Raw genomic sequence first — 57,671 nt, 5'->3', positions numbered from 1 at the left:
ACGCGAATGCCGCAGATGCATCGGCTATCGCGGGGATGCGAAAGTTGCATGAACCGAATTTTTCTCCGCGATCAGAGTGGCCACAAGCGAGTAATTCGCTGGACAAACATTCGAAAAAAACATGTTTATCCAGGGATCAGCCTTATACGCGAACCCCATCTCGAATTGCAGAATCCGGGCTTTTCGCCAACCCGCTGGAGCATTGAATGAAAAGAAATCGCCTCGTCACCGCTGCTGCATTCGCCACCTTCACCGCGCTTGCCGCGCTCGCGGCGCCTCGCACGTTTGCGCAAAGCAGCGTGACGCTCTACGGCGTGCTCGACGAGGGCATCGACTACACGAACAACGCGGGTGGCGGCGCGGTCTGGGAAATGGCGAGCGGCTATGCGCAGGGCAGCCGCTGGGGCCTGAAGGGATCGGAAGATCTGGGTGGTGGAACGAAGGCGCTGTTCCAGCTCGAAAACGGCTTCGACGTCAGCTCGGGGCGCCTCGGCCAGGGCGGCCGCATGTTCGGCCGCCAGGCATTCGTGGGTCTGTCCAACGACAGCTACGGCACGCTGACGCTCGGCCGTCAGTACGATTCGATCGTCGACTACCTCGCGCAGACCACGGCCAACGGTAACTGGGCCGGTTACCTTTTCGCGCATCCGTACGACAACGACAACACCGACAACTCGTTCCGCCTCGGCAATAGTGTCAAATATGCGAGCCCGAACTTCGCGGGACTGCAATTCGGTGGCGTGTACAGCTTCAGCAACGACACGAACTTCGCGAACAACCGCGCGTACAGCTTTGGCGGCCAGTATCAGAACGGCGGTCTACTATTCGCGGCGGCGTATCTGCAGGCGAACAATCCGGGGGCGGGGTCGGTCGGCGCGATCACCGCGAACGACGCGAGCTTTATCGCGGCACGCATGCGCATTTTCGGCGGCGGCATCAACTACACGTTCGGCCAGGCGAGCGCCGGCTTCGCGTATACGAACTCGAACTACAAGAACCCGACCGGCAACGGCTATATTGGCCTGCCGCTCGCGGCGCCCGGCGTGCAGCTCGATACGCTGAAGTATCAGAACTTCGAAATCAACGGCAAATACCAGTTCACGCCGGCATTCTTCGTCGACGCGCAGTATGTGTACACGATGATAAATTACGACGCCTCGTCAGGCAGCGTCACGCCGAAGATTCACTCGGCCGGTTTGATGGCGGACTACAACCTGAGCACGCGCACCGACATGTATGTGCAGGGCGCGTATCAACGCGTGACCGGCAATTCGACGCAGTCGATTCTCGACAATGCGTTCATTCCGGGCACGCAGGCGCCGTCGTCGACGGGCACGCAGGTCGCCGTGCGCGTCGCGTTGCGGCACAAGTTCTGAGCAGACCTACGTGCATGAGTGGCGCGGCATTGCGCGAACGCCGCGCCTTTCATTCTTCGACCATCGTCTTCAGCTTCAGCAGCGCCTGATCCCACTGCCGCGAAATCGCGTCGAGCGCGCGGCGTGCCGCGTCGAGATGCGCGGGCTCGAACGCCCACAGGCGCTCGCGTCCGACCTTCACGTCGTGCACGAGGCCCGCGTCGGCCAGCACCTGCAGATGCTGCGTGACCGACTGCCGCGTGATGTCGGTGCCGGCCGTCAGCTGCGCGATCGACATCGCACTGCCCGCGCATAACGCCGCGACAAGCCGCAGACGCGTCTCGTCACCGAGCGCCGCGAACACCGCCGCCGAACTGCGCAGTGTCGCCGCCTTGAGGCCCGCCCTCGCGGGGGCCGCCCTAGCTCGCGCCGACATATCGCTCGACGTTGACCATCTGCTGCTCCCAGCCGCCGTCGTTCAGCCGGAACGCTTGCGCGCGGCGCCCGACCGGCAACTGGTCGAAGCCCGATTCGACGACGCGCAGCAGCGTGCCCGACTCGACGTCGCTCAGATCGAATTCCACGAGCGTGGTCGGCTCAGGCGTGTAGTCGATCGTGATGTCGATCGCGGCCGGATGCCAGCGCCACGACAGATGATGCTCGGGCTCGACACGCTCGACCAGCACGTTCATCAGCAGATGCTCATAGCCTGGATAGGTGATGTGCCCCTGCGTGGATTGCCCCGCGACGAACTGCTTGCCGGTGAGATTCACGCCGAACCATTTGCCGAATTCCTCGGCGTTGGACAGCGCACGCCAGACGCGCGAGCGCGGCGCCTTCAACAGAACCTGCTTTTCGATGCGATCGGTCGATGAGTTCATATGCAGCCTCCTGACTGCATATTAGAAGCACCGCCTCCGATATGCAAGCATTCGACTGCGCTTTGTTCAGAGCGTGATGCGTGCGGCGCCGGCACGACCGGACGCCGCGCGCCGCGCCTTACTCCGTCGCATGCGCGTGTATGACGCCGGTTTGCATCGACCACGCCATCCACGGCCGGCGCAGCGCGACGATCGCAAGGAACGCGCAGGCCGACAGCGTGCCGAACGTCGCGAAGCCCATTTGATAGCTGCCGGTGCTCTCCTTCGCGATGCCCATCACGACCGGCAGATAGAAGCCGCCGATGCCGCCCGCCGCGCCGACGATGCCGGACATCAGCCCGGTGCGGCCGGCCCAGCGATGCGGCACGAGCTGGAACGTCGCGCCATTGCCGAGTCCGAACGCGACATAGAGGCACAGCAGCAACGCAATGCCGCCCGCGAGCGACGGCATCGCCGCCGCGAACAGGAAATCGCAAACCGCGATGATCGCCAGCAGCACGGTCAGCGCGCGCACGCCCGACACGCGGTCGGCAATCAGGCCGCCGAGCGGGCGCACCATCGCGCCGGTCGCGGCGAGCAGCGCCATGAACAGACCCGCGTCGATCTTCGACAGTTGATAGAGGTTGGTCAGCAGCAGCGACACATACGAGGACATGCCGACGAAACCGCCGAACGTGATGCTATAGACGAACATGATGACCCACGTATCGCGCTCGGCGAGCACCGAGCGGTAGCGTTGCGGCAGCACCGCGATCGCCAGCAGCGCACCGATCACCGGCAGCAGCAGCACGCCGGCCTTGCCCGCGCCGAATAGCCCTGCTTCGACGAGCAGCACGAGCGCGATCAGGCCGACCAGCGTCGTCGCGAAACTGCCGAAGGCGCGCAGAACGCTGCCGGTTTTGACGCCCGCGTCGTTGGCCCAGAAGTACAGCGTGATCGCAGCGATCGCGAGCAGCGGCAAGGCGCCGCCGGCGGCGAGTTGCCAACCGTAGCGCGTCGCCAGTTGCGGGAACAGGAAGCCGTCGAGCACCGCGCCGATGTTGCCGGCCGCGGCCAGCCCCAACACGAGGCCCTGCACTTTCGGCGGATAGTTGCTGCCGGCCATCGGCAGCGCGACCGCGAAGCTGGCGCCGCCGACGCCGAGGAACACGCCGAGCACCAGCAGCATTTCGTACGACGGCACCGATTGCAGCAACGGCAGCACGATTGTCGGCACCGCCGACAGCAGCACACCCATCAACGCAATGCGTTTGCCGTGCGCGGACTGATACAGATTGCCGAGCGTCACGCGCAGAATCGCCGCGGACAACACCGGCACCGCGACGAGCAGCCCCTGCTGCGCGGGCGTCATCGCGATGCTCTTGCTGATGAACGGCGCGAGCGGCCCATACAGCACCCAGACGGTGAAGCCCGTGTCGAAATACAGAAAGCAGGCGACGAGTGCGCGCCAATCACCGCTTCGCAGGGAGTGCATCACGTTTTTCATCAGAGATCCTCAGTAAATAAAATGCCTGGTAGTCCAGTTGCTGCGTTACTTGTGTTTGGCACCGGCACGTCGCCCGGAGTTTTCACCGGGATCGACACGCAAGCGTCATGCCATCGTGCTGTCTGTTACGAGGCCTTTTTAAAGGCATCTTCTGAAACGCATCGGCGGCTCAATACACGTCGCGTGCATAACGCTTTTCGCGCGTCAGACGGCTCACGTATTCGAGTGCTTTCTCTTCGCTCATGCCACCGTGAGTCGTGATGACGTCCTTCAGCGCCGCATCGACATCGCGCGCCATCCGGTTCGCGTCGCCGCATACATAGAAATGCGCACCGTCTTCGAGCCATGCCCACAGTTGCGCACCGTGTTCGCGCATGCGGTCCTGCACATAGATCTTGTCGGCCTGGTCACGCGAGAACGCGACGTCGAGCCGGGTCAGCAGACCGCTCGCGCGCATCGCTTCGAGTTCGTCGCGATAGTAGAAGTCGGTCGCGGCATGCTGTTCGCCGAAGAACAACCAGTTGCGTCCGCGCTCGCCGCGTGCCTGCCGTTCGTGCAGAAAGCCGCGAAACGGTGCGATGCCGGTGCCCGGCCCGACCATGATCATCGGCGTGTCCGATTGATGAGGAGGACGAAAATGCGCGGACTTCTGCACGAACACGGGCACATCGGTGTCGCTTGCGCGATCCGCGAGAAACGTCGACGACACGCCCTTGCGGTGCCGCCGCCCATTCGTATACCGCACCGCCGATACCGTCAGATGCACTTCGCCCGGATGCGCCTTCGGGCTCGATGCGATCGAATACAGACGCGGCTGCAGGCGTTTCAGCATGCCGGTCAGCTCGGCGGCCGAGAGGCTCACCGGAAACTCGTGCAATACGTCGGCGAGCTGCTGTCCCCATAGCCATTGCTTCAGATCCGCCTTGCGTTCGGGCGCGAGCAGATCGCCCAGCGCTCCATTGCCGCTGCGCGCGGCGACGAACGCGAGCGCCTCGGCGCTCGGCCGCGCGATCTCGTAGTGCTTGCCGAGCGCATCGGCGAGCCGCATGTCGCCGATACCCGCGACGTGCACCGATGCCTCCGCGTGCAGACCGCTCAGCGTGATCAGTTCGTCGACGAGTTCGGGGCAGTTGCTCGGCCACACGCCGAGCGCATCGCCCGCTTCGTATTCGAGGTTCGTCTCGCCCGTTTGCAGCGACACGTAGCGCGTATCCTTCGCGGCGCCCTGCCGGTTCAGGCGCAGATTGCCGACGACGCGCGACGCGGCCGGCCGCGCCTTGGTCGGCACCGCGCCCACCACCGCGTTGATCATGCCGCCCGGCGGCACCGCGTACAGCGCGGCATCCGCCTGCTTGATGCAGACGATCACGCGTTCGAGCCATGCATCGGCGCTTTGCGGATATTCAATATCGCAATCGACGCGCTCGGTCAGACGCAGCGCACCCTGCGCGGCGAGCCGCTCGTCCAGACGGCGGCCGTGACCGCAAAACTGATCGTAGTTGCGATCGCCGAGCGCGAGCACCGCGAAACGCACGCCGTCGAGGCGCGGCGCCGTGGCGGCGTTCAGTTGCGTCCAGAAGTCCTGCGCGTTGTCGGGCGCATCGCCGTCGCCGAACGTGCTCGTCATCAGCAGCACGTATTGCGCCTTCGCGAGCGTCGCGAACGAAGAGTCGGCCATGCACGCGGTGCGGATGTCGAAGCCCGATTCCATCAGACGCGTCGCGTAACGCTCGGTCAGCGATTCGGTGTTGCCGGTTTGCGAGGCCCACAACAGCGTGACCTTCGGCCGCGCGCGCACGATGCGCACGCCCGATTCGCGTGGCTCTTCCTGTGCGAGATTCGGCCGCAAGGCAGCGGTCGACGTCTGGGCTGTCGTCGCGCTGCGGCTATACAGTCCCGCAAGCAGACCATCGACATAGAGCCGCTTCACCGCATCGAACGGTGCGCTGTGCGGCAGCACCGGCACGTTGGCGAGACCTTGCGCTTCGGCCGAACGCAGGCCACTGACGAAACCCGCCAGATACGCGCGCTCCGCATCGCTGAGCGACGGCATGGGCGCGGGCTCGGGCGGCAGTTGCAGCAAAGTCGTGAGGGCTTCGATACGAGGCATGGGTTGATCCTTGGCGCTTGGCGCTAAAACCGCTGCGTCGGCGGGGGTAGAGAGCGCATCCTCGTCATTGCAAGCGCTCGCGTCGCGATCCGCCGTCACCGGACTCAGCGCGACCGCACAGACTTTCAGTTCGGGCTGCAGAGAAACCGGATCGACCGCGTCGTTGGTCACCGCATTGATGCACAGTTCGTCGCCGAACACGTCGTTCCAGTGCATCGACGCGAAGCACTGACCCGCGCTCACACGGTCGGTGACGACGGCGGGCAGGACCGCGCGACCGCGCCGCGAACGGATCTCGACCGCGTCCTTCGCGCGAATCCCGAGTTCGGCCGCGTCGTCCGGATGAATTTCGACGAAGGGTCCCGGGTTCAGCTTGTTCAGCATCGCGACCTTGCCGGTCTTGGTCATCGTGTGCCACTGATGCTGCAGACGGCCCGTGTTCAACACGATCGGAAACTCGCGATCGGGCAACTCGGCCGCGGGCTGATACGCACGCGCGAAAAACTTCGCCCTGCCGCTCGCGGTCGGAAAAGCAATGCGCGGGTGGCCGCCATCTTCAGACTCCCCGAGCGTCTGGCTCACGCCGTCATTCAGATAGCGAAGCGGATTGCGCGCGGACGAATCGGCCGACGCGATCGGCCACTGCAGTGGCGAGTCCTTCAAGCGGCGATGGCTCGCGCCGCGCAGGTCGTAGCCGGTCGCCGGATTCGCCGCGCGCGTAAGCTCGGCGAACACTTCGTCGGCGCTCGCATAACTGAACGCATCGGCAAAGCCCATTTCACACGCGATGCGCGCGATGATCTGCCAGTCGGGCAGCGCCGCGCCGGGCGGTTCGATGGCCTGCTGCATCAGCGTCAGATTGCGCTCCGAGTTGACCATCACGCCTTCGGCTTCGGCCCACAACGCGCCGGGCAGCAGCACGTCGGCGTAGCGGTTCGTTTCGGTATCGAGGAACGCGTCCTGCGCGATCACGAGTTCGGCCGCGCGCAAACCGGCGATCGCGGTCTGCCGGTTCGCGACGGTCGCGACCGGATTCGTGCAGATGATCCAGCACGCCTTGATGTCGCCCGCGGCCATGCGCGCGAACATGTCGATCGTGCCGTTGCCCGCGTCCGCTTTGAGCGTGCCCGGTGCGATGCCCCACAGTGCTTCGACGAACGCGCGATCTGCGGCGACCAGCGCCGAACGCTGCCCCGGCAGACCAGGGCCCATATAGCCCATTTCGCGGCCGCCCATCGCGTTCGGTTGGCCCGTCAGCGAGAACGGTCCACTGCCGCGCCGGCAGATGCGGCCCGTCGCCAGATGCAGATTGCACAGCGCGTTGGTGTGCCACGTGCCGTGCGTGCTCTGATTCAGGCCCATCGTCCAGCAACTCATCCAGTCTTTGGCCGACCCGATCATCTGCGCGGCGCGACGGATGTCGTCGGCGGCGAGGCCCGTGATGCGGGCGACGTTCTCCGGCGTGTACCCGGCCAGAAACGCGGGCATCGCGTCCCAGCCTTCGGTGTGTTCGGCGATAAAAGCCGCGTCCGTTGCGCCGTTTTCGTGCAGCAGATGCAGCAGACCGTTCAGCAGCGCGAGGTCGGTGCCGGGTTTGATCTGCAGGAACAGATCGGCTTTCACGGCGGTCGTGTTGCGGCGCGGATCGACGACGATCAGCTTCGCGCCAGCCTTCACGCGATCCATCATGCGCAGGAACAGGATCGGGTGGCAGTCGGCCATATTCGCGCCGCTGACGAAAAACAGATCCGCGTGATCGAAGTCTTCGTACGAGCCGGGCGGACCGTCCGCGCCGAGCGACAGCTTGTAGCCGCTCGCCGCGCTCGACATGCACAGGCGCGAATTCGCTTCGATATTGTTCGTGCCGATAAAGCCCTTCGCGAGCTTGTTGACCAGATACTGCGCTTCGAGCGACATCTGCCCCGACACGTAAAACGACAGCGCATCGGGACCATGCTCGTCGAGCACGCGCCGCAGACGCGCGGCGGTATCGCTCAACGCCTGCGCCATCGGCAGCGGCACCGGGTCTTCGTCGCGCGCACGACGCACGAACGCGCCTTCGAGACGACCCGACTTGCGCAGCGCGACGTGGGCCGACTGCCCTTTGGTGCAGAGCCGGCCCAGGTTGGCCGGATGCTCCTTGTCGCCAGCGATCTTCACGACCTGGCCGTCCTCGACGTGCAGCACCATGCCGCAGCCGACGCCGCAATACGGACACACGCTCTTTACGCTGGTAGCAGACATGCGCGAATGATCGGGTTGAAACATCAGAACGATGGACAAAGGCCGCTACCTCAAACCGCGACCCACACCTGGCCGTTTTCGATGCGCGTGGCAAATGCGCTGACCGAATACGACGGCGTTTCGAGGCATTCGCCGGTGCGCAGATCGAAGTGATGCTTGTAGATCGGCGACGCGACCACGATGCGCTCGCCGAGGCTGCCGACGAGTCCGCGCGACAGCACCGCCGCTTGCGAACCCGGATCGAAGTTTTCGATCGCGTAGACCGTGGGCTCGGCCGGCGACTCGACCTGGCCGCCATCGACGTGAAACACGGCCACCTGTTCGCCATTGACGAGCGCGCAAACGCCGGTGTTCGGCACGATGTCGTCGAGCGCGCAGACCGCGGTCCAGGCGCGGGGCAAGCGTTCGTTCTTCATGACTGGGCTCCTTTTGAGTTAAGCGGGAATCGGATGCGGTCAAACCGTCTCGACGACAACGGGAATCCCGATGCGCTGCACCTGCCGCTCAGCGGGCGTTGCCGGCCGGATCTGTCCGCGCTCCTCGACGAACGCGACGTTGCTGTCGGACTCGACGCTGTTGACGAAATGGCGGAAGCGCTTGCGCGTTTCGGGATCGGTGACGGCCTTTTTCCATTCGCACTCGTACGTGTCGACCACATGCTGCATTTCCACTTCGAGCTCGGTGGCGACGCCAAGGCGATCGTCGACGATCACGTCGATCAGATAGTCGAGCCCGCCTTCGAGGTTGTCGCGCCACACGCTGGTGCGTTGCAGTCGGTCGGCGGTGCGCACGTAGAACATCAGGAAGCGGTCGATATAGCGCACGAGCGTCGCCTTATCGAGGTCCGCGGCGAGCAGTTCCGCGTGACGCGGCTTCATGCCGCCGTTGCCGCACACGTACAGATTCCAGCCCTTCTCGGTCGCGATCACGCCGACGTCCTTGCCCTGCGCTTCCGCGCATTCGCGGGTACAGCCCGACACGCCGAACTTGATCTTGTGCGGCGTGCGCAGGCCCTTGTAGCGATTCTCGAGTTCGACCGCGAGACCGACCGAATCGCCGACGCCGTAGCGGCACCACGTCGAGCCGACGCACGACTTCACCGTACGCAGCGATTTGCCGTACGCGTGACCCGATTCGAAGCCGGCCGCGATCAGCTCTTCCCAGATCGACGGCAATTGCTCGACGCGCGCGCCGAACAGATCGACACGCTGGCCACCGGTGATCTTCGTGTAGAGGCCATATTTCTTCGCGACCTGCGCGACCGCGATCAGGCCGTCGGGCGTCACTTCGCCGCCCGGCATGCGCGGCACGACCGAATAGGTGCCGTCGCGCTGGATGTTCGCGAGGTAGTAGTCGTTGGTGTCCTGCAGCGACGCGTGCTCCTTTTTCAGCACGAATTCGTTCCAGCACGACGCGAGAATGCTCGCGACCGCCGGCTTGCAGATGTCGCAACCGAGCCCGCGGCCATGCTTCGCGAGCAGCGCGCCGAAACTGCGCACTCCCTCGACGCGCACGAGGTGATACAGCTCCTGGCGCGAATACGGGAAGTGCTCGCAGACGTGGTTGTTCACCGCGAGGCCCTGCTTCTTCATCTCGGCCTTCATCACCTGCGTGACGAGCGGCACGCAGCCGCCGCACGAGGTGCCCGCGCCGGTCGCGCTCTTCAACGCGCCGATGTCGGTCGCGCCCGCGCACACGGCTGCGCACAGCTCGCCCTTCGACACGTTGTTGCACGAGCAGATCTGCGCGGCCGCGGGCAACGCCTCGACGCCGAGCGCCGGCTTCGCGCTGCCGTCCGCTTGCGGCAGGATCAGGAATTCGGGGGACGCTGGCAGCTCGATGCGGTTCAGCATCATCTGCAGCAGCGTGCCGTATTCGCTCGCGTCGCCGACCATCACGCCGCCGAGCAGATGCTTGCCGCAATCGGACACGACGAGCTTCTTGTAGATCTGCTTGCGTTCGTCGCTGAACTGGTAGGTGCGGCTGCCCGGCGTATTGCCGTGCGCGTCGCCGATGCTGGCGACGTCGACGCCCATCAGCTTGAGCTTCGTGCTCATGTCGGCGCCGGCGAATTCGGCCGGGTCGCCGAGCAACTGCTTCGCGACCACGCGCGCCATCTCGTAGCCGGGCGCGACGAGCCCGAACAGCTGGCCGTGCCACAGCGCGCATTCGCCGATCGCATAGATGTGCGGATCGCTGGTGCGGCACGCGTCGTCGATGGCGATGCCGCCGCGCGCGCCGAGTTCGAGGCCGCATGCGCGCGCGAGATCGTCGCGCGGACGGATGCCGGCGGAGAACACGATCATGTCGGTGTCGAGATGGCTGCCGTCGGCGAACTGCATGCGGTGCGTGCCCGCTTCGCCGTTGACGATCGCCGTCGTGTTCTTCTGCGTGTGCACCGTGACGCCAAGCTCTTCGATCCGGCCGCGCAATACCCGGCCGCCGCCGTCGTCGACCTGCACCGCCATCAGGCGGGGCGCGAATTCGACCACGTGCGTTTGCAGACCCATGTCGCGCAGCGCCTTCGCGCATTCGAGACCGAGCAGGCCCCCGCCCACGACCGTGCCCGTTTTCGAGCGGGCGCCGCATTCGCGCATCGCTTCGAGATCGTCGATCGTTCGATAGACGAAGCAGTCGCCGCGCTCGCGGCCCGGCACCGGCGGCACGAACGGATAGGAGCCGGTCGCGAACACGAGGCGGTCGTACGGCAGCGTTTCGCCGGTCGCGACCGTCACCGTGCGCGCGTCGCGATCGACCGCGACCGCCCGCGCGTTCAGCTTCAGTTGCACGCCGTGGCGCTCGAAGAAGCCCGGCTCGACGAGCGACAGGTCATCGGCGGTCTTGCCCGAGAAGAACTCGGACAGATGCACGCGATCGTAGGCCGGTCGCGATTCTTCGCCCAGCACCGTGATGTCGAGATCGTGCGCGGCCCGTTGCGCCAGGCATTCGACCAGTTTGTGGCCGACCATCCCGTGACCGATAACGATGATTTTCATGAGCGCACTGTCCTCTGGTGTCTGGCGAAAGCGATTGCGGAAATAAAAACGGCGTCCCGCGAATCCGGCCGAGGGGGCCGAATTCGGGGGACGCCGTTGTCCTGTTGGGTGCTGCGGGGCGCGTGCAGTTGTGCTGCAAGCGCGACGAACCCACGTTGGTCCGATGGCAACGCTTATCGCAAGGGCTGTGCCAATTTCGATAAATGCGCCCGAAAGCGCGGTGTGGCCGGGATTTGCGGCAAGTCGCGCGGCTTCGGACCGGATCCCGCGCGCGACGCGTTTTGAGGCGGCCGAGCACAGGGATGGTGCGACGCAGCACTGTCGACGTGCGAAACGAAGGCGCACGGGCGTGCGATCGCCGTCATGTTTTCCGCGTGAATCGCAATGTGTGGCAACGGCTTGCGCGCCTTGATCGGATCGATGGCGTGGTCCTTGCATTGCTCTTGCGCAACGTCATCGCGGCAACGTCGTCGCGACGCGCAGACTCAACCGTCGACAGGCAATGCAATGGACAACGGCGTCCCCTCGTGATCTTCACGGGCGGGCGCCGTTTTCGTTTCGGGCCAACGGAAACCAACGGCATAAGGACACCAACATGAACACCAACACCGGCAAGGTCACGCTGCTGAGTGCGGGCCCGGGCGACCTCGACTTGCTGACGCTGAAGGCCGTCAAGGCGCTCGCGGCCGCCGACGTCGTGCTGCTCGACGACCTCGCGAATCCCGACATCGTGACGCTCGCGCCGCAGGCGCGCGTGATTCGCGTCGGCAAACGCGGCGGCTGCCGCTCGACGCCGCAGGCGTTCATCGAGCGGCTGATGCGGCGTTATGCGCTGAAGGGTCTGCACGTGGTGCGCGTCAAAGGCGGCGAAGCGCTGCTGTTCGGTCGCGCGGGCGAGGAACTCGCGGTGCTGCGCGATGCGGGCCTCGCGGTCGAGATCGTCAACGGCATCTCGTCGGGCTTCGCGGCCGCCGCGGGTCTCGGCATGTCGCTCACGCATCGGCGGCATTGCCACGGCGTGAGCTTCGTCACCGCGCACACCGAAGATCACGGCGAGCCGGACTGGGCCGCGCTCGCCGCGACGCGCACGACGCTCGCGATCTATATGGGCATGCGGCGCATCGACGGCATCGCCGCCGCGTTGCTCGCGCACCTGCCGGCCGAAACGCCGGCCGCGGTCGTGCAGTGGGCCGGCGGCGGCGGCGAGCGGCGCCTGTTGACGCGGCTCGATCGGCTCGCCGCCGATGCACTCGGCGCGGGCTTCGGCAGTCCGGCGGTGATTCTGGTGGGCAATGCGGTTGGCGAGAGCGCCGAAGCGCCTTGCTGGGAACGCGAAGTTCGCGGCAATCGAGATGGGCAAACACTACCCGCGTCGGCCATGGCGCGGGCAGCCTGATCGGCGCTCGAAGCGGGCCTCGCCCGCCTTTCATCCCATCAATCGCCGAACCCGAGCTCCGCGTCGACCTGCTGCCCGACCCGCAGCCAGGCCCCCGCCCCGCTCGCGACCAGCGCGTTGTTGCCGAACGTGACCGCGCCGTCGAAGCGTTCGCTGACTCGGTAACCGAGCATCGTGTCGGTCGGCTCGTTCGGCCAGTCGGGATCGGGCGCGCCACGCGCCTGATCGATGGTCGGCATCGGACAGCGCGAGCACAGCTTGACGAGCCGTAACTCGACGCGCGCGCTCGAGTCCGCATTCGCGCCGACGGCGAGTGTCTCGACATAGTCCTCTTCATAGGCATCGAGGCCGCTGAGCACGATATTGGGCCTGAAGCGATCGATTCTGATCGACGGTGCGCCTTTGCCGTTCAGGCGCGCGTTCAGATCGTCGAGCGAGGCCTGGCCGACCACCAGCAGCGGAAAGCCATCGGCAAAAAAGGTCGTGGCGCCCCCCGTGCTGTCCGTATAGTCCGGATCGACGACGCGTTCCCGCTCGGGATCGAAGCGCAGCAAGCGCGCGGGCAGACCGAGGAACTCCGTGAACCAGGCCGCCGTTTCTTCGCCGGTGTCGAGCCCGTAGGCCGCGTCGCGCCACACCGCGGTAGCGACCCTGGGTGCCGCGGCGAGCCGCGCGGCATCGAGCGGCGTGCGCAGCTCACGCATGCCCGGCGCGCTGACGATCAGCTCCTCTGCGCCGAGTTCGACCTTGATCAGCGCCATGCGCGGATACGCGCGCTGCGTGAACATCGCGCCTTCGGGATCGACGATCATCCAGTTGCGGTCGTATTCGAGGCCCGTCGCCAACAGCCGCGCCTCGGTGAGCGCGATGCCCGCGCAGGATTTGATCGGATAGACGAATAGTTCGTTGATGGTAGGCATGGTTGCACGCGCGTCGGGAGCGCAGTCCCGGCGAAGATCGGGGACTGAAAGTAGATCCGTATAGTACCGAAATCAGCGTTGACGTGGACGTGCGAGCCGGACCCTCTCATCGGGCTTTTTTAAGCTTGTTTTAAAAGTGGCGACCTAGAGTCGAATCACAGCAGCATGGAGGACGCATCGGACAGACGCGTTACTCCGACTCAACCGACTCAGCTGCTCGTGTCGGGGGCATGTGATGCAACGCGACAACCTCAAGTACTTCCTGATCGTGGAATGTCTGACCGCGGCGGTGTCCGCGGGCTGCATGGCGCAATCCCCTCCGAACAACGTAAGCTCTGGAGCGGATGTGCCGGCTGCCGGGCTTCCAGGCCACGACACGGCGCCCGCAATAGTGACGGACTTCTCGCGCCTCGTCAGCGAAGAAGGCAAAGCAGTCGTCAATATCAGCGTGACAGCGGCTCAACCTGTCGCCACCTTCACTCCCCTCTGGCCGCCGGCCGGCAGCGAAGACGATCCTTTTACCCGGCAGTTCCAGCAGTTCGCCTACGCCCCTCCTGGCGCGACAGGCCTGGCGTCGCAACGCAGCGGCTCTGGATTCATCATCGCCGCCGATGGTTACATTCTCACCGACTCCAGCCTGATAACCAAAGCAACCCGAATCAGCGTGACGCTAAAGGACGGTCGCAGGTTCAAGGCCACGGTGGTCGGCGACGACCCAGCGAGCGGTATCGCGCTGCTCAAGATTCCCGCCACCAAACTGCCGACAGTCAAAATTGGCTCACCGTCCGCGAACAAGGCCGGTCAGTGGATCGTCTCGATCGGCTCCCCTTATGGACTGAACGACACGGTGACGGCAGGCATCATCAGCAACATGTCGCGGCCTTTGCCAGGCGAGTCGTATGTACCGCTTATCCAGACTGACGTGACCGAAAATGCGGGCGATGCAGGCAGCCCGGTGTTCAGTCTGAACGGCAACGTCATTGGGATCGAAATGCCTATCACGAAAGAGATCGGCGACGTTGAAGGAGCCGCGTTCGTGCTGCCGATCAATGAAGCGATGAAAGTTGCCCGACAGTTGCAACTGCACCACGAGGCGGAACACGGACGCCTCGGCATCACGATTCAGGATGTCAGCTGGCCGCTTGCGCAATCTTTCGGTCTGAACAGGCCGCAAGGGGCGCTCGTCAGCTCGGTCGACCCGCGAGGACCGGCTGCCAGGTCCGGTCTCAGACCAGGCGACGTCATCATGAAGATCAATGGCGTTGATATTCCAGATTCGACCCAGTTGCCCGTCACAGTAGCCGATCTCAAACCGGGCACATCCGTCCATCTCGTGTACTGGCGCGATAACGCCACGCACGACACGACAGTCGCGCTTGGCAGTCTGAATGCCACTCCTGCCGAGACCCCGGCCATTGCGCAGGTCGCAGCTCCCGATGGGTTGACCGTGCGCGGTTTGACCGCACAGGAGCGACACGACGCAGGTGTCGAAGGTGGTGTCCTGGTCGAAAAAAGCACGGGGGCCGGCGCGCTCGCCGGCATCGAACCGGGAGACATCATCCTGATGGTCGACAGCACTCATGTATCAAGTCCCGCCCAGTTCCGGCGGAAAGCGGCGAACAGCGGTAACGCGGTCGCGCTATTGGTCCAACGCGACGGACAGCGCATGTTCGTCACCATCGACATGGGCTAGGGTCTGTTTATATATGTAAATAGACCCTGGCAGCGCAGTGGCGGCGCGTACCTCATCGCCACACGTTATGAGGAGCTCGAAATGAACCAGCATGCAATCGTCAAAGTTGGCTTGACCGCACTCGCACTGGGTGCAAGCGTCCAATACGCGTTCGCGGCAACCCAGCCTGTACCCGCGGTACAGCACGAGGGTGAGGTTACATTCCTGAGCGGCGGGATCGGCCTTGGCCAATCCACCGCTATCAAGGAGGTCATGCCAAGGTATCCACTCACGCTCGAGTTTGCGGGCAAGGCGGCTAGCGGCAACGAATACCTTGCGAATATCCCGGTGACGCTATCCGACATGCACGGCAATACGATATTGCAGACCACCGCAAAGGGTCCTTTCCTGTTGGCGTCGCTGCCTCACGGCCGGTATAGCGTGAGCGCCACATATGACGGCAAGACGGAGCGCAGGGACGTGAATATCGCTCCGTCGTCGCATGTGCATGAAGTGTTCCTGTGGTCGATGTAGACCGGCGTTTCGCGTTTCTGCCCGCACGCGATCCGATTCGCCGGCTTTCCGGCTCGCGACGACCGCGGCGGTGCATTCGGTAACCGGTACTCGTGAAAAGTCGCGATGGGCAACCGAACCGACTCGGAGCTTGCCATGAAAAACGGTTCCAGCGAGCCTCTCGACGAAACCCGCCGCAGATGGCTCATCGCCACATCGGCCGTCGGCGCCATAGGAGGCGTGGCGGTCGTCGTTCCTTTTGTCGACTCGTTTGCGCCGCCAGCGAGTGCGAGGGCAGCCGGGGCGCCAGTCAGCGCCGACATCAGCAGACTCGAGCCTGGCAGCATGATGACCGTGGCGTGGCGCGGCAAGCCGATTTTCATCGTCAACAGAACCAACGAGATGCTGGCGGCCGTGCTCAAGGCCAACCCGATGGTCGCCGACCCGCATACCGCGCATCCGTTCTCGATACCGCTGCCGGCCTACTGCAACAACGAATACCGGTCGCGCCCGGATCATCGCAACATACTCGTTGTGATCGGCGTGTGCACCCATCTCGGCTGCACCCCGCTGCCCCGCTTCCAGCCCGGGCCGCAACCCAGTCTGCCCGACGATTGGCCCGGGGGCTTTCTGTGCCCTTGTCACGGCTCGACTTACGACCTGGCCGGTCGAGTGTTCAAAGACAAACCCGCGCCCCAGAATCTGGATGTGCCGCGTTACATGTTTGCATCGTCGACGAGCATCGCTATCGGACAGGATGAAAAAGGCGAGGAGGCATAGCCGCGGCATACGGTCGAGGACGCGGGAAGTTCCTGCTACGGTCACGCAATACCAGCCCGCCTCGCTACCGCTACATCGATCCGTGGCGGCCGATCGAGCGCGCGATGTCGCGCCGGTCGCCTATCACCTACCGAGATCGAGATCACCAATTGATGCGCGAAGCCGCGAAACCCAAGGCGCTGAGCGCGAAACTGCCTGCGCCGAAAGAAGTGCGCGACTTAAAGTGCTCCTCGGCGGCCGTCAGGCTTTCGCCGTTCGCCTCGCTCGACAGGTTCGCCGAAGAAGAGCCCGAGGGTGGCTCGGCGCGGTCCGCATACCATCGCGCCATGGGACACGCAACGGCCGCCGCGCACGAGCCGCTCGACAACCTGATCCCGGCCCAGGGACCCGATGAATCCGGCGGCATCAAGTCCTCAGCAATCCGATCGCCCACCGTTGCATTCACGCTACCGCAAATGAACGCCGCCGACAGGGCTGCGGCGGCACCGGCGAGGGCGAGCCTGCGTTCGAGATCGAACCCGCGGATTGCCCGAAAGCGCGCTGGATAGAAGTGCCGCAGATTAAACAGCAGCGCTGCGCCGACCTGGATGGTCGGGCCTTCGCGGCCGACGGTGAAGCCGCCGACGATCGACAGAAAAGACACCACGATCTTGCCGATCAGGATCCTGATGCTCAAAAGCCGCGGCGCAAGTCCGCCGCGATCATGCAGCGTGGCGATGACCTGAGGAATGCCGCTGCCTTTCGCGCCGGGAATGAACCGCCTCGTGATCCATACGCTGGCCGTGCCGATAGCCGGCGTGAGCAGGAAAGGCAGCCACCAGCGGACGGCGGTAATGCGACGAAATATGTCATGACCTGCGTCAATAAGGTGCGCGTAAAGAACTGCGACGAGACCCGTGGCCACCGCGCCCAGCCAGAAAATCCCATAGCGGAACGACAGCCGCCGAGCATGTTGCAGCGTTCTTCTGTCAAGGAATCGAAAGAAAGCGGCGAACGGATTCACCATCACGTATGGGTCAATTTAAAAAAAAAAGCCCAGCCGTTAAGCTGGGCGGAGGGGATCGCCTTCTGTCGCCTGAAGACGAGTGGACGTTCTCTCTGACCCTATGCAACAACCAGCAATATCGCCGTACCGTGTTCCGCACCACTCGCCGCCAGGATAGGCATGTCGTGACATAAATTCAAGTGAATGCTGCATTCTTCGATAAAACGTCAATCGGGGCAGTTCGACACCAATTCATTCAGACGACGGCCTGCAATTGCGCAGCGCACGACGCGCGGACCAGTTCAAAGCCCGAAGTACCAGAGCCGCACGTCCTCTTCCTCTGACCATATCTGCACGTCCAGCATCTCGTCGAATTCGACCGGCTCGCCCCGGTACATGCAGCAGAACCCGCGCTCGGTGCGATAGACGATCACCCACTCGCGCGGGTCGGGGGTTGCGTCGGGCGAACGGTCAGGCACCTGCCACAAGGCGTCCCCGCACGGTGGAGAGAACGGGCGATCATCATCGTGCCGGCACGGGGAAAGCCTTTAAGCCTGCTTTAATCGCCACTGCATAGATTGAAAGCGTACCAGGCCTGTCGTGCCTTCAACGAGCCACGATCGATCCGCCACTGCCGACGCGGAGCAAGGTTGATCGCTGCAATGCCCCACTGATCGAAGCTGACAGACAGTTGACTGGCACTCTACTGGTTCTCTCGTACAAGGAGGACACACCATGCGTACGCTGCCTGCACTATGCGCTGGAATATGTTTGGGCTTCGCCCACCTTGCCATCGCGCACCCGACCTCGGACGTCGCCCCGAAAACTGGGTGCAAGGATTTCTCCGCGATCGCCATTCATCAACGCCCCCCGCTCGCTGACTGGGTCGCACCGCCGAGCCGTCATCGTGTGGTCCGGACTGACAGCGCGATCATAGTCAATGCTGCTGCCCCGGTTGGCCTCATTGTCGGCGAGTGCGGGAAACCGACCTGAACAGGTCGAACGCAGATCGAACGTTTCTTCGGGCGTATCAGCCAGTTTCGGCTGCCTTCCACTGGTTTCGACTGGTTCGTGGGCGGCTAAGCGGTGTTCGCGTCGCCCATGCGCGGGTCTGGATCACTCGTGAAAGCGTGAACCGGGCCTAGTCCGCTTGCCGCTGTCATCCAACGATGAACCGGAGCCGTCGCCCCCGCTACGGCTCGCGGCGCGACCATTGTCTGGCCGCAATGAAGGCTTCGAAAACCAGCTGATCTGCTGGTCTACCTCGTTATTTCTGAACCAGGCCGCGCTTGTGGACCGCCCGGCGCGTGGCGTTGCGGCGGCACTGTCGAGCGCACGGGCAGAGCCGCCTGGCGAGGCCGCCGTTTCGCGCTGCCTCGCGCGGAAGTAAAATCGTCGGATCAGCCTTGCGCCGGAGAGTCGCAAGAAGCTTGCAACGGAGCCCCGAGGATCTCCTGAAGCGCCGCATCGCCGGTTACCGAAAGAAGCTGTAGAAGCCACCTTCCCATCACCGAGACAGGAAATTCATTATGTTGACCAAACCCATGTTGACCGTCGCCGAGACGACCCGCATTGTCGATGCCGCCCGCGCGGAAGCCGAGAAGAACAAATGGCCTGTCGCGATCGTCGTCGCGGACGACGGCGGCCATCCGCTCGCGGTGCTGCGTCTCGACGGCGCGGCGCCCTCCACCTCGTATATCGCGACCGAAAAAGCGCGCACCGCGGCGCTCGGCCGGCGCGAAACCAAGGTCTATGAAGACATGATCAACAACGGCCGCACCGCGTTCCTCAGCGCACCGCTGCAGGGCACGCTCGAAGGCGGCGTGCCGGTGATCGTCGACGGCCACGTGGTCGGCGCGGTCGGCGTGTCGGGCGTCAAGTCGGAGCAGGATGCGCAGATCGCGAAAGCCGGCATTCAGGCGCTCGGCGTGTAAAGCGCCGAGCGCCAAAGCAATCCCGAGACACAACGCGGACCGATGCCCCCTCGTCGGTCCCATAACAGATGGAGCAGTCGATGACTCAGATGAACCCGCGCGGCGGACTGCAGGTCGCCGCCAACCTCGACCAGTTCGTTGAATCCGAAGCCCTGCCCGGCACCGGAATCGACAGCGCCGCCTTCTGGTCGGGATTCGACGCCCTCGTGCACGAGCTGGCGCCCAAAAATCGGGCGTTGCTCGCCGAGCGCGACCGCCTGCAAAGCGAACTCGACAACTGGCATCGGGCCAATCCCGGCCCGGTGCGGGATCTGCGCGCGTATCGTGCCTTTCTCGAAGGCATCGGCTACATCGTGCCCGTGCCCACCAGCGTCCAGGCCACGACCGACCACGTGGACAGCGAGATCTCCGGACAGGCCGGCCCGCAGCTCGTCGTGCCGCTGTCGAACCAGCGCTACGCGTTGAACGCCGCAAACGCGCGCTGGGGTAGCCTGTACGACGCGCTGTACGGCACCGACGCGATCCCCGAAACGGACGGCGCGGAAAAGCAGAAGGGCTTCAACCCGGTGCGCGGCGCAGCCGTGATCGCGTACGCGCGCAAGTTCCTCGATCAGGCCGCGCCGCTCGCGAACGGCTCGCACGCGGACGCAACGCGCTATAGCGTCGAGAACGGCCGGCTGGTCGTCGCGCTGAAGAGCGGCACCACGGCGCTGAAGACACCTGCGCAGTTGGTCGGCTATCAGGGCGACGCGAGCACGCCGTCGGCGGTGCTGCTCAAGCACAACGGCCTGCACGTCGAGATCCAGATCGATGCGAACGATTCGATCGGCAAGACCGATGCCGCCCATGTGAAGGACATCGTCGTCGAAGCGGCGGTCACCACGATCATCGATTGCGAGGACTCGGTCGCGGCCGTCGATGCCGACGACAAGGTGCAGCTCTATCGCAACTGGCTCGGCCTCATGAACGGCGACCTGACCGAACAGGTCACGAAGAACGGCAAGACCTTCACGCGCCGGCTCAATGCCGATCGCGAATACATCGGCGCCGACGGCAAGTCGCAGGTCAAGCTGCATGGCCGCTCGCTGCTGTTCATCCGCAACGTCGGCCATCTGATGACGAACCCGGCCATATTGACGAAAGACGGCCACGAGATTCCGGAAGGCATTCTCGACGCGGTGATCACCACGCTGTGCGCGCTGCGCGACCGCCACAACAAGCTGAACTCGCGCACCGGCTCGATCTATATCGTGAAGCCGAAGATGCACGGACCGGCCGAAGTCGCGTTCGCGAGCGAACTGTTCGCGCGCGTCGAAGACCTGCTGAAGCTGCCGCGCAACACGATCAAGATGGGCATCATGGACGAGGAGCGCCGCACCAGCGTGAATCTGCTCGCCTGTATCGCCGAAGCGTCGGCGCGCGTCGCGTTCATCAACACGGGCTTCCTCGATCGCACCGGCGACGAGATGCACTCGGCGATGGAAGCGGGCCCGATGATGCACAAGGGCGACATGAAGTCGAGCAAGTGGATCACGTCGTACGAGCGCAGCAACGTGCTGGTCGGTTTGAGCGCCGGCTTGCGCGGCCGCTCGCAGATCGGCAAGGGCATGTGGGCGATGCCCGACCTGATGCACGCAATGCTGGAGCAGAAGATCGGCCATCCGAAGGCCGGCGCGAACACCGCGTGGGTGCCCTCGCCGACCGCGGCGACGCTGCACGCGCTGCACTATCACCAGGTCGACGTGCAGGCGGTCCAGCAGGAACTCGAACGCACCGACTATGCGACGGTGCGCGACGAACTGCTCGACGGCCTGCTGACGATTCCGGTCGTCGAAAAGGCGCAATGGAGCGACGACGAAATCCGCGCCGAGGTCGACAACAACGCGCAGGGCATTCTCGGCTATGTGGTGCGCTGGATCGACCAGGGCGTCGGCTGCTCGAAAGTGCCGGACATCCACAACGTCGGCCTGATGGAAGACCGCGCGACGCTGCGTATTTCGAGCCAGCACATCGCCAACTGGCTGTATCACGGTGTGATCAAGCGCGAGCTCGTCGAGGAGACGTTCAAGCGCATGGCCAAGGTGGTGGACGCGCAAAACGCCGGTGATCCGCTCTACCAGCCGATGGCGCCGGGCTTCGACACGATCGCATTCAAGGCCGCGCAGGCGCTCGTCTTCGAGGGGCGCCAGCAGCCGAGCGGATATACCGAGCCGTTGCTGCACAAGTTCCGGCTCGAGGTGAAGAAGCAGGGTTGAGGCCGTCCGGCCGAAACGACGACGGGCGCCGTGCAATGCGGCGCCCGTTTTTTTTCCAGGTCGTGTCACTTCACGCGGCTTCTGCCGTCAATTGCGCCGCCTCGCCACCTGACGCTTCGTTCTTCATATAGGCTTGCAGATATGCCTCGAATTCAGCCTTCACCTCGGGATGGCGCAGTGCGAATTCGACGGTCGCCTTCAGATAGCCGAGCTTGCTGCCGCAATCGAAGCGCGTGCCGAAGTAGCGATACGCTAGCACCTGCTCCTCGGTCAGCAACGACTGCACCGCGTCGGTCAGTTGCAGCTCGCCGCCCGCGCCCGGCTTCAGCGCGCGGATATGCTTGAAGATCGTCGGCATCAGCACGTAGCGGCCCACCACGCCGAGATTCGACGGCGCCTCGTCCGGCGCTGGCTTCTCGACGATGCCCGACAGCTTGATCACGTTGTCTTCCCACTCGCGGCCGTCGACGACGCCGTACGAGCGGCTGTCCTCGCGCGCGATCGTTTCGACGCCGATCACCGAGCTGTGATAGTGGTTGAAGGTATCGACGAGCTGGCTCATCACGGGCTTCGCGCTATGCAGCAGGTCGTCGGCGAGAATCACCGCGAACGGGCTGTCGCCCACCAGTTTTTCGGCGCACAGCACCGCATGGCCGAGACCGAGTGCTTCGGCCTGGCGCACGTAAAAGCAGTCGACGTTGGCCGGCTTGATGCTGCGCACGAGGTCGAGCAGCTTCTGCTTGTTGCGCGCTTCGAGTTCGGACTCGATCTCATAGGATTTATCGAAGTGATCTTCGATCGCGCGCTTGCTGCGGCCCGTCACGAAGATCATCTCGGTGATGCCGGCGTCGATCGCTTCTTCGACCGCGTACTGGATCAGCGGCTTGTCGACGATCGGCAGCATTTCCTTCGGACTTGCTTTGGTAGCCGGCAGGAATCGTGTCCCGAGGCCCGCTACGGGAAACACGGCTTTGGTGACTTTCAGCATGGTAGGCATTCCCACATCGGTTAGAAATTGGTGTGTTCGCGGACCTTGCGGCCAATCAATGCCGGCGCAAGACTAGCAGAAAAACTGCGAGGTTCACGGAGGCGGCTTTTCTCCGATTCAATTCGGATAATTCGCGCATTAATCGCAATGCGATATTGTGAAAAATTGAGGAAATTATTACGTATCTATTGCCAGTTGGTGATCGAGCAAATCCGAAAGTCTTACCTTTCGGACGCCCCCTGGCACGGGTCGCCTGGCGACCCGATGACCGGCTTCGGCAGCACGTCATTCCTGTTCGTCGACCGGTGGCAGCTTGCCTGGGTTCATCCGGTAGCTACGGATCGGCTCGTTGCGCAAGGCATCGCGGTAGGCGGAGGCGGCCACCAGGATCAGCAGGACGGCCACGCCGGCCAGTAAATGCAGGTTCATGACTTCACCTCGGGGTCGGAAAATCCTTGCTTTAAATTAGCACGACAAAAGCGATAAATAATTCGATACCCCATACGTCGACGCGCAATTACAATTCGTCACAAAATCGATGTCGGATTCAATGCGAAATGGAATTTTTTAATCATTTTTCAGGATTGCGGTGCTCTAGGATGGATGCGTCGCGGGTGCGCAAGACGCCCGCTCGAAGGCCTGTTCCGCGTCAATTTTTTCTCTTTTCCGCTTCAGATAAGGACCGCCTATGAGCGACCCAGCACTGGATGCCGCCGGCTCATCCCTGCCCCTCTCCCCGCTGCCGCGCCCGGAGAAAAACCCGGCCACGGCGCATGCGCGCAGCGACGCGCGTGTCGATAGCGCCAGCAAGGAGCACGCGATCGACGCGATGCGAGGCTTCGCCGCGCTGCTGGTCGCCTACTTTCATTGCCGCCAGATCGTGTGGGTCGGCATGCAGGCGTTTCATCAGAGCGTCGGACATTCATTGAGTCCCAGTAGTCTCGCCGCGTATCTGACGTTTCCGATCGCATGGGGCTCGGCCGGTGTGCCGATGTTCTTCGTCATCAGCGGCTACTGCATCCATCGCGGCGGCGCGCTGCGGCTCGCGAGCAATCCCGCTTACCGGCTCGATGCAGGCAACTTCTGGCTGCGGCGCTTCGCGCGCATCTACCCGGTGCTGCTCGCGGCGCTCGTACTGACCTTCGCGCTCGATTCGTTGAGCCTGCAATTGCCGCCCGTCAGTCACAAGATTCGCGACATCGGCTGGCATCCGTTTCTGGTCAACCTGTTTTCGCTGCAGGGTATGGCGGGTAAAACGTATGGCTCGAACGGCGCGCTGTGGACGCTGTCGCTCGAAGTGCAGTTCTATGCGATCTATCCGCTGCTGTTCGCGCTGCGCAGACGCATCGGCATGAACGCCGTGCTCGCGCTCGTCGGCGCGATCAACGTTGCGTCCGCGTACGGGTTGGAGCGCCACGATCTGCAGTTCTTCACGTCGTACTGGTTCTCCTGGATGCTCGGTGCGTGGATCGCCGACGCCAAAGCGCGCAGCGTGCGAGCGGCGCGTGCGCCGGCATCGCTGTACGTGCTCGCGGCGGCCTTGATCGCGGCAGGCTGCGTCGCGTTTCACTTCGGCCAGTACGGCGCGTTCCAGATATGGGCGCTCGGCTTCGCGTGCTATCTGTACAAGACACTCGATGCGCGCAAGGACCCGCAACGCGAAGCGAGCGGCGTGCTCGCGCTGCTTCGCGCAGGGTCGCACGCGCTGTCGCGCCTGCTGTCGCGCGTCGGCGACTTCAGCTTCTCGCTGTATCTGATCCATCTGCCGATCTTCGTACTGCTGTCGGCGTGGCTGTTTCGTTCGTCGCTGCAGATGTCGATCTGGCCGTCGTTCGGCTATATGCTGGTCGCGGTGCCGGCCGCCTATGTGTTTTATCGGCTCGTTGAGTTGCCTGCGATGAAGTGGTCGGGGAGTTTTAAGCCTAAAGGGCGCTGATAGAACGTTGACATTGGATCAATCCCGCCCGTTCGGGTGCTTCACCATCATTTGATCTGGTTGAATAGCAACGTCGATACCTGGTGCTCGTCCTGAATGGAAAATTGAAACGGTATCTCTGGATGCGTAAATTTGAGCCGGAGCTGCTTTAGAGCCGGGACCGGGACAAATCGCTGATTCTTAAACGTGTAGTACGACACTAACAGGCCAACGCGGGATGCCTGTGCATCGTCGAATACGTAACTGTTATTCGGAAAGGCAAGCTTCCCTTCCTTCGTCGCCACGACGGCCCGACATGACGAAAGTAAACCCGGCAGATGAAGAAACGTCGGCTTGCGCGCTAGAGGGTTGACCAGCAGCGAGATCTGCCGGTATCGACTTCCGGCTTCGCCCGAACCGTTGCCGTGCCCTTCCACGCAGAGTAAGGGCGGATGCGGATCGGTTCGCGCTGCAATGAATACGTTGGCTGATTGCGGAAAGATTTCCGACACATGCTCTCCGGGGAATGTCGTAGCGTGCGCAAAGCGATAGGATTTGCCGTCGACTGCCAGGCGATCCTTCCAGAGCTCAATGTTTAGCGTTTTCCGTTCCAGTTTGGCTTGCAGCTTCATAAAGGTGCCTGGCTCGCCTGGGTAGGAATAGACCACGCCGGCGTTTTGATCGGTCGGGTCACCGTTTTGTTTGATCGGGTCGCCAAACACTGCCCCCGCTTGGGCAACGTACAAGGCTTCGTAGCTGTCGTAAGACTGAGCCGCATGTGCGCTGCCAGATAGGGCGGCCATAGCCGCCATCAGTATCGTAGTGATTCTCATCGGTATGCTTTGGCGCCTGTCGCTTTCAGATAGTCGGGGTTAAGCGTCCAGAAAATCGTCCTTCCGTGGGCAGCACTGGAAAAGCAATCGCAGATCCTTATTGATCGGATCACTCATCGCCCATCCCCTGCACGCCAAGCCACGACGATCAAATTCGGATGATCCTTCACCGGAAATGAACGCGTTTTCCCTTCTGCAAGCGGCAGGTCCTCAACGAGCGTGCGTACGCAGTTCAACAACTTGTCGCACATCCACGCGCAGTTCCCTCTCGTTACAGATCGGACTCAACTCAATTTCGATTTATTTCTTGCGTCCAAGAATCGTTTTAACCGTTAAGCATTCCGGATGCTCCGACGATTCCATATCGTCCGGACAAGACAACCATTCATAAAATTCGAGCCTCTGTTTTGCTGCATCCTGCCTGCAGGCCGCCACCTGGAAGTCTGTATCAGGCATATAACCGCCTTTCCAGTCGTTGAATGCCATCCCAAATAACTTGCAATCGGATTGCAATTTTTCTTCCCACAGCTTGTGATTTTTCCCGAGTTCCGCGAGCGCTTCGCCCGTAGCGTTGGCGTGGAGATTTCGATAGAGTTTTTCAGCGTCACTTAGCATGCCCTTCGTGTCTGCATTTGTACACGCCAGATAGTCATCGCGCGTTTTCGCGGATGCCTCGCAAGTCGCGTCTGCAAAGGCGGCCGACGTGCCGCATGAGAGGATCACTGCAACCGCTATCTTAGTGAGTCGCATCATAATTCCCCGTAGCAAACAGTCGGCCCTCAGCACGACGGCGCCTGACCAACCCCAGTGGGTGTTTGCCATGCGCCGCTGTGTATTGCAGAAATTTCGACGGCACTTGATCGTAATGACCGGTATTAACGAGCGCGAAAAACTCGTTATTTCCACTTCTATGATTGAAGATGAAATCAACAACCGCATCGTACTCGTACTGAAACAACGGAACAAAAATTCTGCTATTTACAATTCGCTCGGCTTCGCGTAGATCATGATGAAGCAGTTTCAGCGCCTGCGGTTCGGTAATTCCATTTCCGTAAAGCGCTTCGGAAGGTGCACCGGATATTGGTCCGATATGGACCAGATGTCCGTATCCGATCGTGGCATTTCCGCCGCCGCCACCTCCATCCTTATCGTACAAATGCGACCGTAAGGCCTCCCACTGCGCAGTGAATTGAACTCCAGCTTGGGAAACATTCCACGGCTTGCCGATCCTGTCCGACTGGAGAATTACAAGTGAATTCGGGTTTGTATCTGTTAGTGCTGCTCCCAGTGCATCAGGCATTACGCCTCCCTATGACCAATAAAGACGTGAATGGATCGCGCACCATGTGTCTGATAGCGCTTGGTGCGTCCCTGCAAATCGGTAATGCCGTGAACAAATGCGCCCGATGGAAGTTCGGCGGTGTAATACGTATTAGGGAGAATGGCACTTACTTAAGCCTGCATGGAGGAGAAGACGCGGGTAAGTGCTTGAAGAGAAAGGGAGGGGGCTGATCCAGGGATTGATACGATGGTTGTTACCAAGCAAACACCGTCTCATTCCAAAGATCAGCCCCCATGGATCGTAATGCACGAAGTCATCACAGGCAAACACGAAGCAGCGTTCAAAGCCGGGCGTGCAGGGCCCAGGCGGTAGACTACTTCAACATACTGACGAGCCCGGGGCTGTTGGGCATAACGGAAGCGTATTTGCCAGAACATCGGGAACGGCTGTATCCGCCGACGGTGACACTGTCGATGTTCATGCGCCAGGCGCTGGAAGAGGACGCCTCCTGTCAGAAGGCAGTCAACGGGTGGGCGGCGCAGCGAGCTGCCGACGGGCTGCGGCCCATGAGTGTGCGTACGGGAGGCTACTGCCGCGCTCGCCAGAGACTGCCGCTGACGATGGTGCGGGAGTTGGCGCGCGAGACGGGGCGCCAACTGCATGAGCAGGCCGAGCCGGCCTGGAAGTGGCGCGGGCGTCCGGTCAAGCTGGTTGACGGCACCGGGATCTCGATGCCCGATACGCCGTCGAACCAGGCCCGTTTCCCGCAGTCCAGTGCTCAGGCCGAAGGAGTGGGCTTTCCATTGGCCTATCTGGTTGCGGTGATCTGTCTGGCAAGCGGCGCAGTACTGGAGTCGGCGGTCGGAACTTACGCGGGCAAAGGCAGCGGGGAGCTGACGGCGTTTCGCATGCTGCAAGGCACGTTTCGCAAAGGTGACGTGATCGTCGCCGATGCCTTGTACTGCCACTACTTTCTGATGGCCTCAATGATCGCCGCCGGGGTGGACGTCGTGATGGAACAGCATGGGGCACGCCGCACCGACTTTCGGCGAGGCCGGTCCCTGGGCACGCGCGATCACATCGTGACGTGGCCCAAACCCCGGCAGCGTCCTGACTGGATGACGCATGAGCAGTACCAGGCCTTCCCCGATGAACTGATGGTGCGCGAGTCCAGGCTGCATCACCGGGTGCTGGTCACCACGATGCTTGATGCACGCAAGACCAGCAAACAGGACCTCTCGCAGTTGTACGCCAGGCGCTGGAACGTGGAACTGGATCTACGTAACATCAAGACGACGATGGGCATGGATGTGCTGCATTGCCAGACTGCCCACATGAACGAAAAGGAGATCTGGGTCCATCTGCTGGCCTACAACGTGATTCGGCTGCTGATGGCTCAGGCCGCCAGTCACCATGCCACTGACCCGAGAACACTGAGTTTCAAACACACGGTGCAGTTATGGACTGAATGGCTGGCCAGAGGTCTGACGGCAACTCACAACCAGAGTCTTCTGTTCAACCTGATCACGCAGTCTTGCGTTGGGAGTCGCCCCGGTCGCATCGAACCACGAATGCGGAAACGAAGACCGAAGTCCTACCCATGGCTGAAAGAGCCTCGTCACATCGCACGTGAGCGCGTCCAAAAATATGGGCACGCTCCACGGGCTTAAGTAAGTGCCATTCGTATTAGGGAGTGCATTACCTCCAGAATCGGTTAGCGTGAACCGCTGATCGAAACGATTCCGTGAGCGTCCGCGACAATGGCACGCCCATGCGTAACCGAGGGCTTCGGCCATGTCGTAACCGTTTGAATACGACTTCAACCTATCGAACGGAAACCATTCGCCGGTTTCGGCGTTCAGCGCCATTGCAGACGGCATTGGCGGGAAGTTTGAGTAGATTGAATAGGTGATACGGCAAACGTGGCACTCTTCCTCGTCCATGGCACTTTTCTGATTCTGTTGTTCCATTTGACCTCTGCTGATTTTCCAGAACACACCCGACGAATTAATCATCCAAAGCAGCCACGGTCAACACCTTTAATTTGAGATTGAGACTTTTTGACAAATATTCACGATGATTTCGCGTATCTCATTTTCAATGCATATTTCCGCAATCGCGGTTCAACAAAAAGGGCGGCGTTGAGCCACCTTTACCGTCAGGAATCGATGCCGGTCGGGGCAATAAAAAAAACGGAGCGAAAGTCGTTCGAGACTTTCGCTCCGCTACGCCAAGCAAGGACTGGCCAAGCCCTCGTCTACCCTCGCGTAAAAATCACCTCGTCACCGCGCTGCCACGCCGGTCAGAATCTGCGCAACCCCATCCACATAGCTGCGCGTGCCGAAGCGCTCCTGCGCGGTCCGATAGCCGTTCCTGACCAGTTTGTCGCGCAAGTCGCCGTTCGAGCGCAATTCGGCGAGCGTATCGGCGAGCGCATGCGCGTCGCCCGGCGTACACAGCACGCCGTTCTCGTAGTCGTCGATGATTTCGAGCACGCCGCCTGCGCGCGACGCCACGACCGGCCGCTGCGCGAGCATCCCCTCGACGATCACGCGACCGAACGGCTCCGGGGTGATCGACGTATGCACGACCGCATCGACCGCGCACATGCAGGCCGGAATATCGTGCTGGAAGCCGAGAAAATGCACGCGCTCGCCAAGCTTTTGCGCGGCGACGAAGGCGCGCAGTTCGCTCTCGTACTGGTCCTCGCCGAACAGCGCCGCGCCGACCAGCACTGCATGCATCTGCGGATTGAGCACCATCGCTTCGAGCAGCACATGTTGTCCCTTCCAACGCGCAAGCCGGCTGAACGAGCCGACGAGAAACGCGTCGCGCGGCAGACTCAGGCGCTCGCGCAGCACCGCTTGCGGCACCGTGCGCAATGCGTCGAACGGTTCCGCGGCGATCCCATTGAACACGACGTCGATGCGCTTGCTGTCGAACCGCGTGAGCTCCGCAAACGCCTGCGCCGACGCAGCCGAATTGGCGATCACGTGCGTGAGGCCGAGCCGCGCGCACCACTTGATGATCGCAAGCTGCTTGCCGCCGAAATGCTCGGCGCTGACGATGTCGCGCAAATGCCAGACCACCGGCCGTCTCGCGAGCTTGCCGGCCACGGCGCCGATCACCATCGCACGCTGCGTGTTCGCGTAGATCACATCCACCTTGCGCGCGCGTTTCGCGGTGGCACGCACGAGCGAGATAAGTCCCTTCAACGCCTGACCTTTCGGCATCGAACCGCCCTGCTTGCGCACATTTTTGAGCGCGCCGGCATCGAGTACAGTGACCTCGACGCCGGTTTTCGCGAGTGCGGTGTTGAACGGCCCGTCGTCGAACAGCACGACCTCGATGCGCGAGCGCAGCGCCTTGACGATTTCGAGCAGCGACAGTTCGGCGCCGCCGAGCACGCCGCTCTGATCGACGGCGAGAATGCGCGGCACGTTCGCGGCGCCCTGCACGGCCGGCCGATACGGCGTATAGGCCGGCAGCGTCGCCGTGCGCAACGCGGGCACCGCCGCGCGCACCTGCGAGAAAAAGCGCTCGCGGAAATGCGCGGCCGAAAACTGCTCGGTGTTGCCGCGGCAATTCTCCGGCAGGAACCGGTGCCGAAGCTCGTCGAAACGATTCACGGCAGCGATGATCGAGTCGGTATCCTGTTCATCGAAGAACATGCCGGTCGGCTTCGGCTCCGACAGATCGCGCACCGTTTCGAGCGCCCCGCCTTTGCCGTACGCGATCACCGGCGTGCCGCAAGCCTGCGCCTCGACCACCGAAATGCCGAAGTCCTCTTCGGCCGCGAACACGAATGCCTTCGCGCGGCTCATGCGGTCCTTCAGCACCTCGAACGGTTGATAGCCCATGATCTCGACGTTCGGCCCCGCCTTCGCGCGGATCTTCGCCATGTCGGGTCCGTCGCCGATCACGACGAGCTTGCGCTCGGGCATCCGCGCGAACGCCTCGACGATCAGATCGATTTTCTTGTACGGCACCATGCGCGAGGCGGTCAGATAAAAGTCTTCCTTCTCCGTGCACAGCGTGAACGCCTCGACATCGACCGGCGGGAAGATCACCTGTGCGTCGCGCTGATACACCTTCTTGATGCGTCGCGCGATGAACGCCGAGTTCGCGACGAAGCCGTCGACCGAGTTGGACGTGCGGATATCCCAGTTGCGCATGTAATGCAGAATCAGCCGCGCCAGCGCCGACTTCGGGCCGTTGGTCAGCTTCGACTGCTGCAGATACTGATGCTGCAAATCCCACGCATAGCGGATCGGCGAATGCACGTAGCTGATATGCACCTGATCGGGACCAGTCAGAACGCCCTTGGCGACCGCGTGACTGCTCGAGATCACGACGTCGTACGCCGACACGTCGAGCTGCTCGATCGCGAGCGGCATCAGCGGCAGATACGAGCGGTACTTGCTGCGCGCGAGCGGCAACTTCTGGATGAACGACGTCGTCACCGGCTTGCCGCGCAGGAAGCTGCGATCGTCGAGAAAGTCCACGAGGCTGAACAGATCCGCATCGGGAAAGCACGCGATGATCTGCTCGAGCACTTTCTCCGCGCCCGCGTAGGTGACGAGCCAGTCGTGCACGATCGCGATGCGCACGCTTTTGCTCGCGCGCGGTGCGGTACGGCGCGGTGCCGGCTGGATGCCGGGCACGCTCGTCAGTTCGTCGAGCGCGCTGCGCGTCGCGGGCCTCAACAGTTTTTTTTCAAGGACGTCGTGATTCATGCGCTTTTCCTCGGATTCAGTCGCAATAGCAGTGAACGCGCAAGATTGCGCAAGGCGGGCGTCATCGTGATCGACCACGCGACGTTCGCGCCGACCATCAGCACACCGGCGGCGATCGCGAGCGCGAGGCTCGGCAGGAAGCTGGCGAGCCACAGGCTGGCGAGCAGGAAGGCGAGATGGGCGAGCATGTCGAGCACGATCTGGCGCGCGCGGATCGCGGCGAAACGCAGCAGCACCGCGTAGTCGAACAGCGCGCGGGCAGCGACCGCGACCGCCGCGCCAGTCAGCCCGAAATGCGTGATACCGAGCCACAACGCGCCGGCGAAAAGCGGCAACTCGACGAGGCCGATGCGCGCGGCGGTGGCTGGATTGACCTGTGACTGAATCAGGATGCGCGTCACGTTCGCCTGGCCGACGAGCCACACGGCGACGATCATGATGCGGCCCACGGGCGCCGCGACCGTCGCGATCTCGTTGCCGACCCACAGATGCAGGAACGGTTCGAGCACCAGCATCGCGACGAGCGCGACCGGCGTGAACACGCCGTTCAGAAATTCGAGCGATTGCTGCGTGATCGTGTCGGCGTCGGCGCGGCCGACTGCGGAAAGCCGCGGAAACAGCGTGCGCACCAGCGCGGTCGGCACGATGTTCAGACGCGTGACGAGGTTCTGCGGCACCGTGTAGTACGTGACGAAACGCGCGCCGAGCCGTGAACCGAGCATTACGCGATCGAGCGAATCGGCGACCATCGTCGTCACGCTCGCGATCAGCATCCAGCCGCCGAAGTTGAACAGCCCCTTTGCGACGCCGAGCCGCGGCGGCTGAATGCTGCGTATTTCAAGCACTTTCAGCGCGTAGCGGCCGAGCAGCAATGCCGCGAGAATCCGCGCGACGACTGCCGCGGCGAGTACGTTCTGCAAAGTCGCGCCGAGCCACAACGCGGCACCGAGCGGCAGCAGCTGGAACAGGAACGTGCCGATGGTCTGGTTCGTGTTGTAGACGCCGAAGCGTTCCGCGCCATTGATCGCGCCCGCGAACACCCACGACACGTTCGCGATCGGAATCGCGACCGCGAGCCACGGCAGCGCCATATAGACTTCGTGCTGCAGCTCGGGCGATACCTTCGTGAAATACGCGGTGTACAGGAACGCGCCGAAGTAGATGATCAGACCGCCCACCACGCCGGTCGTCAGATTGAGCCACGTCGCGCTCCAGAACACGCGCGCGCTTTCCTGCTGATCGCCCGACGCGCGCGCCTTCGAAATATGGTTCTGCGCGGCCATGCTCATGCCGAGATCGAGAATCCCGAAGTAGCCGATCAGCGTCCACACGAGACTGATCACACCGTAGCGCTCCACGCCGAGCAGCCGGATATACGACGGCACGGTCACGAGCGATACGAACGTCGGCAGCACGAGCCCGAAAAAGTTGATCGCCACGTTCCTGAGAATGCCTTTGTCCATCGAATCCCTTCGGTTTTGCGGTTAGATTGCGTGCGGGGCTGCGTCAGCGAGGCCAACGCACCTCAAGGCTTCCAGCGATACATCAGCACCTTGCCGCGCGCGTCTTCCTCGACGAACACGAGGTACTCGCCATCGCCGCGCTTCGTCGCGCTGATACCGTTCGGCACGTCGACCCAACCCGACGCGCGGCCCACTTCGGGGCCCGGCCGGATCACGCCGAGTTCCTTGCCGCTGTCCTTGTCCCACACGTGCACCGCGCCGACCGGCTCGACGCCGAACACGTATTGCCCCTCGACCGTGACGCCGATGATCGTCGCGATGGGCTTGCTCTGCGTCTGCCACGGCAGCGTGATCGCGTAGCGCTGCACCGGCTTGCCGCTCGACCACTTGTCGTAGCGCACCAGCACGCGCCCCACTTCCTTCCAGAAGCCCTGCGCGGTCGGCATATCGGCCGTATAGCCGCTCACGTACATCGTGTCGGTGTCCGATTCATAGATCGCGCGATGCAGTTCGCTGAACGGTGCCGGCACCGGGTACTGCGTCAGGTTCGAGTACGAGTAGACCGGGTTGCCCTTCGCGTCGAGTCCGCCGAAACGGAAGCGATAGATGCCCTTCGTATCCCGGGTACGCCAGATGTCGCCGGCCATATCGACCCACCAGCCCCAGCCGCCGGCGAGCTTCGTGCCGCTCGTGTTCAGCGCGTATTCGTCGCGATCGAAGCGCCCGTCGCCATTCGTGTCGCGCCAGATCCAGTCACCGCCCGGCGGCGCATTCGGCACCTTCGCGACCGCGCGCTCGCGACCTGCGATAAATCCCGAGGGAATCGCGGTCTCGCCGTCATGCTGCGGATCGAAGCGATAGATCTTCAGATGATCCGCATACATGTCGGTCAGATAGAGGAACGTGTGCCCCTTCAACCGCCGCGCGATCGGCAGACCCGGATACTGGTCGGTATGGCACACCGGATCGTCCGGGTACTTGAACCGATTCGACAGGAAGCCCGCGTATTTCCAGTCCTGTCCAGACGGCTTCGACAAATCGAGTTCGAAGCGCTTGTTGCCGGTATAGACGCTGTCGGGCCGGGCCGGATCGATCCACGCGCCGTCGACGAACAGCAGTCCCTCGACCTGCCAGTTGCGCTTGCCGTTCGGCGCATAACTTTCGAGCGTCGCGCCGAGGCCCGCGCCGATCGGCTCGTAACGCGGACCGATGCCATTGGTCGACACGTACACGTTGCCGCGCGCATCGACACCCACGCCGGTCAACCCGTTGAATCGCAACGGTCCGGGCTTGCCCGCGACGCCGCTGAAAATGCCGCCGCGCTCGCCGAGCGTGCCCGACTCCGTGTAGCGGCCGTCGCGCTTCGTGAAGAACAGCACCTGCTGGCGCGGACCGTTATCGGCGATCAGGAGGCGGCCTTGCGCATCGACGGCGAGGTCGACCGCGACCGTATCGGCCGGCAGCGTGATGGTCTCGTCGATGCGCTGACCGGTCGCCGTGTAATGCTCGATACCCGGCGCGCGATCGCCGCGCGTGCCGCTGAGCACCCATAGCGTGCCGTCGGGCGCGAGCGCGATACGTCCAGGCTCGTGCACGTTCCACGTCGCTTTCTGCTGCATCGATTCGGCATCGTAGACTTCGATGCGATTGCGCGCGGTATTGGCCGCGAACAGCGTCGTGTCGTTCGCGGCGAGCCCGCCGATCTCGGCGTTCGTGCCGGTCGGCACTTCGTTCATCATCCGGAAGCCGGCCGCGAGCTGCGCGTGCGGGTCCGCGTTTTTAGCCGCGGGCTGAAACGGTGCCACGCGCTTCGGCTCGTCGATCAGGCGCCGCGAGATACCAAACCATTGCTTGCCTTTGTCCGGCCACACGCCCGGCTCGACCAGATGCCCCTTCTCATTGCCGACCGCGATCGCAACGAATGCATATTTGCGGTTGACCGCGATCGCATTGCCGCCGGCGTTGCCCCAGCCATGCGTGCCGCCCGCGAAGCCGAGCATCTTGCCGTCCTGATAGACGCTCGCTTCAGCGCCGCTTTCGTCCCACGGCGCGTTCGTATAGACCTTGCCGTCGGGCGTGACCGCGATCGCGGTGATATCGATCTGCGTCCATGTGCCATCGCCAAAGCCGAAGCTGTTGCCGATCCATGAGGTCTTCGCGTTCAAAGCGGTTTCGGCGCGAGCCGGCAGACTGGCCGATGCGGCGACGACGCCGGCAGCGCAGGCCGTCAGGGCGAACCAGCTTTTGAACGTGATACGGCGCAAGGCGGAACCTCCAGTCGATGTCCGGTCAACGCGATGCACGCGGACCTGCGCCCGCTCGGGGCGAAATTCAGTGATGTGGCAAAGCGAAACGAAGCGCAACCGATTGAAGCGCGGCGCCTGAAGGCAGCCGTCCGCACGGCTAAGTTACGCGGAAAAAATGCGGCGACGAAAATCGAAAATAATTCAAAAATATTCGTCCGCTTATACGTCGCAAAAAGAAACGATTTTAAAAATCGATAAAAGTGCAAGCCTCGCCGTCAGTCGCCTCTGTCGCGACGATCTCCCTTTCCTACCGATGTGATATCCCGCAATGCGCATTTATTACGGATTGCCCGATGCTCACCACAAGCATATAAATCTTTCTATAATGGCCAAAGAAATACCCTGTTTCAATCTGATTCAATTAGCCCATTCCAACGGATTTTTTCTCGAGTTTCTTTTCCCTAGAATCGATTGCACTTCAGTTGCGACGCGAAGCGCGCGCCTGTTCGCTGGCAATCCGTGGCGAACCGCGCGGCCCTTCGCCCGGCCCATCCGCTTTACACCATGGACGGTTCATGACAGCCAGCGCATTGCCCCTCGCGCCCTCCCATTCCCGCATCGTGCAGCTCGACGGTCTGCGCGCGATCGCCGTGCTCGCGGTGTTCGCGCAGCACGCGTTGAAAGCGCCGCTATGGATGGGCGTCGATCTGTTCTTCGTTTTGAGCGGCTTTCTGATCAGCGGCATCCTGCTCGATCGCAAGTCGCGCCAGCAGTCGTATTTCAGCTATTTCTATGCGCGGCGCGCGCGCCGCATCCTGCCGCCGTACCTGCTGCTGATGGCCGTGTCGTCGCTGCTGTTCGGCCTCGCGTGGGCGCAGCACTGGTACTGGTACGCGTTCTTCGCGACCAATATCGGCGATGCGCTCAATCAAAGCGGTCATGACAGCCTCAACGTGCTGTGGTCGCTCGCGGTCGAGGAGCAGTTTTATATCTTCTGGCCGTTCGTGATCCTGCTCGTGCCCGAGCGTCTGCTTGGGCTGGTGGCGGCCGCGCTGATCGTTCTGGTGCCGCTGCTGCGCGCGCTCGCGACGCCGTGGTTCGATTCGTTCTGGCCGATCTACTACCTGACGCCGTTCCGCATGGATCTGCTCGCGGCCGGCGCGCTGCTCGCGGTTGCCGTGCGGCGCGATCGCAATGCGCTCGAACCGTTCAAGGGACTCGCGGTGCTCGGCGCTCTGGCCGCGCTTGCGGTGCTGGCATGGCTGCATCTGCACTACCCGCGTTTTCGCGCAGCGAATACGCCGTTGTCGAATGCCGGGCTGTATAGCGTGTCGCTGGTGCTGTGTACATCGATCGTCGTGATCGCGCTGCAGAGCAAGGGCATCGTGAAGCGGCTGTTGTGCAATCGCGTGCTCGTTTATATCGGCACCATCAGCTACACGATCTATCTGATCCACCTGAGCGTGCTGTACATGGTGTGGCCGCTGCATCTGAATCGCTATCTGAGCGCCGCGATCGCGCTCGCTATCACGCTCGTGTACGCGAGCATCACGTGGTTCGCATTCGAGAAGCGCCTGATTTTCGGCGCGCGCGGGTCAAGAGCGACGACCCGCGCCGGCGCCAACGTTGCACGGCAAGCACCGCAAGGCCGCGCATGACCCGCCTGGCCGTTGTTGCTGCCCACGTGCTGGGTGTCGTGTCGGCGCTGATGCTGATCGCGCCGACAACGCGCGCGGCCGTGGCCGGGCCGGCAGCGTCATCGCCGACGCAACTGCTGATCGACGCTTACGGCGACTCGACCACGCTCGGCATCACCTGCAGCGATGGCCACTGCGGCCCGCAAGCCCGCAACGCCGTCACGTATCTGCAGCAAGCGTTGCAGGCGCATGACGGCGAGCGCGTGCGCGTCACGAACTACGGCGTCGGCGGCACGATGGCCTGGCAGTTGCGCGACGGCACCGGCAATCGTCGCGCGGGGCCGACGGCGGGACTGCCGTGGCGCGAACGTCTCGCCGCCTCGCCCGCGCGGATCGTGTTGATCAACTACGGCATCAACGAAGTGATGCACAACCAGACGCCCGAGCAGTTTTACGCGGCCGAGACGTCGCTCGTGCAAACCGCGCGAGCGCTCGGCAAGGAGCCTGTTTTGCAGACCTCGAACCCGATGCCCGATGACCGGCTCAACGCCCGGCTCGCCGCGATGATAGCGATGACGCGACGCGTGGCAGCCGAACAGCAGGTGCCGCTCGTCGATCAATACGCGTATGTGAGCAGCCTGCCCGACTGGAAGTCGCTGATGTCGGACGGCGCGCATCCAAAGCCGGAGTTGTACCGGCTGAAGGCCGAACAGGATTATCGGGTCGTCGAACCGTTGGTGCGGCGGCTGCTGGACAACGCGCATTGAGCCAGGCCCCTAGGCGCGTTCCGTTCTCTTTTCTCTCACAAACTAGAAGGCAAGCTATGAGCCAACCACGCAAAGCGATCATCACCGGCGTATCCGGACAGGACGGCGCCTATCTGACCCGGCTGCTGCTCGACAAGGGCTATCACGTGACCGGCACCTACCGGCGCACGAGTTCGGTCAACTTCTGGCGCATGCGTGAGCTTGGCGTGCTCGATCATCCGAATCTGCGTCTCGTCGAACACGACCTCACCGACCTCGGCTCGACGCTGCGCCTGCTCGACGGCACGCAGGCCGACGAGCTGTACAACCTCGCCGCGCAGAGCTTCGTCGGCGTGTCGTTCGACCAGCCGGTGACCACCGCCGAAGTGACCGGCGTCGGCGCGCTGAATCTGCTCGAAGGCCTGCGTATCCTGAGCCCGAAGACACGCTTCTACCAGGCGTCGACCTCCGAGATGTTCGGCCTCGTGCAGGCGGTGCCGCAACGCGAAAGCACGCCGTTCTATCCGCGCAGCCCGTATGGCGTCGCGAAGCTGTTCGCGCACTGGTCGACGATCAACTATCGCGAGTCGTACGACCTGTTCGCGAGCAGCGGCATTCTGTTCAATCACGAATCGCCGCTACGTGGCCGCGAATTCGTCACGCGCAAGATCTCGGACACGGTCGCGAAGATCAAGCTCGGCAAGCAGGACGTGCTCGAACTCGGCAACCTGAGCGCGCAGCGCGACTGGGGCTTCGCACTCGAATACGTCGAGGGCATGTGGCGCATGCTGCAGGCCGACGCGCCCGACACCTTCGTGCTCGCGACCGGCCGCACCGAAACGGTTCGCGATTTCGTGCGCATGGCGTTTACGGCGGCCGGCTATCAGCTGGAATGGGCGGGCAAGGACGAGCGCGAGACCGGCATCGACGTGGCGACCGGCAAGACGCTCGTGCGCGTCAATCCGAAGTTCTATCGGCCGGCCGAAGTGGACCTGCTGATCGGCTGCGCGGACAAGGCGCGCGACACGCTCGGCTGGCAACCGCAAACCTCGCTCGAACAGCTTTGCCAGATGATGGTGCAGGCGGACATCGCGCGCAACGAGCACCACGAGACGTTCTAACACGGCATCCGTGTGCGGCGGGGCTCGCCGCACACGGCCCCGTCAACCCGCCAGTTTCCGGAACGTCTCCAGCACCGCATCGCCCTTGAACGGCTTGACGATCCAGCCCTTCACGCCGGCGGCCTTGCCGCGCTCCTTCATCGCGGGGCTGCTTTCGGTCGTCAGCATGATCACGTTGACGGTCTTGTTCGCGAGTTCGCCGCGGATTTTTTCGACCATCGTCAGGCCGTCCATGTTCGGCATGTTCACGTCGCTGACGATCAGGCGGATATTCGAATCCGTTTTCAGCTTCGCAAGGCCATCCTTGCCGTCGATGGCCGTCGCGACGTCGAGACCGTTTTTCGCCAGAAAACCCGCGACTTCATCGCGCACCGTGCTCGAATCGTCCACCACCAGAATCTTTGCCATAACCATTCCCTTGCGTCACCGACGCGTCGTATCAAAACAGATCGAGTTCGCCGGACTCGACGAGATCGTCGACATCCACCGCGTTTTCAGAAAAATCTTCGGGTGACCAGCTCAGGTTGAAAACGAAGCGCTGGTCGATCGACACCGACTGTCCGCTCGCGGCGTCGCTCAATCGATATTGAAACCGCAACTGCGGATTGTCCGAGCCGAACGAGATGTAGCGATGCTTGTGATTGACCAGCAGTGGCACCTGCACCTGACTTGCTTCGCGAGCGTTCTGCTGACCGAGGAAGCGGTTTTTGAACGCTCCCCAGATCAGATTGGTCAATTCGCCGAGCACGTCGTTCAGATCGCGAAATCCCGGTTGCCCCGCGTCCATGCCGGGGTCGCGTGCCGCGCGATCGCGATCGATCATGCCGAGCAGCGGCTCCTCTTCGGCCTGCATCAACATATAGCCGCGACACCAGCTGCCTTCGAGCGGAATCAGGCTGAAGACCTCGCCGAAGATGATTCGATCGCGCACGATACTGGGCGTGTCGCGTTGCACCGTGACGCCGTCGAACAACGTGGCGAGCCGCGCTTGCGTGATCTCCGCGATACCGCGCACGAGCGCGTTCGGGAAGTCGAGGCTGAAGATGTATCGATCGACGGCTTCACGCAGCGCCGTCAGATCGGCGGCATTGAAATGCGCGCATGCCGCGTTCGTCAACGGCTTCGGAAGCCGTTCGAGCGGCGCGTGGCCGCTCGAACGCAGGATCACCGGCAGTTCGGGGCGCAAGGCATTGATGCGCGCGGCGGTCGTCGTCGCCTGCTCGACCGATCCGCCGTAGTTATCCGCCAGCAGAACGCCGCCGAGATCGATATTGGTGGCCAGTACCGAGCCGAGGCGGTTGCTGTCGCGCACCTTCAGTGCGATCAGGTTGTGTTCGTCGAAAAAAAGCTTCAGCGCCTGCGCGTGTGCCGGACAGTCGTCGAGCACGAGCACCTTGCTGACGGGCTTGCTGGTATTCATCGTGTTTCAGTCTGCGAGTGCAGTGTTGAGGGGCTAGAAAAGTTCGAGTTCGCCTTCGGCCTCGTCGGCCGTGGCGAGTTCAGCCTTGAAATCGAGGGGCGCCTGCGCGCATAGACATAACGTGACACCCAGCCGGGCCGCACCGCCGATCGTCAGCTCGTACGCCCACACGTGATCGGGCCGCAACTCGTCCAGATACTCGACACAGGCGCTGTTCAATTCATACGGCGTCGACATGCCAAGATCGGGGAAATGATTGACCAGTTGCTGGTTCATGTAGCCGCAGCACAGGTTGCCGAGTTCCATCAGCGTTTCCGACAGCGAACGCGTCGCGTCGCCGCTGGCGTAGTAGGCGTGCGTCGCGTCGTCCTTGCCGAAATGCAGCACGAACAGCAGACGAAAGCCGATCGACGAGATCGTCAACGCCATCGCGCAAGGTCCGGCCGGATGATCGCGATCCCACCTCGGCACCGCCGTGATCTCGCACGAATCGCCCGGCGTCGCGGGCAATCTCGCGCGGGCCGCGTGACAGAAGATGTCCGCGATGCTTTGCTTCGCCTGATCGGTAATCACGCCGCGGCCTGCTCGAGCCGGGATTGGAACTGGGTCGCCAGCACTTCGACGCCGCCGAGCGACGCCGTGATCATCTTGCCGCCGGCCTGGATGTCCTGGAACGTCGCCGTTGTCGTCAGGTCGTTGCGATGCAGGCTCTCGCGATAGCTCTTCGACAACTCCTGCGAGCGCGACGCCAGCGAGCGCACTTCGCCCGCGACGATCGAAAAGCCGCGACCCGCGGTGCCGGCGCGCGCCGCTTCGATCGACGCATTCAGCGAAACGATCAGCACGTGCTGCACGATCGACGACAGCTCCTGGTTCTTCTTGTGCATGTCGCGGTTCTGCGACATCAGCGAAATCATCTGCTCGTGCCAACGCTCGAACGTGATGGTCAGCGTCTTCAGACGGCCCGCCTCGTGCGCGATCCGCGTCGCATGCTGCAGCCATTCGTCGCTTCGCGAACTCGCGGCGTCGAGCGACGCCTGCAACGCTTCGCGATCGTGCGCGCACTGCCCGGCTTGCGCGCGCAGATCGGCGAGCATCGCCTCCAGTGCGGCGCGCTCGCTGTTGGCCTGCTCGCCGAGCCGGACCGCCGCGTCGAGTTGCTGCTCGAGGGCCTGCCGCGCGAGCGCGTCGACACGCTGCGCCTGCGCACCCGCGCGAAGCTTCCGACGATAAAAAATTCCCGTCGCGAGTGCACAGAGGATACCGCCAACGCCTGCGGCCAAAAGATAACTTTCAAGCACAACCTGCTCCCATCGCTTCGTTCAATCCATCAGGCCGTCAGCCTGCTAACGCATCCGCGTCACGCTCGCGCGCTGCATCGGCGGACGCTTCGAGACTGTCCACCGCCCAGTCCTCGGGGAACGACACGACGGTCTGAAAGCGGCGATAGTCCGCGCCGCGACGATCGTCGGTCAAACGCAATTCGATGCGGCCATGCTCGCGCCGCACGAAATCGCGCACGGCATCCATGCCGACGCCGCGGCCCGAAATCTCGCTGACGGTCTGCGCGGTCGAGAAGCCGGAACGGAAAATCATCTCGGCAATCGCTTCGTCGCTGAGCGCCGCATCGGCGTCGATCCAGCCGCGTTCGATCGCGGCCCCACGGATTTTCGCGAGCGCGAGACCGCGGCCGTCGTCGCTGATGGTGATCTGCAGCGCGTGATGGTCGACGTCCACTTCCAGTTCGATGACGCCGGCGGCGTCCTTGCCGTTCGCGACACGCTCGGCGGCAGGCTCGATGCCGTGGTCGACCGAGTTGCGCAGCAGGTGCGTGAACACATTGCGCAGCGTATGGCTGACCTCGCTGCGCACGCGGTAGCCGTTGTTGTCGATGCTGACGACCGGCGCCTCCTTGCCGAGTTCGGCCGCCAGAGACGGCAGCGAGTCGAGCACGCCCGCGAGCGCTTCGTAGACCGATTCGGTGCCCAACAGGCGCAGTTCGCGCTGCAACGATTCGCGCATCGACACGAGCGCGTCCCGGTCGGCCGGATCGGCGCTGTCGAGCAGATCCAGCTGCTTCTGGATCAACTCGCGATCGACCATCAGGTAGCGATCCACCGCGCCGCTCTGGCCCGGCCCCTTGCGGCCGAGGCTCACTTCGTTGATCGTCGCGTAGGTGTCGAGCGCGGCCTTCACGCGCTGCAGATCCTCGATCAGAAGCTGCTGGTCCCACGCTTCGCTGCTGTCAGCGCGGCGCAATGCGTCGTAGCGCTGTTCGGTTTCGTGGACGATGCCGGTCAGATGCTGAAGGCTGTACGTGCGCGCATTGCCCTTGACCGTGTGCATGTTGCGGAACAGCTCGGCGACGGCTTCGTGACTCGGCTCGTGATGCTGACGGATGATCCGTTCGTTCTCGCTGATGAAGCCCGTCGCGCTTTCGACGAAGTGATGGAACTTCTCCTGACTCACCGCGAGAATCTCGCCGATCATTTCCAGCCGGCGCTTCTGTTCGCCGGCCTCGGCGGCGAGCGCGCGCAGTTCGGTCACGTCGCGCACGCACAGCATCAAACGCAGCACGACGTCGTGTTCGTCGGTGATCGCCGACCAGCTCAGGTCGAGCGTCTTCACGCGGCCATCGGCCATCGGCTTGGCGATCTCGTTGACGAGCAGGTGCTGATTGAACTCGAAGTTCATGCTGTCTTCACCGATGCATGCCTGCAGCGCCGCTTCGATCTGCGAGAGCGCATCGCTGTTGATCCCGGTGCCGCCGAACACGAGATCGAGCAACGGACGGCCCGCAATCTCGCGCGTCTCGAAGATGGCCTCGAGATAGGCGGAGTACTCCGGATGCACGACCACGCCTTCGACCACCGTCAGAATCCCCTGCTGCATGTTTTGCAGCATCGCCTGGATATCGGCGGTCTTCTGCTTCAGTTGCAGCGAGCTCTGCTGGATCTTCTCGATCATGCCGTTGAACGCGACGATCGAATGACCGATCTCGTCCATGCGTCCGACCGGCACGCGGCGCGTGAAGTCCTGGCTCGCCGCGATCTCGCTCATCTCCACCTGCATGCGGCTCAGCGGCCGGGTGATCTGGCGATACAGCAGCGCACTGATCAGCAACAGCACGACGATGGCCGCGCCGGTCGCGGCGCCGATCGCCGTCGTCGTGGTGGCGAGCGCGCTGTTCAGTGCGTCGATCGCGGCATCTTTCTGGCGGTTCTTTTCGATCCGCAGCGTCTCGACGATGCCTTCGAGTTCATCGCGGTATTGCGCGACGTTCGCGAACAGATAGGCCTGCGCCAGTTCGTTCTTGCCGTCGGCCTTCATCTTCGCGGTGTCGTTGACCGCGTTGAAATAATTCGCGAGGCTGTCGCGCGCCTGGCTCACGAGCCCGGTTTGGGCCTGACCTTGCGCGGCCTTCGCCTGCACGTCGAGCGCCGCCTGCAACGACGCTTCCTTGCTCTTCAGCAGGTCTTGAGCCTGCGAGACCATGTTCGCGTCAGGCGCATAGACGAGCGTCATCATCGCGAGCTGCACGTCCTTGACCTGCGATACGAGGTCTGCCGACGCGAGCGCGCTCGGCACGACGCCCTGGGTGACCTGCCTGACGTTGGCGGCGCTGTTGCGGGTCTGAAGCACAGCGTATCCGCCAATGGCGGATAGCGCGACAAGCATCAGAATGACGAGAAGCGTGATGCGGTGGCGGATGGTCATCTGAAAATCCCCGAGATCTGAAAATACAAGGTCCCCGCTTTCTGGCGGGACGCCCGTGTGTTTTTGTACTATCGGGCGCGGGGATTATCGTCGCGGATGTGTGACGTCAACGTGACGAAGTCGACGCCGGGCGCCACGTTTCAGGGATTTGAAAAATAAGGTCGGAAAATCGCGGCCAAGGGCTGATCCGGGCTCAAGTTCAACAGAAAAGTGCCGTTATTTTTGGCCTGTTTTTTTGCCGGTCTTGCGGCGACATGAACGCGAGGCCCGAACGCATCGATCCGAGCCTCGCCCCTTTTTTCATTCGATTGAACCGCCGCCGCTGCGCTTCAATGCAGCACGCTCCCCGCAATCGCTTCGGCATACACCGCCGCGACCCGCTTCGCGATCACCGCGTTATCGAAGCGTTCGCGCGCATAGCGGCGGCATGCATCCGCATCGGGCAACTTCAGCGTACCGTTCAGCGCGCCGGCGAGACCCGCGGCGATCGCAGCTGCGCCGGTCTCCGGCAACACCAGATCGGGCGACAATCCCGCCACCGCCTCGGGCAATCCGCCGACCGGCGTCACCAGCACCGGCGTGCCCGACGCGAGCGATTCGACCGTGATGAGCCCGAAGCCTTCCAGCGCGACGGTCGGCACGACGCTGAGATTGGCCGCACGATACAGCGCCGCCAGATGCTGATCGGGCACGAAGCCGAGCAGCTTCACGTTGTGTTCGAGCCCCGCGTCGGCGATGCGCGCCTCTAGCTCACCTTCGAGCCGACCCTTGCCCGCGATCAGCAGCAGCACGTCGGGCGCGCTGCGTTTGAGCAGCTTCACCGCATCGATCAGATCTTCGAGACCCATGCGCCGCACCAGCCGTCGCACCGCCAGCACGATCGGTCGGTCCTGCGGCAATTGCAGACGCAGACGCGCCTCGGCCTGCGTGATCGGCAGATTGAACTGCTCGACATCGACGCAGCCCGGCACCACGCGCACGCGCTCCGGCGAGATGCCGTAGCGCGTCGTGAGAATCTTGCCGAACGCGTCGGACAGTACGATCAACCGCGACGAACGCGCGTATACCGACTGCTCCAGATAACGCTTCGCGCGCTGGCCGAACGAATCGGCGCCTTCGACGTGGCTCTCGTCGGCCCACGGTCCCTGAAAATGCGACACCTGCGGAATGCCGCGCGTCACGTCGAGACCCGGAAACGTATAGAGCGCGAAGTGCGACGAAATCACATCGGGCCGCGACGTGCGGATTTCGTGGCGTAGCGCGCGGCGGGCCGCCATTAGCCGCAGCGGCAGCGATTGCGCGGCGGGGCCGAAGCCGTTGATCGCGCCACCGGTATCGGCCGCGACTTGCGGCGAGCCGGCGACGACGCCGCGCACCGCGACGCCCGCGCCCGGCAGCGCGCCGACCAGCGAGTAGTACATGCGGTCGAGGCCGCCCGCGCGTTCGGGAAACCAGTGCATCCCGATCTGCAGTGATTTGATTGAGCCAGTCGTCATGATGGTGTGCCCCTGTGTGTTGCTTGCGGTGAGTTGCTATGTGTAGGCGTGGATGGCGCGCTTCGCGCGGTCATTCCACGCTCTTCTGTCCGGCGAGATGGTTCAGCGTCAGCGCATCGTTCTGCGCGACGACCGTCGCTTCCGTCTGGCTGCGCCGGCGGTTTTCCTGCTGCCCGGCCAGTTGCCGGTACAGCGCGATGTATTGCGCGGCCATGCGCGCCCAGCCGAAGCCGGTCGCGAGTTCGCTCGCGGCTTTGCCCATCGCGTGGCGCGCGCTGTCGTCGCCGGCGAGTTGCGCGACCGCGCGAGCGAGCGCTTGCGGGTCGTCGGGATCGTCCAGCACGATGCCGCACTCGGGCGTGATGATCTCGGCGCCGCCGGCGGTGCGCGCGGTCACGACGGGCAGCCCCGCCGCCATCGCTTCGAGCAGCGACAGACTCATCGCTTCGTAGCGCGACGGGAACACGAACGCGTCGACCGAATGCATCAGCACCGGCATCTCCTTCACGAGCCCGAGAAAATGCACGCGATGCGCGATGCCGAGCGCCTTCGCCTCGTCCGGATACGGGCTGCCCGGCAGAAAGCCGGCCACCGCGATCTGCACATGCTCGGGCAGATGCTTCAACGCGGCGAGCACGGTGCCGAGATTCTTGCGCGGCGTGCGCAGGTCGCCGACGAACAGCAGCAGGAACACATCTTCTGGTAGCTGGAACTTTGCGCGATCGCCGTTCGCCGCCGCGAAGCCCTGCGTGTCGACGCCGTTGTAGATGACGTCCACGCGGTTGCGCGGCGTGAGACCGATCGCGCGGATTTCGTCGGCGACCTTCTGCGACACCGCGGTGATCACCTTCGAGCGCCGGTACGCCCAGCGCTCGAGCAACGCGTTGCAGCGCGTATAGACCGACTGGTACGCGGACCACACGCCCTTCGTGAGACCGAACGGGTAGTACTTGCTCGCGAACCAGCCGCTATGCACGAAATGCGAGGTATTGACGTCGGCGCGCATCCAGGTGATGAAGCCGTTCACGTGCAGCACGTCGTAGTCGCGGCGATGCGCGCGCAGCCACAGTGCGCTCTTCGCCGCGAACACCTGCTGGCGCAGCAGATTGGTGGGCCACCAGCGGCCGATCTTCACCGGCGCCCAGCGCACGTTAGGATGCGCGAGCAGCTCGGGCGCCACGTGCGACGCGACCAGCGTCACGCGGATGTTCTCGTCGAGCGCCGCGCGCGCGATCTCGTGGTTGACGCGCCCCTGGCCGTCGTTATGGCGCACTACATGCGTGACAATGGCGACTCTCAATCCGTGCCTCCGTGGAGAAATAGCGTGCGTGCGCGGTTCATTTTTTCGTGGTGAACCGCGGAAAGAATCGAAAAAGCGCCCATGAAAAGCAGCAGGCCGCCGGTGCCGACCAGCGAGTTCGTGAACACGAGCATCGCGAAGGTCGCAAGACACAGGCTCAGGCACGCGGAGACGAACTTGTCGTCGCGCAGCCTGAACGAGCCGAGCACCGCGCGCGTCAGCAGCCACACGATGCCGGACATGTACAGCAAGGTGCCGGGCCAGCCGAGCACGAACGGAATGTTCATCACGCCGCTGTCGAAGTTGCCGTACTGGCCGAGCTGGCCGCCGTCGTTGGAAAGTTTCGTCGAGGTGCCGGTCGCGCCCATGCCCTCGCCCGAGACGTCGGTAAACGCGGTCTTCGCGAAGGTCGCGTAGAACTCGTTACGCGCCGCGTAGCTCTGGTCGTCGTGCAGATTGACGATCGTGTTTAGCCGCGCCTGCATCCGTTCGGCCACCGGGCCGACCGCGAGCAGCGGCACGCACAAGCCGGCGAGCAGTACCGCGCTCGCGACGATGCGCACGCGCACCTTGTTGTTCGACTTCACGAGCTGGATCAGGAGCGCGATGACCCAGCCTCCCCACGTCGAGCGCACGAGGCTCAGCGCGAACGAGAAGAAGCCGAGCGCGGCGGCGATCCAGCGCACGCGATGCTGCGCGGCCATCACGAACACCATCGCGCCCATCATCGCGAACGCGAACGGGCCCGACGAGTTCATCGTGCTGAACACGCGTACGCCCATCGGCACCGGGTCGCCCTGCGAGTTCATCTGCGAGCCGAGCATCCACAGCGCGTCCCACGGCGGCATGATGAAAAACTGGATCAGGCCGTAGCCGCCCATCACCAGCATCCCCCAGATGAACGTGTTGATGATCGTGTCGCGATACTGCGGATACTGGCGCGTGTGCGCCATGATGTGAAAGCCGATCAGGATCGGGTAGAGCCAGTTCGCGAGGTCGTAGGTGGCCGCGAGCGGGCCGCTCGACATCACGCCGATCAGGAACGCGTAGATCAGGCCGAGCAGGATCAGCAGCACCGGCAAGCCCCGGCGCTGCGCGAGCAGCCGGTAGTAGCGCAGCAGCGACAGCCCGCTGATCATCGTGACGGCGAGCGGCGCGACCTGGATCAGGCTCGTCGGCGTGAACGCGCCCTTCGACCAGTCGGCGAGACGCCGCACTTCGGGGCTCAGAAACCAAAGCCACCACATGAAGCCGATGTAGCGCGCCGGGCTCTTGAAGTAGAGCCACAGACCCGTGAGGATCGCGAGCACCGGGAACGCCAGCGTGAGCACCGTGCCCTGATGCGCGACGATCAGCACCGCGGCGATCAGCCACAGCAGGAGCGGCGGCAGCCATTCTCGCGGGCCGCCTGACAGCAGCCCGCTCGCGGCGTGTTTTGCTGGGCCGGCGTTGGCCGCGCCTGGCGGCGGCAACGGGTTCGCGCGCGGAATCGTCGACATCGCTTATAGGCCTCCGCGCGATTCGCGCCCGGGTGCGGCGGGCTGCGCGTGCGTGGCCGCGTCGGCATGCGCGCTCGCCTGCCCGCGCGCGCTCAGCATCTCGCGCGTGATTCGCACGTGCTGCATCGCGTAGTGCTGGGTGGTCAGATCGCGCGCGAGCAGACCGGCCGCGGCTGCCTGCGCCTGGCGCAGCGCCTCGTCAGGCTCGGCGGCGAGTCGGTCGAGCGCATCGCGCAGTGCCTGCGGCTTGAACGGCGGCACGTAGGCGGCTTCGTCGGCGGGGAAATAGTCGCGCAGCGCGCCGACGTCGGTCGCGACCATCGGCTTGCCGACCGCCGCCGCTTCGAGCATCACCGTGATACCCGACGCGTGCGAGTTCGGCCGCAGCGGCACGACGATCACGTCGGCCCAGTCGTACAGCTCGTGCTGCTTTTTGATGCCGGAAAACAGCGCGATCTCGACATTCGACGCGCGCAGCGACGCGGGAATGCGCCGCCGCGTCGCGAGCTTCACCGTGTAGCGCGGATCGTTGCCGACCGCCTTGATCAGCGTCTCCCAGTCGCGGTCGCGATCGTTGCCGATCGCCGCGATGCGCAGCGGCGTGCGCGGCGTCCAGTGCGTCGGCGGGGTGACCGGGAAGTCGCGCGTGTTCAGGCCGTACAGCAGCGGCGTCGCGTCGCGGTGGAAATAGCGTTGGCACAACCCGGCGTTTTCGCTAGCGAGTGTGGTCAAGCGATCCGCGCGCGTCATCAGCTTGCGATACAACCAGCTGCGCACGATGCCGTACGACGGCCACTTGTCGAGCAGCCACACGCTTTGCGCGAGCAGCAGCGGCGACGCGCCCGGCCCCGCCTTGCGCCCGCACAGCAGCAGCATCAGCGCGGCGGACAGCCACTCCTGCTCGGTATGCGTCCAGATCACGTCCGAGCGCAGCATCTCCGCGCGATTGCGCCACGTATGGATGAAATCGAAGCCGAGCGCGGCCTTCAGCGCGCGCCGTACGAGCCGCACGGGCCGGCTTTCGCGCGCGTCTTGCGAATAAGTCAGCGCGAATGCTTCGGACTGCGCATGGTGATAACCGTACAGGCAGCCGATATCGTCGCCCTTGCGATAAAAACGCGGATCGGCGCCGTAAAAGAGATGTACGTGAACCTTCGTGCTCATGCGGACACTCCGCTCTTCGACAGCGCGCGCCGCGCCTCATGGGCGCCTGCGCGAACCTCGCGCCAGCGCGACAACTTCAACTGCGCCTGCTTCGACAGCAGCGCGAGCGCCGCATGCGTGAGGCCCGGATAAAGCCGTGTGCCCACCAGCGTCCACCACCACCACGCGGCTTCGCGGCGCAGCGGCGGCAACTGGTCGCGCAGGATCAGATGGAAGTTGAACGCGGCGTTGCGCAGCGCGGCCATCGTCTGCGCGTCGCGTTTGTCGTCGTCGAAACGCTCGGCCGGGAAATGATCGACCGCGATCTGCGGGTCGTACACGAGCTTCCAGCCCGCGTTTTTCACCGCGAGGCTGAACGCCATGTCGTTGTGCACCTGCGCGCCCGCGCCGCGCAGACGCGCGTCGAAGCGGATCGAGCGCACCGCTTCGCGCCGGTAGCTCATGTTGGCGCCCTTCAGGATGTCGACCTCGCGCGCCGCACCGACACCCAGATGATGATTGCCGATGATCTTGCCGTGCGCGGTCACCTTGCCGACCAGCGGCCGCTCGCCGTCGAGCACGCGGCCTTTCTCGTGCACCCAGTCGCGCCCGCCCAGCGCGCCGAGGCGCCCATCGGCTTCGAACGCGGCCGCGATGCGCTCGACCCAGTCGCGGCGCGGCGCGGCGTCGTCGTCGGTGATCGCGATCACGTCGCCGCTCGCGGCGTCGAGCCCGCGATTCAGGGCCGCGACCTGGCCGGGTATGTCCACCGGCGCGATCACGAGCGGCAGGCGGCCGCCCGTGGACGGATCGCGCAGGCACGCATGGGTCGCGTCATCGTCGACGCGCGCGACCACGATCACTTCGTCGGGCGCGCGCGATTGCCGCGCGAGCGCCGCGAGGCAGCGCGCCAGATCGGCCGGGCGGCGATAAGTCGGTACCAGTACCGTCAGTTTCATCGTGATGTCCTCTGTTCCTGTCGTGCAGAAGTCGGTGCTGCAGTGCGGAGCCCGCGTCACGTGCTCAGGTATGCCTGAGTCGCCGCGTAGCCGCGGTCGTAGCCGACCCGCGAGCGCGCCGGCATGCCGTTGAAGATGCCGCCCTGCACGTGGACGCCCGCCGAGCGCAGGCGTTTCAGCGCATCGGCCAGCTCGAGCTCGCTGTGCATGCCCGAGCGCATCACGAAGAACGTCGAGCCCGCATACGCGCCGATGATCGACGCATCGGTCACCGCGAGCACCGGCGGCGTGTCAATCAGGATCACGTCGTAGCGCTTCGCGAGGCCGTCGAGATACTGCGGCAGTCGCGGCGACATCAGCAGCTCGGACGGATTCGGCGGACGGCGGCCGCACGAGATGAAGCTCAGGCCCTCGACGCTCGAACCGCGAATCGCTTCCTCCAGCGAGATCTGGCCGCTCAGCAGCTCGGACAGGCCGTTTTCCTGCAAGCCGCCCACGTAACGTTCGAGCGTGCCGCGCCGCATGTCGCCGTCGATCAGCAACACGCGCTTGCCCGAATGGGCGAGCAGCATCGCCAGGTTCACGCTGAGGAAGCTCTTGCCGACGCCGGCCATCGGCCCCGTCAGCATCACGATGCAGTTGCGCGCGTCCATCAGCGTGAACTGCATCGCAGTGCGCAGGCTGCGCAGACTTTCGATCGTCACGTCCTTCGGCCGCGCGTTCGCAAGCACCGGACGCTGCCGTTCGCCGCCCCGCGCATAGCTGTTTTCGAGCTGCACCTGCTCGGCGCTTTGCGGCACGAGGCCGAACACCGGCAGATGGAACGCGCGCTCGACGTGATCGGGGTCGTCGATGCCCTTGAACAGATTGCGGCGCAGGAACACGAAACCGGTGCCCGCGATCAGCCCGAGAATCACGGCCGCCGAGATGATCAGCATCTTCTTCGGCTTGACCGGCGCGCCGGGGCGCAGCGCGGCGTCGACGATATGGACGTTGCCGCCGGTGCCCGCCTTCTGCACCGACAGCTCCTGCACACGATTGAGCAGCAGCACGTAAATGTCTTCGGCGACCTTCGCGTCGCGCTGCAACTGCACGGCCTTCACTTCGGTGGCCGGCAGATCGCGGAAGCGGTCCGCGTATTTGGTGCGCTGCGCCTGCAGCTCGGTCATCTGCTGACGCGCGGCGACGAGCGTCGGATGGTCGTCGCCGTAGCGCTCGGCGAGTTGCGTCATCTGCAGACGCAACGCGGCGATCTGTTGCTCGTATTGCACGCTGCCTTCGAGGTAGACCTTCGCCTCTTCGCTCGCGTTGATCGAGCCGGACTGACGTTGATAAGCGGTCAGCGCGGCCTCCGCGCGTTCGAGATCGGCCTTCAGGCGCGGCTCCTCGCTCTTCAGGAAATCGAGCATCTTGCTTGCGTCGGCCTGCTTGTTCGACACGTGCTCGCGCAGATACGACTGCGCGAGCGCATTGGCAACGAGCGCCGCATGCTCGGGACTCTTGTCCTCCAGCGAGATCTGGATCACGCCGGTCTGCTTGCCCTGCTCCTGCACCGTGATCGCCGACTGGAACGCGGTGATCGCATCGAGATCGTTCGAGCGCACGATGGTGAACTCCTGCCCGGGGCGCGCGATCAGCGTGTTGACGACCATCGTCACGCCCCCGCCCTGCGCCTGCTGCCCGACCTGGCCGCGCAGCAGCAGCGAGCCGTTCGGCGCGAACAGTTCATAGTGCTGCGCGTCGATCACGCGCAGCAGCAGCTTCTCGCCTTCGAGCGACGGCGTCACGTCGATCGAATCGACGTCGACTTTTTCTCCGCCCCATGCGTAGGACGTGAGCCCCAGCCACGCGCGCGCGGGCTGGCCCGGCGTCGCGAGGCGCGCGGCGATGTTGCCGAGCAGCGGGATCGTCTTCGGCGTAACGCTGAAGTTCAGCTTCAGCTGCTGCACGACCGGCGCGACCACGCCACGGCTCTTGATGATTTCGATCTCGGCGTCGGTAGGCAGCGACGTCGAGCCGCTCGTGATCGCGGCGCCGGTCTGCGTTTGCGTGAGCGCCTGCGACATGCTGTCGGACTGCTCGACGCGCACGTGCGCATCGGCCGAATAAGTCGGCTTGGCGAGGTAGCAGTACGCGACCGCCATCGCGACGATGATCGCGGTGATCGCGAGCAGCCACCAGATGTCGTCGAGGATCACCTGCACCAGTTGTCCGAGGACGACGTCTTCTTCTTCGGTCTTGATCGGACCAGCCATGTGTGGAGAGAGTTGATTGCTCACTGTTCCATCCCGTGTCGTTGGCTTCGGCTTTCGCGTCAGCGGTACTTCTGCTTTCGTTGCACGTCCCGCAGCGCCCGAACAACAGCGGCGCGGGACGTTACAGGCCAAACGTTCAGCGCGTCAGCTGCTTCAGATAGAACAGCGTCTGCACGCTCGGCAGCACCTGCTGCAACACACGGTTGAACGTGGTCGACGCGGCGGTGCCCACGTACACGACGTCGAGCGGCTGCAACTGGAACTGCGAGGACAGCATGATCGAGTCCGGCTGCGTCATGTCGAGGCGGAACACCTCGGGCGTGGTCGGATGCTCGCGCATGCCGCGCATCACGTAGATCTGGCGCGGATTGGCGTCGGTGTTGAGGATGCCGCCCCCTTGCGTGAGCGCGTCGGCGATCGTCATGCGGCCGCGCGCGATCGGCACCTGGATCGGCGTCTTCACTTCGCCCAGCACGAAGATGCGGCTGTCGGTGCGGTCCGGCACGTTGACCACGTCGCCGTTCTGCAGCATCACGTCCTGCGTGGTATCGCCCTGATCGAGCATGCGATCGGCATTGAGCACATAGAGCTTGTGGTTGCGCGTGAGTCGCACGCGCTGGATGTCGGCGTCCGGGTTCGTGCCGCCCGAGCGCGTGATCGCGTCGACCAGCGTCAGCGGCACGTCGCTGACCGCGAGCGGTCCCGGCTGCTTCACTTCGCCCGTGACCTGCACCTTCTTGCCGCGATACGACAGCACGCGCACGTCGACCTGCGGATTGCGGATATAAGGCACGAGGCGCGCGGCGAGCTGAGCGCGCAGCTCGGTCGTGGTCTTGCCCGCGGCCTGGATGCGGCCGACGAACGGGAAAAAGATCGTGCCGTCGGCGGCGATGGTCTGGCCGTACGGATCGGCCTGGCCCGGCAGCGCGGCCGTATACGGCTGCTGCAACGCACCCGCGATCGTCTGCGTGGTATTGCCGCCCGAGGACAAGGTACTGCCCTGCGGCGTGGTCAGCTCGGGGTGATCCCACACGGTGATGCCGAGAATGTCCTGCGGCGCGAGGTGGTACACGTACAGCGACGGATCGGACAGCGCCGCTGGCGGCAACGGCTGGGTTTTCGCGGCGGCGGCTTGCGCCTGCGCCATGATCAGGTTCGCGTCGATCAGATGGACCGGATAGGTTTCGCTCGGCGCCTGATCGTTGTCCTTGAGCCGCGACGTGTCGAGGTAATTGCCCGGTGCGGTCGCGCAGGCCGACAGAAAGGAGGTCAGCAGAAGTGAGGCGGCGAGCTTCGTGCGCAAGCTCGCGAATGAGTTTTCGATGCGGGGTTTCTTCAGCATATTTTTTTCAGCCATCCCATGACCAGATGTTCGATGAGCACGAGACTCTCCCTGTATTCGTCTTCCGCGCCGCCGTGCGGATCGGCGACGTCCGAATCGGCTTCCCACTTGCCGAGCGGATAGACCTTGCCGCGTGCAGACGGATCGAGCGCTTCGACCTTGCTCACCTGCGCGCGCTCGGTCACCAGCACGAGATCGGCCGCGCGCACGAGCGAGCGCTCGAGGCGCCGCGCGTGGTGAACGCCGGCCGCGACGCCGCGCTCTTCGAGCAGGCGCCGCATCACCGGGTCCATGCCGTGGCCGTTCACCGCACGAATGCCCGCCGAATGAAACGCGATAGGTGCGGCCCGCGAGCGCGGCGCGCGCGCCTGGCTCGCCTTGAACAGCATCTCGGCGGCGGGCGAGCGGCACACGTTGGCGTGGCACACGATCAGAACGTTGTCGAACATGGCGGACTCTCTCGCGCGGCGATCGCGGTGGCCTCAGCGGCCGGAGGCTGCCGTCGCGGCGAGGTCCGCCGCCTGCATCGAACCCTTCGCGCCGACACGCGCCGGCGCGTTGCGCAACGCATGCCGCCGGCCGATCGCGTGATACTCGATGCCGAGTTCGAGCAGCACGTCCGGCTCGTACAGATTGCGGCCATCGAAGATCAGCGGCGTCTTCAGGATGCGCTTCAGCGCATCGAAATCTGGACTCTTGAAGACCTTCCATTCGGTCAGGATCACGAGCGCATCGACGCCGCTCGCCGCTTCCATCTCTTCACTCACGAACGAAAGTCGCGCATGCTGCTGCGGCACGTCCTTCAGATCGAGCGCGAGCACGCGCTTCGCTTCGTCGATCGAGACCGGGTCGTAGGCCTTCACGCGCGCGCCGCGGCCCAGCAGCCCGGCGATCAGCTCGCGGCTCGGCGCCGCGCGCATGTCGTCGGTATTCGGCTTGAATGCGAGACCCCAGACGCCGAACGTGCGGTCCGACAGATCCTCGCCGAGACGCGCGACGATCTTCTGCGCGAGGATCTGCTTCTGTGCATCGTTGACCGCTTCCACCGCTTCGAGAATGCGCAGGTTCGCGTTGTGGTCGGCCGCGGTGCGGATCAGCGCCTGCACGTCCTTCGGAAAACAGGAGCCGCCATAGCCGCAACCCGCGTAGAGGAAGTCATAGCCGATGCGCGGATCGGAACCGATGCCGCGGCGCACCGCCTCGATATCCGCGCCGACGCGATCGGCCAGATTCGCGAGCTCGTTCATGTACGAGATACGTGTCGCGAGCATTGCGTTGGCCGCGTACTTGGTGAATTCGGCCGAACGCACGTCCATATACAGCGTGCGCTCGCGATTGCGGTTGAACGGCGCATACAGGCGCTTCATCAGTTCGCGCGCCTTTTCGCCGGGCACGTCCTCGTCGCAGCCGAGCACGATGCGATCGGGCCGCGTGAAGTCTTCGACGGCCGCGCCCTCCTTCAGGAACTCCGGATTCGACACGACCGAGAACATCTGCTCGACGCCGCGCGCGGCCAGCTCGGCGGCCACCACTTCGCGCACGCGCGATGCGGTGCCGACCGGCACCGTCGATTTGTCGACGATCACCTTGAAGCCGGTCATATGGCGGCCGATGTTGCGCGCGGCCGCGAGCACGTATTGCAGATCGGCGGAACCGTCCTCGTCGGCCGGCGTGCCGACCGCGATGAACTGGATGTCGCCGTGCGCGACCGCGGCCTCGACGTCGGTGGAGAACGTCAGGCGCTTGGCGCGGCGATTGCGCGCGATGATCTCCTGCAGCCCCGGCTCGTGGATCGGCACGCCGCCGTTGTTGAGCACGTCGATCTTGCGCGCGTCGACGTCGAGACAGAACACGTCGTGGCCGATGTCGGCCAGACACGCGCCGGTCACGAGGCCGACATAACCGCTACCGATGATCGTCAGGTTCATGGATTGCACCTCGGTAAAAAAGTTGATTCAGGAATGCGCTCGCGCGATGCGTGGCATCGGCGCGGCCCGGCACCCCGCGTTCAATAGGCGTTGCTGCCCGCGAAGCCCTTCCACAGCGTCAGCACGACGATCTTGATGTCGAGCCAGAAGGTCCAGTGCTGCATGTAGTACAGATCGAGCTTTACGCGGCCCATCATCTTTTCGATGCGATCGGTTTCGCCGCGATAACCGTTGATCTGCGCCCAGCCGGTAATGCCCGGCTTGATCCGGTAGCGGTGCATGTAGCCCTTCACCAGATCCTTGTAGATGTCGTCGTGCTCGAGCGCATGCGGACGGGGACCTACCACCGACATCTCGCCGCGCAGCACATTGATGAACTGCGGCAGTTCGTCGAGGCTGGTGCGGCGCAGGAACGCGCCGACCGCGGTAATGCGCGGATCGCGCCGCGTCGCCTGGGTGATCTTGCCGGCCGCTTCCGTGTGGACCTTCATCGAGCGGAACTTGAAGATCTCGAACTCGCGGCCGTCGATGCCCTTGCGCCGCTGGCGGAAAAACACCGGCCCCGGCGAGCTGAGCTTCACCATCAGCGCGATCGCGAGCATCAGCGGCGCGAGTGCGGTCAGCGCGCCCAGCGCGAACACACTGTCGAACACGCGCTTGGGCAGCACGCGCAGATCGGTGATCGGCGAGGCGGCCAGATTGATCGCGGGCACGCCGAGCAGCTCGACCATCGGCTGATTGAACAGCGTCAGGCTGCCGACGTCGGGGATGAAGCGGATGTTCACGAAGTCGTTGCGCAGATCCATCACGAAGCGATGGATCGCCTTCTCCTTCGAGATCGGCAGCGCGAGCCACAACTCGCGGATCGCGCGCTGCCGTACCAGTTCGATCATGCGCTGATAGTCGCGCTCGACCGGCACGCCCGCGACCGCGTGCGCCGCGTCCGGGTCTTCGTAGGGATTGATCGTGCCGTCCTCGTCGAACACGACGACGGGCTTGAAGCCGGCTTCGGGACGGCCGCGCATCTGTTCGATCAGGAAGCGGCCGTACGGCGCGCCGCCGACGATCGCGACTGCGCGCTGATTGAAGCCCTCGCGGCGCAGCCCGCGCAGGATCGAATAGACGATCACCTTCGTGACGACCAGCAGCACGATCGACGCGAGCGCCCAGTAAACGAGCCACAGCCGCGACAGGCTGTCGGCGCGGTGCACGCTGAAGCTGATCAGCACGCCGGTCACTTCGACCATCAGCCAGCCGCCCGTGACGCGCGACAGCAGATCGTAGAGCGGCTTGCCGCGCCACGACTGATAGATGCCGAGCGGCGGGAAGAACACCACCACGAGCAGGCAGCCGAACGCAAGCGACACGCTTTGCATATCGTCGAGCCATACCACTCTGCCGCTGTGCACGCCCGCCGCCAGCACCGCGGCGAGCGCGACCATGGCAATGTCGATGATTCTCGCTAGAACGCTCAGCATGCGCCGCCCCTCTGTTCGTCAGTCAAGTGCGATCCGTCGGTTGGTTGAAATGGCTGTTGCATGCGGGTTTCATCGTTGGGCTTTTTTATTTCCGATCTGCCTGGCGGCGCGACTGGACTGAATGAGCCTGAATGGACAGACCGCAAAATCCGAATGCGAATGAGTGAATACCCTTGTTCATACCTCAATAAAGCGGTATTAAAATTCCCACGACAAGACCGCAAAAAATCTCAAATTGTATCGGTCAAAATTTCGGCATTTTTTATGCATTTTGTGCGGTAATTGTTGCCGCAATGGGCCCGATAGAAGGTTCCGGCAAGCCCATTCGAGCGCTTTCACATAGAATCTTTCGCTTTGCCAACAGTTCTGGCGCGAAGCTCGGGCTCCACTCGTGCTGTCATTCTTGCGCATCATTAAGCGAAAAAAATGCTTGCTGATTTTTTCAGGTAATTTTTATTTATAAATAAATAGACGAGCCATTTTTTGGTGAATTTCGAATGAATGCGACGCGCCTTTTATCGGAATTGTATTTAACGCGCTTTTATTGATTCGCGACTTCGTGATAAAACTCGACGCATTCATCCAGCCTCGAGGAGAGTTCACCATGACAGCTCCGGCCCCGGTCACGCCTGCCGGCACC

The 57,671-nt window shown here is 63.6% G+C and carries 45 protein-coding genes and 2 pseudogenes; 13 read left to right on the top strand and 34 right to left on the bottom strand.

What is annotated here, in order from left to right; translation table 11 throughout:
- Positions 1-206: 206 nt before the first annotated feature.
- A complete protein-coding gene (locus F6X40_RS23170; protein WP_187629350.1) occupies positions 207-1,376 on the top strand; it encodes a porin in 1,170 nt (389 codons plus the stop codon).
- Positions 1,377-1,425: 49 nt separating this feature from the next.
- On the opposite strand, the gene F6X40_RS23165 is transcribed toward F6X40_RS23170, so the two are convergent.
- The 6 genes from F6X40_RS23165 to nirB all read right to left on the bottom strand — a co-directional run bounded on the left by F6X40_RS23165 (position 1,426) and on the right by nirB (position 11,072).
- The gene (locus tag F6X40_RS23165) at positions 1,426-1,791 is read right to left on the bottom strand and encodes an ArsR/SmtB family transcription factor (RefSeq protein ID WP_184033686.1); all 366 of its coding nucleotides are present in this window, start codon (positions 1,789-1,791) and stop codon (positions 1,426-1,428) included.
- Entirely contained in the window at positions 1,775-2,236 is a 462-nt protein-coding gene (locus F6X40_RS23160; protein ID WP_184066555.1) for an SRPBCC family protein, read from the bottom strand. The genes F6X40_RS23165 and F6X40_RS23160 overlap by 17 nt, the downstream gene beginning before the upstream one ends.
- A 118-nt stretch (positions 2,237-2,354) precedes the next feature.
- Positions 2,355-3,722 carry an MFS transporter gene (locus tag F6X40_RS23155; RefSeq protein WP_187629349.1) on the bottom strand — a complete coding sequence of 456 codons (1,368 nt, stop codon included), beginning with the start codon at positions 3,720-3,722 and terminating at the stop codon, positions 2,355-2,357.
- A gap of 169 nt (positions 3,723-3,891) precedes the next feature.
- The gene (locus F6X40_RS23150; protein WP_187629348.1) at positions 3,892-8,076 is read right to left on the bottom strand and encodes a bifunctional nitrate reductase/sulfite reductase flavoprotein subunit alpha; all 4,185 of its coding nucleotides are present in this window, start codon (positions 8,074-8,076) and stop codon (positions 3,892-3,894) included.
- A 50-nt stretch (positions 8,077-8,126) separates the two neighbouring features.
- Positions 8,127-8,492, bottom strand: a complete 366-nt coding sequence (gene nirD, locus F6X40_RS23145) for a nitrite reductase small subunit NirD (protein ID WP_184074058.1) — start codon at positions 8,490-8,492, stop codon at positions 8,127-8,129.
- 39 nt (positions 8,493-8,531) lie between these two features.
- Positions 8,532-11,072, bottom strand: a complete 2,541-nt coding sequence (gene nirB / locus F6X40_RS23140) for a nitrite reductase large subunit NirB (RefSeq protein ID WP_187629347.1) — start codon at positions 11,070-11,072, stop codon at positions 8,532-8,534.
- Positions 11,073-11,667: 595 nt separating this feature from the next.
- Here nirB and cobA point away from each other — a divergent pair.
- Complete coding sequence (cobA, locus tag F6X40_RS23135; protein ID WP_187629346.1) at positions 11,668-12,468, top strand: uroporphyrinogen-III C-methyltransferase; 801 nt, start codon at positions 11,668-11,670, stop codon at positions 12,466-12,468.
- Between the two features lie 38 nt (positions 12,469-12,506).
- Here cobA and F6X40_RS23130 read toward each other — a convergent pair whose 3' ends face one another.
- Positions 12,507-13,388: an MOSC domain-containing protein gene (locus F6X40_RS23130; protein ID WP_187617917.1), complete on the bottom strand. Its 882-nt coding sequence runs from the start codon at positions 13,386-13,388 to the stop codon at positions 12,507-12,509.
- 235 nt (positions 13,389-13,623) lie between these two features.
- On the opposite strand from F6X40_RS23130, the gene F6X40_RS23125 reads away from it, so the two are divergent.
- From F6X40_RS23125 to petA, 3 genes are all read left to right on the top strand, one after another.
- Positions 13,624-15,081: a PDZ domain-containing protein gene (locus tag F6X40_RS23125; protein WP_262421518.1), complete on the top strand. Its 1,458-nt coding sequence runs from the start codon at positions 13,624-13,626 to the stop codon at positions 15,079-15,081.
- Positions 15,082-15,162: 81 nt separating this feature from the next.
- The gene (locus tag F6X40_RS23120; RefSeq protein WP_187629345.1) at positions 15,163-15,594 is read left to right on the top strand and encodes a carboxypeptidase regulatory-like domain-containing protein; all 432 of its coding nucleotides are present in this window, start codon (positions 15,163-15,165) and stop codon (positions 15,592-15,594) included.
- A gap of 135 nt (positions 15,595-15,729) precedes the next feature.
- Positions 15,730-16,353 (top strand): ubiquinol-cytochrome c reductase iron-sulfur subunit, encoded by a 624-nt coding sequence (gene petA, locus F6X40_RS23115; RefSeq protein WP_184074067.1) that lies wholly within the window; start codon positions 15,730-15,732, stop codon positions 16,351-16,353.
- 457 nt (positions 16,354-16,810) lie between these two features.
- On the opposite strand, the pseudogene F6X40_RS42490 reads toward petA, so the two are convergent.
- Together F6X40_RS42490 and F6X40_RS23105 are read right to left on the bottom strand one after the other, a co-directional pair.
- Positions 16,811-17,359: pseudogene (locus F6X40_RS42490) on the bottom strand (chloride channel protein); the annotation flags it as partial.
- A 281-nt stretch (positions 17,360-17,640) separates the two neighbouring features.
- Entirely contained in the window at positions 17,641-17,817 is a 177-nt protein-coding gene (locus tag F6X40_RS23105; RefSeq protein ID WP_260336698.1) for a hypothetical protein, read from the bottom strand.
- Between the two features lie 1,050 nt (positions 17,818-18,867).
- Between F6X40_RS23105 and F6X40_RS23100 the strand changes: the two genes are divergently transcribed.
- Positions 18,868-19,272, top strand: coding sequence for a heme-binding protein (locus tag F6X40_RS23100; protein ID WP_184033654.1), 405 nt, complete (start codon positions 18,868-18,870; stop codon positions 19,270-19,272).
- 80 nt (positions 19,273-19,352) lie between these two features.
- Positions 19,353-21,527 carry a malate synthase G gene (locus F6X40_RS23095; RefSeq protein WP_187629344.1) on the top strand — a complete coding sequence of 725 codons (2,175 nt, stop codon included), beginning with the start codon at positions 19,353-19,355 and terminating at the stop codon, positions 21,525-21,527.
- Between the two features lie 70 nt (positions 21,528-21,597).
- On the opposite strand, the gene galU is transcribed toward F6X40_RS23095, so the two are convergent.
- Both galU and F6X40_RS23085 read right to left on the bottom strand, forming a co-directional pair.
- Positions 21,598-22,515, bottom strand: a complete 918-nt coding sequence (galU, locus tag F6X40_RS23090) for a UTP--glucose-1-phosphate uridylyltransferase GalU (RefSeq protein ID WP_184033648.1) — start codon at positions 22,513-22,515, stop codon at positions 21,598-21,600.
- A 285-nt stretch (positions 22,516-22,800) separates the two neighbouring features.
- Positions 22,801-22,944, bottom strand: coding sequence for a hypothetical protein (locus F6X40_RS23085; RefSeq protein WP_184074077.1), 144 nt, complete (start codon positions 22,942-22,944; stop codon positions 22,801-22,803).
- 259 nt (positions 22,945-23,203) lie between these two features.
- On the opposite strand from F6X40_RS23085, the gene F6X40_RS23080 reads away from it, so the two are divergent.
- The gene (locus F6X40_RS23080) at positions 23,204-24,451 is read left to right on the top strand and encodes an acyltransferase family protein (protein ID WP_187629343.1); all 1,248 of its coding nucleotides are present in this window, start codon (positions 23,204-23,206) and stop codon (positions 24,449-24,451) included.
- A 47-nt stretch (positions 24,452-24,498) separates the two neighbouring features.
- On the opposite strand, the gene F6X40_RS23075 is transcribed toward F6X40_RS23080, so the two are convergent.
- From F6X40_RS23075 to F6X40_RS23065, 3 genes are all read right to left on the bottom strand, one after another.
- Positions 24,499-25,263 carry a hypothetical protein gene (locus F6X40_RS23075; protein WP_187629342.1) on the bottom strand — a complete coding sequence of 255 codons (765 nt, stop codon included), beginning with the start codon at positions 25,261-25,263 and terminating at the stop codon, positions 24,499-24,501.
- A 300-nt stretch (positions 25,264-25,563) separates the two neighbouring features.
- Positions 25,564-26,016, bottom strand: a complete 453-nt coding sequence (locus F6X40_RS23070) for a hypothetical protein (RefSeq protein WP_187629341.1) — start codon at positions 26,014-26,016, stop codon at positions 25,564-25,566.
- Entirely contained in the window at positions 26,000-26,563 is a 564-nt protein-coding gene (locus tag F6X40_RS23065; RefSeq protein ID WP_184074085.1) for a lysozyme, read from the bottom strand. The genes F6X40_RS23070 and F6X40_RS23065 overlap by 17 nt, the downstream gene beginning before the upstream one ends.
- A gap of 275 nt (positions 26,564-26,838) precedes the next feature.
- Here F6X40_RS23065 and F6X40_RS23060 point away from each other — a divergent pair, with 275 nt between their 5' ends.
- Complete coding sequence (locus tag F6X40_RS23060) at positions 26,839-28,215, top strand: IS4 family transposase (protein ID WP_187629340.1); 1,377 nt, start codon at positions 26,839-26,841, stop codon at positions 28,213-28,215.
- A gap of 21 nt (positions 28,216-28,236) precedes the next feature.
- Here F6X40_RS23060 and F6X40_RS42485 read toward each other — a convergent pair.
- The 4 genes and pseudogenes from F6X40_RS42485 to F6X40_RS23045 all read right to left on the bottom strand — a co-directional run.
- Positions 28,237-28,515 (bottom strand): annotated as a pseudogene (locus tag F6X40_RS42485) (hypothetical protein); the annotation flags it as partial.
- Positions 28,516-28,827: 312 nt separating this feature from the next.
- Positions 28,828-31,281, bottom strand: a complete 2,454-nt coding sequence (locus F6X40_RS23055) for a glycosyltransferase family 4 protein (RefSeq protein ID WP_187629339.1) — start codon at positions 31,279-31,281, stop codon at positions 28,828-28,830.
- A complete protein-coding gene (locus F6X40_RS23050) occupies positions 31,278-32,744 on the bottom strand; it encodes a flippase (RefSeq protein ID WP_184063444.1) in 1,467 nt (488 codons plus the stop codon). The genes F6X40_RS23055 and F6X40_RS23050 overlap by 4 nt, the downstream gene beginning before the upstream one ends.
- 62 nt (positions 32,745-32,806) lie before the next feature.
- Entirely contained in the window at positions 32,807-35,008 is a 2,202-nt protein-coding gene (locus tag F6X40_RS23045) for a hypothetical protein (protein ID WP_187629338.1), read from the bottom strand.
- Between the two features lie 33 nt (positions 35,009-35,041).
- Between F6X40_RS23045 and F6X40_RS23040 the strand changes: the two genes are divergently transcribed.
- The 4 genes from F6X40_RS23040 to gmd all read left to right on the top strand — a co-directional run bounded on the left by F6X40_RS23040 (position 35,042) and on the right by gmd (position 38,494).
- A complete protein-coding gene (locus tag F6X40_RS23040; RefSeq protein ID WP_187629337.1) occupies positions 35,042-35,248 on the top strand; it encodes a hypothetical protein in 207 nt (68 codons plus the stop codon).
- Between the two features lie 317 nt (positions 35,249-35,565).
- Positions 35,566-36,648: an acyltransferase family protein gene (locus F6X40_RS23035; protein ID WP_184063451.1), complete on the top strand. Its 1,083-nt coding sequence runs from the start codon at positions 35,566-35,568 to the stop codon at positions 36,646-36,648.
- Positions 36,645-37,394, top strand: coding sequence for an SGNH/GDSL hydrolase family protein (locus tag F6X40_RS23030; RefSeq protein WP_187629336.1), 750 nt, complete (start codon positions 36,645-36,647; stop codon positions 37,392-37,394). Before F6X40_RS23035 ends, F6X40_RS23030 begins: the two co-directional genes overlap by 4 nt.
- A 56-nt stretch (positions 37,395-37,450) precedes the next feature.
- The gene (gmd, locus tag F6X40_RS23025) at positions 37,451-38,494 is read left to right on the top strand and encodes a GDP-mannose 4,6-dehydratase (RefSeq protein ID WP_184043711.1); all 1,044 of its coding nucleotides are present in this window, start codon (positions 37,451-37,453) and stop codon (positions 38,492-38,494) included.
- A 42-nt stretch (positions 38,495-38,536) separates the two neighbouring features.
- On the opposite strand, the gene F6X40_RS23020 is transcribed toward gmd, so the two are convergent.
- The 16 genes from F6X40_RS23020 to F6X40_RS41885 all read right to left on the bottom strand — a co-directional run.
- Entirely contained in the window at positions 38,537-38,902 is a 366-nt protein-coding gene (locus tag F6X40_RS23020) for a response regulator (RefSeq protein ID WP_018418019.1), read from the bottom strand.
- A gap of 31 nt (positions 38,903-38,933) precedes the next feature.
- Positions 38,934-39,914, bottom strand: coding sequence for a chemotaxis protein CheX (locus F6X40_RS23015; RefSeq protein WP_187629335.1), 981 nt, complete (start codon positions 39,912-39,914; stop codon positions 38,934-38,936).
- A 33-nt stretch (positions 39,915-39,947) separates the two neighbouring features.
- Positions 39,948-40,487 carry a hypothetical protein gene (locus F6X40_RS23010; RefSeq protein ID WP_187629334.1) on the bottom strand — a complete coding sequence of 180 codons (540 nt, stop codon included), beginning with the start codon at positions 40,485-40,487 and terminating at the stop codon, positions 39,948-39,950.
- Positions 40,484-41,197 (bottom strand): methyl-accepting chemotaxis protein, encoded by a 714-nt coding sequence (locus F6X40_RS23005; protein ID WP_222946138.1) that lies wholly within the window; start codon positions 41,195-41,197, stop codon positions 40,484-40,486. Before F6X40_RS23005 ends, F6X40_RS23010 begins: the two co-directional genes overlap by 4 nt.
- Positions 41,198-41,252: 55 nt before the next feature.
- Positions 41,253-43,631: an ATP-binding protein gene (locus tag F6X40_RS23000; RefSeq protein WP_187629332.1), complete on the bottom strand. Its 2,379-nt coding sequence runs from the start codon at positions 43,629-43,631 to the stop codon at positions 41,253-41,255.
- A 329-nt stretch (positions 43,632-43,960) separates the two neighbouring features.
- Entirely contained in the window at positions 43,961-45,127 is a 1,167-nt protein-coding gene (locus F6X40_RS22995; protein WP_187629331.1) for a glycosyltransferase family 4 protein, read from the bottom strand.
- 70 nt (positions 45,128-45,197) lie between these two features.
- Positions 45,198-46,427 carry a glycosyltransferase family 4 protein gene (locus F6X40_RS22990; RefSeq protein WP_187629330.1) on the bottom strand — a complete coding sequence of 410 codons (1,230 nt, stop codon included), beginning with the start codon at positions 46,425-46,427 and terminating at the stop codon, positions 45,198-45,200.
- On the bottom strand, positions 46,424-47,926 hold the full coding sequence (locus F6X40_RS22985; protein ID WP_187629329.1) for a glucose-6-phosphate isomerase: 1,503 nt from the start codon (positions 47,924-47,926) through the stop codon (positions 46,424-46,426). The genes F6X40_RS22990 and F6X40_RS22985 overlap by 4 nt, the downstream gene beginning before the upstream one ends.
- Positions 47,927-47,929: 3 nt before the next feature.
- Entirely contained in the window at positions 47,930-49,090 is a 1,161-nt protein-coding gene (locus F6X40_RS22980) for a glycosyltransferase family 4 protein (protein ID WP_187629328.1), read from the bottom strand.
- On the bottom strand, positions 49,087-50,028 hold the full coding sequence (locus tag F6X40_RS22975) for a glycosyltransferase family 2 protein (protein WP_187629327.1): 942 nt from the start codon (positions 50,026-50,028) through the stop codon (positions 49,087-49,089). The genes F6X40_RS22980 and F6X40_RS22975 overlap by 4 nt, the downstream gene beginning before the upstream one ends.
- Positions 50,029-50,084: 56 nt before the next feature.
- Positions 50,085-52,283: a polysaccharide biosynthesis tyrosine autokinase gene (locus tag F6X40_RS22970; RefSeq protein ID WP_187629392.1), complete on the bottom strand. Its 2,199-nt coding sequence runs from the start codon at positions 52,281-52,283 to the stop codon at positions 50,085-50,087.
- 136 nt (positions 52,284-52,419) lie between these two features.
- Positions 52,420-53,625: a polysaccharide biosynthesis/export family protein gene (locus F6X40_RS22965; protein ID WP_184063484.1), complete on the bottom strand. Its 1,206-nt coding sequence runs from the start codon at positions 53,623-53,625 to the stop codon at positions 52,420-52,422.
- Positions 53,619-54,074: a low molecular weight phosphotyrosine protein phosphatase gene (locus F6X40_RS22960; protein ID WP_184063488.1), complete on the bottom strand. Its 456-nt coding sequence runs from the start codon at positions 54,072-54,074 to the stop codon at positions 53,619-53,621. Before F6X40_RS22960 ends, F6X40_RS22965 begins: the two co-directional genes overlap by 7 nt.
- Before the next feature lie 33 nt (positions 54,075-54,107).
- Positions 54,108-55,553 carry a UDP-glucose dehydrogenase family protein gene (locus F6X40_RS22955; RefSeq protein ID WP_184063491.1) on the bottom strand — a complete coding sequence of 482 codons (1,446 nt, stop codon included), beginning with the start codon at positions 55,551-55,553 and terminating at the stop codon, positions 54,108-54,110.
- An 80-nt stretch (positions 55,554-55,633) separates the two neighbouring features.
- Positions 55,634-57,031, bottom strand: coding sequence for an undecaprenyl-phosphate glucose phosphotransferase (locus tag F6X40_RS22950; protein ID WP_184033583.1), 1,398 nt, complete (start codon positions 57,029-57,031; stop codon positions 55,634-55,636).
- A 453-nt stretch (positions 57,032-57,484) separates the two neighbouring features.
- On the bottom strand, positions 57,485-57,671 hold a 187-nt coding region (locus F6X40_RS41885; protein WP_222946137.1), incomplete at its 5' end, for a hypothetical protein.

This window comes from Paraburkholderia sp. UCT31 (genome assembly GCF_014397655.1).
Taxonomy (GTDB): domain Bacteria; phylum Pseudomonadota; class Gammaproteobacteria; order Burkholderiales; family Burkholderiaceae; genus Paraburkholderia; species Paraburkholderia tuberum.
This window is presented reverse-complemented; position numbering and strand designations above follow the sequence as displayed.

What these genes read in the sequence shown, in the direction of transcription:
- F6X40_RS23170 (WP_187629350.1), top strand. Translation starts at nt 207, where the DNA reads ATGAAAAGAAATCGCCTCGTCACCGCTGCTGCATTCGCCACCTTCACC.
- F6X40_RS23165 (WP_184033686.1), bottom strand. Translation starts at nt 1,791, where the DNA reads ATGTCGGCGCGAGCTAGGGCGGCCCCCGCGAGGGCGGGCCTCAAGGCG.
- F6X40_RS23160 (WP_184066555.1), bottom strand. Translation starts at nt 2,236, where the DNA reads ATGAACTCATCGACCGATCGCATCGAAAAGCAGGTTCTGTTGAAGGCG.
- F6X40_RS23155 (WP_187629349.1), bottom strand. Translation starts at nt 3,722, where the DNA reads ATGAAAAACGTGATGCACTCCCTGCGAAGCGGTGATTGGCGCGCACTC.
- F6X40_RS23150 (WP_187629348.1), bottom strand. Translation starts at nt 8,076, where the DNA reads ATGTCTGCTACCAGCGTAAAGAGCGTGTGTCCGTATTGCGGCGTCGGC.
- nirD (WP_184074058.1), bottom strand. Translation starts at nt 8,492, where the DNA reads ATGAAGAACGAACGCTTGCCCCGCGCCTGGACCGCGGTCTGCGCGCTC.
- nirB (WP_187629347.1), bottom strand. Translation starts at nt 11,072, where the DNA reads ATGAAAATCATCGTTATCGGTCACGGGATGGTCGGCCACAAACTGGTC.
- cobA (WP_187629346.1), top strand. Translation starts at nt 11,668, where the DNA reads ATGAACACCAACACCGGCAAGGTCACGCTGCTGAGTGCGGGCCCGGGC.
- F6X40_RS23130 (WP_187617917.1), bottom strand. Translation starts at nt 13,388, where the DNA reads ATGCCTACCATCAACGAACTATTCGTCTATCCGATCAAATCCTGCGCG.
- F6X40_RS23125 (WP_262421518.1), top strand. Translation starts at nt 13,624, where the DNA reads ATGCAACGCGACAACCTCAAGTACTTCCTGATCGTGGAATGTCTGACC.
- F6X40_RS23120 (WP_187629345.1), top strand. Translation starts at nt 15,163, where the DNA reads ATGAACCAGCATGCAATCGTCAAAGTTGGCTTGACCGCACTCGCACTG.
- petA (WP_184074067.1), top strand. Translation starts at nt 15,730, where the DNA reads ATGAAAAACGGTTCCAGCGAGCCTCTCGACGAAACCCGCCGCAGATGG.
- F6X40_RS23100 (WP_184033654.1), top strand. Translation starts at nt 18,868, where the DNA reads ATGTTGACCAAACCCATGTTGACCGTCGCCGAGACGACCCGCATTGTC.
- F6X40_RS23095 (WP_187629344.1), top strand. Translation starts at nt 19,353, where the DNA reads ATGACTCAGATGAACCCGCGCGGCGGACTGCAGGTCGCCGCCAACCTC.
- galU (WP_184033648.1), bottom strand. Translation starts at nt 22,515, where the DNA reads ATGCTGAAAGTCACCAAAGCCGTGTTTCCCGTAGCGGGCCTCGGGACA.
- F6X40_RS23085 (WP_184074077.1), bottom strand. Translation starts at nt 22,944, where the DNA reads ATGAACCTGCATTTACTGGCCGGCGTGGCCGTCCTGCTGATCCTGGTG.
- F6X40_RS23080 (WP_187629343.1), top strand. Translation starts at nt 23,204, where the DNA reads ATGAGCGACCCAGCACTGGATGCCGCCGGCTCATCCCTGCCCCTCTCC.
- F6X40_RS23075 (WP_187629342.1), bottom strand. Translation starts at nt 25,263, where the DNA reads ATGAGAATCACTACGATACTGATGGCGGCTATGGCCGCCCTATCTGGC.
- F6X40_RS23070 (WP_187629341.1), bottom strand. Translation starts at nt 26,016, where the DNA reads ATGATGCGACTCACTAAGATAGCGGTTGCAGTGATCCTCTCATGCGGC.
- F6X40_RS23065 (WP_184074085.1), bottom strand. Translation starts at nt 26,563, where the DNA reads ATGCCTGATGCACTGGGAGCAGCACTAACAGATACAAACCCGAATTCA.
- F6X40_RS23060 (WP_187629340.1), top strand. Translation starts at nt 26,839, where the DNA reads ATGGATCGTAATGCACGAAGTCATCACAGGCAAACACGAAGCAGCGTT.
- F6X40_RS23055 (WP_187629339.1), bottom strand. Translation starts at nt 31,281, where the DNA reads ATGAATCACGACGTCCTTGAAAAAAAACTGTTGAGGCCCGCGACGCGC.
- F6X40_RS23050 (WP_184063444.1), bottom strand. Translation starts at nt 32,744, where the DNA reads ATGGACAAAGGCATTCTCAGGAACGTGGCGATCAACTTTTTCGGGCTC.
- F6X40_RS23040 (WP_187629337.1), top strand. Translation starts at nt 35,042, where the DNA reads ATGCACGCGGACCTGCGCCCGCTCGGGGCGAAATTCAGTGATGTGGCA.
- F6X40_RS23035 (WP_184063451.1), top strand. Translation starts at nt 35,566, where the DNA reads ATGACAGCCAGCGCATTGCCCCTCGCGCCCTCCCATTCCCGCATCGTG.
- F6X40_RS23030 (WP_187629336.1), top strand. Translation starts at nt 36,645, where the DNA reads ATGACCCGCCTGGCCGTTGTTGCTGCCCACGTGCTGGGTGTCGTGTCG.
- gmd (WP_184043711.1), top strand. Translation starts at nt 37,451, where the DNA reads ATGAGCCAACCACGCAAAGCGATCATCACCGGCGTATCCGGACAGGAC.
- F6X40_RS23020 (WP_018418019.1), bottom strand. Translation starts at nt 38,902, where the DNA reads ATGGCAAAGATTCTGGTGGTGGACGATTCGAGCACGGTGCGCGATGAA.
- F6X40_RS23015 (WP_187629335.1), bottom strand. Translation starts at nt 39,914, where the DNA reads ATGAATACCAGCAAGCCCGTCAGCAAGGTGCTCGTGCTCGACGACTGT.
- F6X40_RS23000 (WP_187629332.1), bottom strand. Translation starts at nt 43,631, where the DNA reads ATGACCATCCGCCACCGCATCACGCTTCTCGTCATTCTGATGCTTGTC.
- F6X40_RS22995 (WP_187629331.1), bottom strand. Translation starts at nt 45,127, where the DNA reads ATGACGACTGGCTCAATCAAATCACTGCAGATCGGGATGCACTGGTTT.
- F6X40_RS22985 (WP_187629329.1), bottom strand. Translation starts at nt 47,926, where the DNA reads ATGTCGACGATTCCGCGCGCGAACCCGTTGCCGCCGCCAGGCGCGGCC.
- F6X40_RS22980 (WP_187629328.1), bottom strand. Translation starts at nt 49,090, where the DNA reads ATGAGCACGAAGGTTCACGTACATCTCTTTTACGGCGCCGATCCGCGT.
- F6X40_RS22975 (WP_187629327.1), bottom strand. Translation starts at nt 50,028, where the DNA reads ATGAAACTGACGGTACTGGTACCGACTTATCGCCGCCCGGCCGATCTG.
- F6X40_RS22970 (WP_187629392.1), bottom strand. Translation starts at nt 52,283, where the DNA reads ATGGCTGGTCCGATCAAGACCGAAGAAGAAGACGTCGTCCTCGGACAA.
- F6X40_RS22965 (WP_184063484.1), bottom strand. Translation starts at nt 53,625, where the DNA reads ATGCTGAAGAAACCCCGCATCGAAAACTCATTCGCGAGCTTGCGCACG.
- F6X40_RS22960 (WP_184063488.1), bottom strand. Translation starts at nt 54,074, where the DNA reads ATGTTCGACAACGTTCTGATCGTGTGCCACGCCAACGTGTGCCGCTCG.
- F6X40_RS22955 (WP_184063491.1), bottom strand. Translation starts at nt 55,553, where the DNA reads ATGAACCTGACGATCATCGGTAGCGGTTATGTCGGCCTCGTGACCGGC.
- F6X40_RS22950 (WP_184033583.1), bottom strand. Translation starts at nt 57,031, where the DNA reads ATGCTGAGCGTTCTAGCGAGAATCATCGACATTGCCATGGTCGCGCTC.